The organism is Streptomyces sp. NPDC088794, assembly GCF_044750545.1.
Lineage (GTDB): Bacteria > Actinomycetota > Actinomycetes > Streptomycetales > Streptomycetaceae > Streptomyces.
Genome location: NZ_JBIVKB010000020.1, coordinates 112,205 through 168,273, shown reverse-complemented (window position 1 = coordinate 168,273; position 56,069 = coordinate 112,205). Strand labels below are relative to the sequence as shown.

General features: G+C 70.2%; 52 protein-coding genes (1 of these 52 cut by a window edge). 35 read left to right on the top strand and 17 right to left on the bottom strand.

The genetic code is table 11. From position 1 onward, the window contains the following. Positions 1 to 52: 52 nt before the first annotated feature. Positions 53 to 556: a hypothetical protein gene (locus ACIP6U_RS41830; protein ID WP_401728044.1), complete on the bottom strand. Its 504-nt coding sequence runs from the start codon at positions 554 to 556 to the stop codon at positions 53 to 55. A 138-nt stretch (positions 557 to 694) separates the two neighbouring features. On the opposite strand from ACIP6U_RS41830, the gene ACIP6U_RS41825 reads away from it, so the two are divergent. Next, the gene (locus ACIP6U_RS41825; RefSeq protein WP_401728042.1) at positions 695 to 1,258 is read left to right on the top strand and encodes a SigE family RNA polymerase sigma factor; all 564 of its coding nucleotides are present in this window, start codon (positions 695 to 697) and stop codon (positions 1,256 to 1,258) included. Next, positions 1,255 to 2,472, top strand: a complete 1,218-nt coding sequence (locus tag ACIP6U_RS41820) for a WD40 repeat domain-containing protein (protein ID WP_401728040.1) — start codon at positions 1,255 to 1,257, stop codon at positions 2,470 to 2,472. The genes ACIP6U_RS41825 and ACIP6U_RS41820 overlap by 4 nt, the downstream gene beginning before the upstream one ends. A 101-nt stretch (positions 2,473 to 2,573) precedes the next feature. On the opposite strand, the gene dapA is transcribed toward ACIP6U_RS41820, so the two are convergent. Further along, positions 2,574 to 3,479, bottom strand: coding sequence for a 4-hydroxy-tetrahydrodipicolinate synthase (dapA, locus tag ACIP6U_RS41815; protein WP_401728038.1), 906 nt, complete (start codon positions 3,477 to 3,479; stop codon positions 2,574 to 2,576). Between the two features lie 174 nt (positions 3,480 to 3,653). Between dapA and ACIP6U_RS41810 the strand changes: the two genes are divergently transcribed. Genes ACIP6U_RS41810 through ACIP6U_RS41790 form a run of 5 tightly spaced genes read left to right on the top strand, consistent with a single transcriptional unit; the run spans position 3,654 to position 6,614 of the window. Beyond that, positions 3,654 to 3,791 (top strand): hypothetical protein, encoded by a 138-nt coding sequence (locus tag ACIP6U_RS41810; protein ID WP_401728036.1) that lies wholly within the window; start codon positions 3,654 to 3,656, stop codon positions 3,789 to 3,791. Next, positions 3,788 to 4,483, top strand: a complete 696-nt coding sequence (locus ACIP6U_RS41805; protein WP_401728034.1) for a hypothetical protein — start codon at positions 3,788 to 3,790, stop codon at positions 4,481 to 4,483. Before ACIP6U_RS41810 ends, ACIP6U_RS41805 begins: the two co-directional genes overlap by 4 nt. Positions 4,484 to 4,532: 49 nt before the next feature. After that, entirely contained in the window at positions 4,533 to 5,237 is a 705-nt protein-coding gene (locus tag ACIP6U_RS41800; protein WP_401728032.1) for an antibiotic biosynthesis monooxygenase family protein, read from the top strand. A 42-nt stretch (positions 5,238 to 5,279) separates the two neighbouring features. Continuing rightward, positions 5,280 to 5,876 (top strand): ArsR/SmtB family transcription factor, encoded by a 597-nt coding sequence (locus ACIP6U_RS41795; RefSeq protein WP_401728030.1) that lies wholly within the window; start codon positions 5,280 to 5,282, stop codon positions 5,874 to 5,876. A gap of 3 nt (positions 5,877 to 5,879) precedes the next feature. Then, positions 5,880 to 6,614, top strand: coding sequence for an SRPBCC domain-containing protein (locus ACIP6U_RS41790; protein ID WP_401728028.1), 735 nt, complete (start codon positions 5,880 to 5,882; stop codon positions 6,612 to 6,614). Positions 6,615 to 6,666: 52 nt separating this feature from the next. Here ACIP6U_RS41790 and ACIP6U_RS41785 read toward each other — a convergent pair whose 3' ends face one another. After that, positions 6,667 to 8,493 (bottom strand): endonuclease/exonuclease/phosphatase family protein, encoded by a 1,827-nt coding sequence (locus ACIP6U_RS41785; RefSeq protein WP_401728026.1) that lies wholly within the window; start codon positions 8,491 to 8,493, stop codon positions 6,667 to 6,669. Between the two features lie 278 nt (positions 8,494 to 8,771). On the opposite strand from ACIP6U_RS41785, the gene ACIP6U_RS41780 reads away from it, so the two are divergent. The 8 genes from ACIP6U_RS41780 (at position 8,772) to ACIP6U_RS41745 (ending at position 17,769) form a co-directional block, all read left to right on the top strand. Beyond that, positions 8,772 to 10,199 carry a hypothetical protein gene (locus ACIP6U_RS41780; protein WP_401728024.1) on the top strand — a complete coding sequence of 476 codons (1,428 nt, stop codon included), beginning with the start codon at positions 8,772 to 8,774 and terminating at the stop codon, positions 10,197 to 10,199. 82 nt (positions 10,200 to 10,281) lie between these two features. Further along, positions 10,282 to 10,857: an RICIN domain-containing protein gene (locus ACIP6U_RS41775; RefSeq protein ID WP_401728022.1), complete on the top strand. Its 576-nt coding sequence runs from the start codon at positions 10,282 to 10,284 to the stop codon at positions 10,855 to 10,857. 190 nt (positions 10,858 to 11,047) lie between these two features. Next, the gene (locus ACIP6U_RS41770) at positions 11,048 to 11,536 is read left to right on the top strand and encodes a hypothetical protein (RefSeq protein WP_401728020.1); all 489 of its coding nucleotides are present in this window, start codon (positions 11,048 to 11,050) and stop codon (positions 11,534 to 11,536) included. Between the two features lie 232 nt (positions 11,537 to 11,768). Then, on the top strand, positions 11,769 to 13,241 hold the full coding sequence (locus tag ACIP6U_RS41765) for an alkaline phosphatase PhoX (protein ID WP_401728018.1): 1,473 nt from the start codon (positions 11,769 to 11,771) through the stop codon (positions 13,239 to 13,241). 342 nt (positions 13,242 to 13,583) lie between these two features. After that, the gene (locus ACIP6U_RS41760; protein WP_401728016.1) at positions 13,584 to 15,164 is read left to right on the top strand and encodes a TROVE domain-containing protein; all 1,581 of its coding nucleotides are present in this window, start codon (positions 13,584 to 13,586) and stop codon (positions 15,162 to 15,164) included. Positions 15,165 to 15,296: 132 nt separating this feature from the next. After that, complete coding sequence (locus ACIP6U_RS41755) at positions 15,297 to 15,953, top strand: GntR family transcriptional regulator (protein WP_401728014.1); 657 nt, start codon at positions 15,297 to 15,299, stop codon at positions 15,951 to 15,953. Between the two features lie 32 nt (positions 15,954 to 15,985). Further along, positions 15,986 to 17,002, top strand: coding sequence for a 1-aminocyclopropane-1-carboxylate deaminase (locus ACIP6U_RS41750; protein WP_401728013.1), 1,017 nt, complete (start codon positions 15,986 to 15,988; stop codon positions 17,000 to 17,002). Between the two features lie 188 nt (positions 17,003 to 17,190). Beyond that, a complete protein-coding gene (locus ACIP6U_RS41745; protein WP_401728012.1) occupies positions 17,191 to 17,769 on the top strand; it encodes a TetR/AcrR family transcriptional regulator in 579 nt (192 codons plus the stop codon). Positions 17,770 to 17,820: 51 nt separating this feature from the next. Here ACIP6U_RS41745 and ACIP6U_RS41740 read toward each other — a convergent pair whose 3' ends face one another. From ACIP6U_RS41740 to ACIP6U_RS41710, 7 genes are all read right to left on the bottom strand, one after another. Next, positions 17,821 to 19,035, bottom strand: a complete 1,215-nt coding sequence (locus ACIP6U_RS41740) for a TerD family protein (protein WP_401728102.1) — start codon at positions 19,033 to 19,035, stop codon at positions 17,821 to 17,823. A gap of 93 nt (positions 19,036 to 19,128) precedes the next feature. Then, complete coding sequence (locus ACIP6U_RS41735; RefSeq protein WP_401728010.1) at positions 19,129 to 20,118, bottom strand: zinc-dependent alcohol dehydrogenase family protein; 990 nt, start codon at positions 20,116 to 20,118, stop codon at positions 19,129 to 19,131. Then, positions 20,115 to 20,963: a carbohydrate ABC transporter permease gene (locus tag ACIP6U_RS41730; RefSeq protein ID WP_401728009.1), complete on the bottom strand. Its 849-nt coding sequence runs from the start codon at positions 20,961 to 20,963 to the stop codon at positions 20,115 to 20,117. Before ACIP6U_RS41730 ends, ACIP6U_RS41735 begins: the two co-directional genes overlap by 4 nt. After that, a complete protein-coding gene (locus ACIP6U_RS41725) occupies positions 20,960 to 21,898 on the bottom strand; it encodes a carbohydrate ABC transporter permease (RefSeq protein ID WP_401728007.1) in 939 nt (312 codons plus the stop codon). Before ACIP6U_RS41725 ends, ACIP6U_RS41730 begins: the two co-directional genes overlap by 4 nt. After that, a complete protein-coding gene (locus tag ACIP6U_RS41720) occupies positions 21,895 to 23,268 on the bottom strand; it encodes an ABC transporter substrate-binding protein (protein WP_401728006.1) in 1,374 nt (457 codons plus the stop codon). The genes ACIP6U_RS41725 and ACIP6U_RS41720 overlap by 4 nt, the downstream gene beginning before the upstream one ends. 77 nt (positions 23,269 to 23,345) lie before the next feature. Beyond that, a complete protein-coding gene (locus tag ACIP6U_RS41715) occupies positions 23,346 to 24,116 on the bottom strand; it encodes a DeoR/GlpR family DNA-binding transcription regulator (protein ID WP_401728005.1) in 771 nt (256 codons plus the stop codon). Between the two features lie 273 nt (positions 24,117 to 24,389). Further along, entirely contained in the window at positions 24,390 to 25,082 is a 693-nt protein-coding gene (locus tag ACIP6U_RS41710) for an O-methyltransferase (RefSeq protein ID WP_401728003.1), read from the bottom strand. 103 nt (positions 25,083 to 25,185) lie between these two features. On the opposite strand from ACIP6U_RS41710, the gene ACIP6U_RS41705 reads away from it, so the two are divergent. Continuing rightward, on the top strand, positions 25,186 to 25,821 hold the full coding sequence (locus ACIP6U_RS41705; protein ID WP_401728001.1) for a TetR/AcrR family transcriptional regulator: 636 nt from the start codon (positions 25,186 to 25,188) through the stop codon (positions 25,819 to 25,821). A gap of 28 nt (positions 25,822 to 25,849) precedes the next feature. Here ACIP6U_RS41705 and ACIP6U_RS41700 read toward each other — a convergent pair whose 3' ends face one another. Continuing rightward, positions 25,850 to 26,674 carry an NAD-dependent epimerase/dehydratase family protein gene (locus tag ACIP6U_RS41700; RefSeq protein ID WP_401727999.1) on the bottom strand — a complete coding sequence of 275 codons (825 nt, stop codon included), beginning with the start codon at positions 26,672 to 26,674 and terminating at the stop codon, positions 25,850 to 25,852. A gap of 243 nt (positions 26,675 to 26,917) precedes the next feature. On the opposite strand from ACIP6U_RS41700, the gene ACIP6U_RS41695 reads away from it, so the two are divergent. Further along, positions 26,918 to 27,859: a 5-dehydro-4-deoxyglucarate dehydratase gene (locus tag ACIP6U_RS41695; RefSeq protein ID WP_401727998.1), complete on the top strand. Its 942-nt coding sequence runs from the start codon at positions 26,918 to 26,920 to the stop codon at positions 27,857 to 27,859. Next, positions 27,856 to 29,022 carry a hypothetical protein gene (locus ACIP6U_RS41690; protein ID WP_401727997.1) on the top strand — a complete coding sequence of 389 codons (1,167 nt, stop codon included), beginning with the start codon at positions 27,856 to 27,858 and terminating at the stop codon, positions 29,020 to 29,022. The genes ACIP6U_RS41695 and ACIP6U_RS41690 overlap by 4 nt, the downstream gene beginning before the upstream one ends. Position 29,023: 1 nt before the next feature. Here ACIP6U_RS41690 and ACIP6U_RS41685 read toward each other — a convergent pair whose 3' ends face one another. After that, entirely contained in the window at positions 29,024 to 30,259 is a 1,236-nt protein-coding gene (locus ACIP6U_RS41685; RefSeq protein ID WP_401727995.1) for an MFS transporter, read from the bottom strand. A gap of 143 nt (positions 30,260 to 30,402) precedes the next feature. Here ACIP6U_RS41685 and ACIP6U_RS41680 point away from each other — a divergent pair, with 143 nt between their 5' ends. The 16 genes from ACIP6U_RS41680 to ACIP6U_RS41605 all read left to right on the top strand — a co-directional run bounded on the left by ACIP6U_RS41680 (position 30,403) and on the right by ACIP6U_RS41605 (position 47,945). Beyond that, entirely contained in the window at positions 30,403 to 30,990 is a 588-nt protein-coding gene (locus ACIP6U_RS41680; protein ID WP_401727994.1) for a TIGR03086 family metal-binding protein, read from the top strand. Between the two features lie 124 nt (positions 30,991 to 31,114). Continuing rightward, the gene (locus tag ACIP6U_RS41675) at positions 31,115 to 31,783 is read left to right on the top strand and encodes a GntR family transcriptional regulator (protein ID WP_401727993.1); all 669 of its coding nucleotides are present in this window, start codon (positions 31,115 to 31,117) and stop codon (positions 31,781 to 31,783) included. Then, positions 31,780 to 32,688 carry a dihydrodipicolinate synthase family protein gene (locus tag ACIP6U_RS41670; RefSeq protein WP_401727992.1) on the top strand — a complete coding sequence of 303 codons (909 nt, stop codon included), beginning with the start codon at positions 31,780 to 31,782 and terminating at the stop codon, positions 32,686 to 32,688. The genes ACIP6U_RS41675 and ACIP6U_RS41670 overlap by 4 nt, the downstream gene beginning before the upstream one ends. Beyond that, a complete protein-coding gene (gene araD / locus ACIP6U_RS41665) occupies positions 32,685 to 34,406 on the top strand; it encodes an L-arabinonate dehydratase (protein WP_401727991.1) in 1,722 nt (573 codons plus the stop codon). The genes ACIP6U_RS41670 and araD overlap by 4 nt, the downstream gene beginning before the upstream one ends. 128 nt (positions 34,407 to 34,534) lie before the next feature. Beyond that, positions 34,535 to 35,470 (top strand): carbohydrate ABC transporter permease, encoded by a 936-nt coding sequence (locus ACIP6U_RS41660; RefSeq protein ID WP_401727990.1) that lies wholly within the window; start codon positions 34,535 to 34,537, stop codon positions 35,468 to 35,470. Next, positions 35,467 to 36,351: a carbohydrate ABC transporter permease gene (locus ACIP6U_RS41655; protein WP_401727989.1), complete on the top strand. Its 885-nt coding sequence runs from the start codon at positions 35,467 to 35,469 to the stop codon at positions 36,349 to 36,351. Before ACIP6U_RS41660 ends, ACIP6U_RS41655 begins: the two co-directional genes overlap by 4 nt. A gap of 49 nt (positions 36,352 to 36,400) precedes the next feature. Then, complete coding sequence (locus tag ACIP6U_RS41650; RefSeq protein ID WP_401727988.1) at positions 36,401 to 37,555, top strand: Gfo/Idh/MocA family protein; 1,155 nt, start codon at positions 36,401 to 36,403, stop codon at positions 37,553 to 37,555. Next, positions 37,552 to 38,397, top strand: a complete 846-nt coding sequence (locus tag ACIP6U_RS41645) for a PmoA family protein (protein ID WP_401727987.1) — start codon at positions 37,552 to 37,554, stop codon at positions 38,395 to 38,397. The genes ACIP6U_RS41650 and ACIP6U_RS41645 overlap by 4 nt, the downstream gene beginning before the upstream one ends. 41 nt (positions 38,398 to 38,438) lie before the next feature. Then, positions 38,439 to 39,947, top strand: coding sequence for a family 43 glycosylhydrolase (locus ACIP6U_RS41640; RefSeq protein ID WP_401727986.1), 1,509 nt, complete (start codon positions 38,439 to 38,441; stop codon positions 39,945 to 39,947). Positions 39,948 to 40,056: 109 nt separating this feature from the next. Beyond that, positions 40,057 to 41,394 carry an ABC transporter substrate-binding protein gene (locus tag ACIP6U_RS41635; RefSeq protein WP_401727985.1) on the top strand — a complete coding sequence of 446 codons (1,338 nt, stop codon included), beginning with the start codon at positions 40,057 to 40,059 and terminating at the stop codon, positions 41,392 to 41,394. Positions 41,395 to 41,488: 94 nt separating this feature from the next. Continuing rightward, complete coding sequence (locus ACIP6U_RS41630; protein ID WP_401727984.1) at positions 41,489 to 42,259, top strand: rhamnogalacturonan acetylesterase; 771 nt, start codon at positions 41,489 to 41,491, stop codon at positions 42,257 to 42,259. Positions 42,260 to 42,306: 47 nt separating this feature from the next. After that, the gene (locus ACIP6U_RS41625) at positions 42,307 to 43,593 is read left to right on the top strand and encodes a polysaccharide lyase family 1 protein (protein ID WP_401727983.1); all 1,287 of its coding nucleotides are present in this window, start codon (positions 42,307 to 42,309) and stop codon (positions 43,591 to 43,593) included. A 139-nt stretch (positions 43,594 to 43,732) separates the two neighbouring features. Then, positions 43,733 to 44,857, top strand: a complete 1,125-nt coding sequence (locus ACIP6U_RS41620; protein WP_401727982.1) for a pectinesterase family protein — start codon at positions 43,733 to 43,735, stop codon at positions 44,855 to 44,857. A gap of 1 nt (position 44,858) precedes the next feature. Continuing rightward, the gene (locus ACIP6U_RS41615) at positions 44,859 to 45,911 is read left to right on the top strand and encodes a pectinesterase family protein (protein WP_401727980.1); all 1,053 of its coding nucleotides are present in this window, start codon (positions 44,859 to 44,861) and stop codon (positions 45,909 to 45,911) included. A 44-nt stretch (positions 45,912 to 45,955) separates the two neighbouring features. Beyond that, positions 45,956 to 47,068 (top strand): chondroitinase-B domain-containing protein, encoded by a 1,113-nt coding sequence (locus ACIP6U_RS41610; RefSeq protein WP_401727979.1) that lies wholly within the window; start codon positions 45,956 to 45,958, stop codon positions 47,066 to 47,068. Positions 47,069 to 47,147: 79 nt separating this feature from the next. Continuing rightward, positions 47,148 to 47,945: an HAD family acid phosphatase gene (locus ACIP6U_RS41605; protein WP_401727977.1), complete on the top strand. Its 798-nt coding sequence runs from the start codon at positions 47,148 to 47,150 to the stop codon at positions 47,943 to 47,945. Between the two features lie 3 nt (positions 47,946 to 47,948). Here ACIP6U_RS41605 and ACIP6U_RS41600 read toward each other — a convergent pair whose 3' ends face one another. From ACIP6U_RS41600 to ACIP6U_RS41590, 3 genes are all read right to left on the bottom strand, one after another. Next, a complete protein-coding gene (locus ACIP6U_RS41600) occupies positions 47,949 to 50,153 on the bottom strand; it encodes a family 43 glycosylhydrolase (RefSeq protein ID WP_401727976.1) in 2,205 nt (734 codons plus the stop codon). Between the two features lie 376 nt (positions 50,154 to 50,529). Next, positions 50,530 to 51,378, bottom strand: coding sequence for a hypothetical protein (locus ACIP6U_RS41595; protein ID WP_401727975.1), 849 nt, complete (start codon positions 51,376 to 51,378; stop codon positions 50,530 to 50,532). After that, positions 51,375 to 51,941, bottom strand: a complete 567-nt coding sequence (locus tag ACIP6U_RS41590) for a SigE family RNA polymerase sigma factor (protein WP_401727974.1) — start codon at positions 51,939 to 51,941, stop codon at positions 51,375 to 51,377. The genes ACIP6U_RS41595 and ACIP6U_RS41590 overlap by 4 nt, the downstream gene beginning before the upstream one ends. A 173-nt stretch (positions 51,942 to 52,114) precedes the next feature. On the opposite strand from ACIP6U_RS41590, the gene ACIP6U_RS41585 reads away from it, so the two are divergent. Then, a complete protein-coding gene (locus ACIP6U_RS41585) occupies positions 52,115 to 53,566 on the top strand; it encodes an NCS2 family permease (protein WP_401727972.1) in 1,452 nt (483 codons plus the stop codon). Positions 53,567 to 53,594: 28 nt separating this feature from the next. Here ACIP6U_RS41585 and ACIP6U_RS41580 read toward each other — a convergent pair whose 3' ends face one another. Together ACIP6U_RS41580 and ACIP6U_RS41575 are read right to left on the bottom strand one after the other, a co-directional pair. Then, positions 53,595 to 55,052, bottom strand: a complete 1,458-nt coding sequence (locus ACIP6U_RS41580) for a peptidoglycan D,D-transpeptidase FtsI family protein (protein WP_401727971.1) — start codon at positions 55,050 to 55,052, stop codon at positions 53,595 to 53,597. 72 nt (positions 55,053 to 55,124) lie between these two features. Further along, positions 55,125 to 56,069, bottom strand: partial view of an amidohydrolase family protein gene (locus ACIP6U_RS41575; protein ID WP_401727969.1) — the 3' portion only. Its footprint extends 363 nt past the window's final position; the window shows 945 of its 1,308 coding nt (coding positions 364-1,308); its start codon lies beyond the right edge, outside the window; it ends in the stop codon at positions 55,125 to 55,127.

Here is a 56,069-nt window from a genome sequence, read left to right as displayed (position 1 = left end):
AGCAGGACAGCCGGGCGCTCAGCCGTGTCCGCCGTTCACCCGTGTTCGCCGCTCACGCGTGGTGCGCCGCCGCGAACGCCGCCAGTGCCGTGAAGTCCGGCTCGCGCAGGCCGATGCGCGGGTTCACGTGGTGCAGCAGCGCCGGCGCCGGATGCCTCGCGGCCACGAACTCGTCGTCCGCCGGGCCCTGTTCGTCGTCCACCCAGGCGAAGGGACGGCCGTCGGCGTACGCCAGGATCGCCTCCGTCTTCCAGTGCACCCCGTCGGGGCGCCGGGCGAACAGGCCCTCGCCGAAGTCGACGTAGGGGAGTTCGGGCAGACCGACGACGGGCCCTATCCAGCGGTTCGCGGTCTCCATCCAGGTGGTCGCCCAGCACAGGTCGTAGTCCAGGGCGAGCAGCGCGGCGCCGTGGGCGGGGTTCAGCCAGACCCGCAGGCGGCGGCCCGACTCGAGGGACACCCTCAGCGTCGTGTAGCCCTCGGGGCGTCGTTCGGGCTGTGCCGCGTAGGGGTTGAGGGGGCCGTCGACGTCGAGGAAGAGCAGGGGGCGGCTCATGGGGGACAACGTACGGCAGCCGGGGTGGGAACTCGCCCGAGAATTCTTTGCGCGACAGGCATAGCGGCAGGGTGGCGTGCGCGTCACAAGGAGCACAGGAGCGGGGCACGGGCGCCGCCGGGGGAAGAGAAGGTGACGATGGATGCCGAAGGGCTCGATGGTTTTCGCGAGTTCGTGGAGAACCGGTCGTCGGCTCTGCTGAGGACCGCCGTGCTGCTGTGCGGGGGTGACCGGCACGCGGGTGAGGATCTGCTGCAGAACGCGCTCGTGAAGGCGGCTGGCAAATGGCAGCGGATCGACGAACCCGAAGCCTATGTACGGCGGATCCTGTACCGGCAGCAGGTCAGTCGCTGGCGGCTGAAGTGGGGCCGGAGCGAGGTCAGTGTCGCCGAGCCGCCCGAGGGCGGTGAACGGGCGGCGGGTGACTCCGCGGCCAACGCCGAGTTGAGGGTCGTGATGCGTGCGGCTCTCGGCCGGCTCACCGCGCGGCAGCGCACCGTGCTGGTGCTGCGCTACTTCGAGGACCTGCCCGAGGCCGACGTGGCCCGGCTGCTCGGCTGCTCGGTGGGCACCGTACGGTCCACCACCCACCGCTCGCTGGCCCGACTGCGCACGCTGGCACCGGAGTTGGCGGCCCTGGGACCGGCCGAGGCCGAACAGCCGCCGTCCCGTGACTACTCACCCGTGGAGGTGCGTCCGTGAACGTCGATGAACTCCTGCGTGACGCCCTGCGCGAGCAGGCCGATGAACAGGCCTCGGTGGGACCGGGGTTGGCCGACCGGGTGCTCACCCTGCGCCGCCGCCGGCGCAACCGCCGGTACGTGACCCTCGCCGCCGTCACCGTCGCGGTGGTGGCCGTCGCCGTGGCGGTGCCGATGCTCGACTCGGGCAAGGACGAGGTACGCCCCTCGGGCGGTATCCAGCAGGTCGAGGTCAACGCCCACCCGGACCAGTCGCCGCCGCGCGACCTGATCTCCACCGGGGGCACGGCACTTGCCGCGTACTCGGTCCCGAAGACCGTCGTGCAGTCGGCCAACGAGGGCGTGACCGTGCGTACCTACTGGCTGCTCGATCCCAAGACCGGGAAGTACGTGAAGACCACGAAGTGGTCCTGGGTCGCGGTCGCCCCCGGCATGAAGACCGCCGCCGTCCTGGAGCAGAACCTGCCCGCCTCCCGGATCGGCCTGCTCGACCTGGCCTCGGGGCAGGTCAAGCGGTGGATCCCGGTGGACCACGGGGTCGGTGGGCTGGCGTTCTCGCGCGACGGGCAGAAGCTGGTCGCCAGCACCTACGGCGGGAACCCGGACCAGCTGGAGAAGACCGAGGGCTCGGACGGCTGGGACCAGAAGCAGCCGTCGACCCGCAACGGCTTCTACGTCTTCGACGTGGCCTCCGGCAAGGGCCCTTGGAGCGAGGTCGAGCTGAAGAGCGACCCGAACGACCCGGACGTCGGCTTCCTCAACGGGCGCCAGGACTTCGCCCTCACCCCGGACGGCAAGTACGTCTGGGCCGGCAATCCCATGGGCGCCATCGGCAAGGATTTCTACGACCTCTCCGGCAGGAAGGTCGCCGTGCCGGCCGACCAGAAGTACCTGAACTGGTGGGTGGACGCGGGGACCTCACCGAACGGGAAGCTGGTCGGCGGGGACTTCGCCGGCGAGAAGTGGAAGACCTCGTCCTGGATCGTCGACGCCCGGACCGGGGACAAGACCGAGGTGCACGGGCAGCAGTTGCTCGCCTGGGTCGGCAACACCCGGCTCATCGCCTGGGACATCGCGAAGGACGGGAAGAACGAGTTCCACAACCGGCTCGTGCTCGTGACCGTCGGCAGCGACGACGTCGTCCCGCTCAGCGGCTTCCGGCAGGGCAACGACGGAGCCGCCGGACGCTGGGAGCCGGTGTTCGCGCAGCGGTGAGCACCAGTGATCAGCAGCAGTGCTCAGCACCTGAAGTGAGCACCTGAAGTGAGCACCTGAAGTGAGCACCTGGGGTGAGCACCAGCACTGATCAACCGACCTCAGCCGCCCACGAGTTCCTCGTACACCGCCAGTAGCCCGTCGACCGCCTCGCGGTCGGCGGGCCGCAGCGGGGCACGCACGGGGCCCGCGGGCAGGCCGAGTTCGCGCAGGAGTGCCTTGGCCGTGACCGAGCCGGGCAGTCCCGCCGCCATCATCGCCTCGATGAGCGGCGTCGCGCGTTGCTGGAGGCGGGCGGCCACGGGGGTGTCGCCCGCCTCGAACGCGTCCACGACGGCGCGGAGCCGATCCGGGACCACGTTCGCGACCGTGCTGACGTACCCCGCGCCGCCGACCGCGTACAGCGCGAGATTGTGCTCGTCGCAGCCCGCGTAGTACGCCAACTCCGTTCGGGCCAGCACCTTTTGGGCGGCGAGGAAGTCGTAGGAGCAGTCCTTGACCGCGACGATCCGGGGGTGCTCGGCGAGCCGGAGCATCGTGTCCGGCTCGATCCGGGTGCCGGTGCGGGCCGGGATGTCGTACACGAGCATCGGCAGCCCCGTCGCGTCCGCCACCGTCCGGAAGTGTTCCTCCACGGCGTCCTGCGGAGGCCTGCTGTAGTACGGGCTCACCACCAACAGCCCGTCCGCGCCCGCCTGTTCGGCCGCGCGGGCCAGCTCCACGGTGTGCCGGGTGTCGAAGGTGCCCACCCCCGCCACGACCGGCACCCCCTCGCCCACCGCCTCCCGCACCGCCGTCACCAGCGCCGACTTCTCGGTGTCCGTGGTCGTCGGCGACTCGCCCGTCGTCCCGGAGAGCACCAGCCCGTCGCAGCCGTGGGACACCAGTCGCTCGGCGAGCCGCTGCGCGCCGTCGAGGTCCAGCGCGCCCTCCGCGGTGAAGGGCGTGATCATCGCGCAGAGGGCCCGGCCGAAGGGCCGGCCGGGGCGGGCGGCGGTCGTCGTCATGGGAGTAGTGTCGGCGGGGAAATCGTGAAGCTCTACTTAATTCTGCTACGGAGTATTGGTAAGAAATGCTGTGGAGTGGGGTGGGCCGGGGCGCAGGCCAGGCCCTGTGTCCCTTTCGCCCTCCATGGGTCACCATGGTCTGGACGGTCATCGGCATCGGCCCATGGAGGCGTCATGAAACTCGGCAGGGCACTCGCCACCGGAATCGCGGAAGAGCGGCCGCAGGAGCACGACCGAGAACCCGAGGAGCTCCGACTCCCCGAGGAGATCAAGGAATTGAAGGCCCCCGAAGAGGTCCCGGCGGCCCGATGAGGCTGCGGCTTCCGGCGGAACGCCCGACGGAGCCGCCGACCGGATACAAGATCGCCCACCCGGTGCTGTCCCAGGACGGCACCCGGGCCGGGTTCACCGGTGTGTCGCTGGGCGGCGCGCTGCCGTACGGAGTGCTGGCCGACGCGTCCTGCGTCTACGGGCTGCGGCACCGGGCACCGCACCGCCGTTGCGACTGCGGCTTCCACTGTGTGCACGACCGCGCGGTGGCCGAGGGCCTGCTGTGCACCGCCGAGCACCGCGGCGCGGTCCTGCTCGACGTCACCGTGCTGGGCGCCTACATCCGCTTCGAACGCGGTTTCCGCTACGCCCGTCAGCGCGTGCGCACGGCCACGGTCGGACCGTGCGCCTGCGGCACGGTCGCCGCCGCCCTCGCCGACGCGGGCCGCGGCCGCCCCGGCTGGCTCGCCCTGGCACCGTCCTGCGCGGGCTGCGTCCGAGGTCGTACGTCCGTCTCGCTCGCCGCCTTCGCCCGGCTGGCCGGCGAGGGGCTGCGGGTCGCCGCGGGCAGCGCGAGCGCCCGCCGGGTGGCCGAACTCACCGACGTCGAAGGGCTCGGCGTACCCGAACTCACTGCGGAGGCGGCCCTGTTGCAGGCACGGCTCGACTGGTTCCAGACGCAGTTGGCGCGGCTGGGCGAGAACGGGTCGGACGACGGAGGTCAAGGTCGGTAGTCCTGTGCGTGCTTGACCTCAACTTAGGTCGAGATTGAAGAGTTGCGGCATGACACAGCGCACGGACACACACCCCGACCTCGCCGACCCCCGCATCGGCGCCCCCTTCTTCAGCACCTGGCGGGTAGGCACGCCTCTGCGTCAGCGGCAGACCGTCGAGGCGATCGCCGACGCCTGGGAGCGCCGCCCCTGGCCGGCCGCCGACCTGCTCGGCTACCACGTCTACACCGGCCACGACGCCTCCACCCTCCTGCACTACTCGCAGTGGACGGGCGATGCGGCCTACGAGGCCTTCGTCAAGACGCACCGGCAGGAGCGCGTCGACGAGATCGACACCGCCGTACCCGGCATCGACCGGGTGGGGCTCGGTCGCCACCGGCACTACCGCAGCCTCGGCCCGGCCGACCGGGGCGGGCGCGTCCCCGGGTGCGTGGTGATCGTGGACATCGAGTTCGAGGGGCCCGACCCCGAGCGGCAGCGCGCCTGGGTGGACGCCGTCGCGGAGGCGCTGGCGAGCGATCCCGCCCCGCACCCCGGCGGCATCTCCGCCCACTTCCACCTCTCCACCGACGGCACCCGCGTTCTCAACTACGCCGAGTGGGAGAGCGCCCAGGCCCACCTCGACGCCCTCGCCGCGCCGGGCGACGGGATCGGCTCGGGGAGCGAGCTGTGGACGCGTGTGCAGACCTGGCCGGGGCTGAAGAGCAGCACGGTCAGCCGGTACGACCATGCCCTGGGGCTCACCGACAGCTAGAACCGTCTGGACAAAAAAAGTGTTCGGTGAGACGGTGGACCCATGCTGGACGTCACCGTGATCGAGGACCCCGAGGCCGCAGCCGTCTCCCTGGACCCCATAAGGGCCCGGCTGCTGGCCGAGCTGGCGGCCGGACCCGCGTCGGCCGCCATGCTGGCCGGCCGGGTCGGCCTGCCCCGGCAGAAGGTGAACTACCACCTCAGGGCACTGGAGCGGCACGGCCTGGTCGAGCTGTCCGGCGAGCGCCGCAAGGGCAACGTCACCGAGCGGCTGATGCGGGCGACCGCCGCGTCGTACGTCATCTCGCCGCTCGCGCTCGCCGCCGTGCAGCCCGACCCGGACCGCTTCCGGGACCAGCTGTCCGCGCGCTGGCTGCTCGCCGTCGGCGCCCGTCTGGTGCGGGACGTCGGCGCGCTGATCACCGGCGCGGCGAAGGCCCGCAAGGGGCTCGCCACCTACGCGCTGGACGGTGAGGTGCGCTTCGCCTCGGCCGCCGAACGGGCTGCGTTCATCGAGGAGTTGACGGCCGGAGTCACCGGCCTGATCCGCAAGTACGACGCTCCGGGCGTCGAGGGCGGCCGGGACCACCGGATCGTGGTGGCCGTCCATCCCACCCTCAAGCAGACCGAGTTGGAGTAGATCATGCCCAAAGAGTTCGAGATCGCCCGCGAGTTCGAGGTCGACGCCACCCCGCAGCAGGTGTGGGACGCCGTCACCACCGGCACCGACGGCTATCTGTGGCCGATGGAGCCGCCGGAGCCCAAGGTCGGCGGCACGGGACCCTTCGGGTCCACCGTCACCGCCTGGGACCCGCCCCACCGCTACACCAACCGGGTCGAGAACGTCGACGGCATCGCCGAGCAGACGATGAACCAGCTCGACTACACCATCGAGGCGCGCGACGAGGGGCGCCGGGCCTGGGTGCGGTACGTGCACAGCGGGATCTTCGTCGACGACTGGGACAACCAGTACGACGGCGCCGCCAAGCACACCGACTTCTATCTGCACACCCTGCGCGAGTACCTGACCCACTTCGCGCCCAAGCCGGCCGCCTTCGCGACCTTCGACGGACCCGAGGCGTCGAAGGCTCCGGACGCGCTGGCCACCGTAGGGCGGGCGCTCGGGCTCACGGACGACGTGGCCGCCGGGGCGCGGGTGACGGTCACCGGGCCCGACGTGTTCGAGGCCGTCGTCGACTTCCGCAACGAGTGGTTCATCGGGCTGCGCACCGACCGGGGGCTCACCCGGATCTTCGGGCGCAACCACTGGGGTTACCCGGTCGGCGTCTCCCTGCACGACTTCACACCGGGCTCGCCCATCAAGGAGTGCGAGGCCGAGTGGCGGGGCTGGCTGAACGGGGTGTTCAACCAGCCCTGACCAAACGGGGTGTTCAACCAGCCCTGACCAAACGGGAGTCACACCTCAGGTGCTACGGGCGGAACCGCAGCACCTGCGGGTCGTGGTCGCTGATCTGGTCGTTGAACTCCGAGTTGATGTGCACGCTGTCGTACTCGAAGTCGCAGCCGCGGCGGATCGACGGGCTGATCAGGATCTGGTCCAGGACCTGCTGGTTGCCCTGGTAGTCGTAGGTGTAACGCTCGCTCTTCGGCAGCGACTTGATCGCCGACCAGAGCTCGCCGTCACCCTCCAGGATCTTCGTGGTGTCGGAGAACTCGAAGTCGTTGATGTCGCCGAGCGTGATGACGTCGGCGTTCTTCTGGACGTCGAGGATCGACTTCGCGAACGCGTTGACCAGGGTCGCCTGCTTGTGGCGCTGGACCTCCGAGCTGCGCGGCACCGGCTGGTACTGCGAGGTCAACCCGTAGTCGCCACCCTTGGAGTTGAGGTGGTTGGCGATCACGAAGACCGTCTTGCCGCGGAAGGCGAACTCGCCGGCCAGCGGCTTGCGGCTGCTGGTCCAGGCCTCGTTCGTCGGGTCGACGCGGCCCGGGGAGGCCGTAAGGGCCGCCTTGCCGTGCACCTTCGTGACCCCGACCGCCGTGGTGGCGTCGCCGCCCGCGCGGTCGGTGAAGGAGACCCGCTCCGGGTTGAAGAGGAACACCTGGCGGATGTTGCCGCCGGGCTCGCCGCCGTCGGTGTCGTTGGTCGGGTCGATGGAGCGCCACTGGTACTTGGGGCCGCCCGCCGCGACGATCGCGTCGATCAGCTTGTTCACCGTCACGTCGGCGGCGACCGTGCCGTCGTCCTTCGCGCCGTTGTTGTCCTGGATCTCCTCCAGGGACACGATGTCGGGCGACTTCAGGTTGTTCACGATCGCGGCGGCGTGTGCGTCGAAGGTGGCGTCGGTCGGGTCGAGGTTCTCGACGTTGTACGTCGCGACCGCCAGCTCGTCCCGCGACTGCTTCTGCGTCGTCTCGCGCTTGAGGCCACCGCTCTTCAGCGTCCCCAGCTCGCTCGCGACCAGGGTGTAGCCGCCGAACTGGTTGAAGTCCAGCGGGCCGGTCGTGGTGCCGGTCAGCGTGTCGCCGACGTTCGCCACCGGGAAGTCGGCGACCGCGCCCAGCGACTGGATCTGGAGCCGGCCGGTGTTCTGCGAGTCGTAGGAGCCGTACAGCGTGCCGCCGCGGCGGGTCGGGTTCTCGTGCGGCTTCACCGTGACCCACAGCTCGGCGTACGGGTCGGTGGCCGTGACCACGCGCGTGTTCTTGACCTGGACGTTCATGCCCTCGAGGGACTCGTAGTAGTCCAGGGCGTACTTCTTCGGCTGCAGGGTCAGGCCGGCCAGCGAGCCGTTCGCCGCGGTGTCGCCCGCCGGGGTGTACCGGTTCGGCACCGACTTCGAGCCGATCACCGTGGGGGCCGGGACCGCGTTGCCCGTGGAGACGGTGGTGATGGTGGGCTTGGTGATCTCGGTCAACGACTGGTTTCCGGTCGAAGTGCCGCCCGGCACGTACTCGGAGACCGTGCCGGTGACCGTGACGGAGTCACCGACGGCGACCTTCGGCGAGGAGCTGGTGAAGACGAACACGCCCTCACTGGTGGCCGGGTTGTCGTCCGGGGTCGGGTCCTGGAGCCAGAAGCCTCTGGAGGAGCCGTACGTGCGCGTGCCGGTGACTATGCCGGGCACGTCCGTGACCTTCTGGCCGGCGTACGGGGAGGTCCGGGTGGTGCCCTGGACGTCATGGATGCGCAGGCCGTCGGCGTGCGCGGGCGAGGTCAGGGCGACGGTGGACGCCGCGGAACATACGGCGGCGACGGTGAGCGCGGCGAGGCGCGCGGAAGACTTGCTCGGCAACGTGATCCCTCCGGGGACATGCGTGGGCGCCGGGACGAGGGTGTAACTGGAACGCCTGGGGCCGCGACCGGTGGGGCGGTGGCGACGCGCGTAGAAAATACAGTGAACAGGTGTCCAGCAGATTTCTACGCGCGTCAATCTCCTGCCTGCTCATATGGGTTGTCAAGGATTCAGCCATGTACAGCGGTCGTCGGGGAGATGAACCGGGTGGCATGGGTCGAAATCCGTCTAGGCTGAGCGATCGAGTGGTACGACACGCCCCCTAGGAGAAGCAGCCGATGTCAGACAGCTCCCCCCTGCCGCCGGTGCGGTTGTCTCCCGAAGCGGAGCTGGCGCGGGCCGCGTTGTCCACGCCGCTGCTCGGCCGGGCCGCCCGGCTCGCCCGCTGGGCCGGTGCCGACACCAGGGTCGACGCCGGGGGCGGACTCGTCGACGAGCAACTGCCCGCCGCCGCCGAGGCCCTCGGGCTGACCGGGGACGACGCGGCGGCCGACGCGAGCGAGGCCTGGCGGGTCGCCGTCGACACCGGGCTCGTCGAGATCGTCGACGAGGAGGAGGGCACCGTCGCCGCGGGCGAGGACCTGGCGCTGCTCACCGGCGGTTCGCCGCAGGACGTGCTCGGGGTGTGGCTCGGCGCGCTGGACACCGTGCTGGCCGACGCGAGCGTGCCCGATCTGGAGGGTCTGGAGGACGCGCTCGACGAGAGCGGCGAGGTCGACTTCTCCCGCCTCGAATGGGACCCGGAGGCGGAGGCCGACTTCCTCGACGGCGTGCTCGGCAACCTCTATCTCCTGACGGTCAGCGAGGACGGTCCCGGCGACTCGCCGGTGCCGCTGCCGGCGCTCGCCGCGTCGATGATCGTGCCCAGTGACATGGGGGAACCCACCAACGACGTGCTGGAGCAGGTGTCCGACGCGATGATGCGGCTGGACGACCAGTTCCGGGTCCTCGAACCGGTCGGCCTGGTCGAGTACCAGCCGGTCGACGAGGCGTTGATGGCCGACGCCGACGAGGAACCCGCGGCGCCCGTCGACGACATCGACGTCTCCCGGTACGGGATGGTGCGGCTCACGCCGCTCGGGCTGTACGGGTTGCGGGCGCGGCTCCTCGAGGCCGGGCTGGAGGCGCCCGCGGTCGGGGACCTCGCGGACAAGGGGGCCGACGCGTTGCTCGACGGGACGGCGACGTTTCCGCAGGGTGCTGCGCAGGCGGAGACCGAGTTGTGGCTGGCTCGGCGTGAACCGCTGGGGGCGGCGCGGGAGTTGTTGGCGGCGGCGCGGGGGCTGGACGCGGGGGCGCCGCTGCGGAGGCTGCGGTGTCAGCAGGCGTTGTCTCTCGTGGGGGGCGAGGCGGAGCCGGCGTTGCGGGAGGTGCTCGACGATCCTGAGCTCGGGGGGCTTGCCCGGGTCTGGCTGGCGGAGCACGGGGCGGGGGATGTGCCTGCGCCGTCGGAGTCGATGATCTTCTGGTTGACGATCGACACGGTTGCTGCGCAGCTGGCGGCGGAGGGTAACTCCGACGAACTGCAGGCTTTGGTGCAGGGGTTGGCCGCGCAGCATGGTGGGTTCTTCGCGGCGGCCTGGCGGGTGGAGCATCCCGCTACGGCGGATGTGCTGGAGGCGATGGGGCGGTTGCATCCGGACAAGCGGATTGCGAAGGAAGCGAAGCGGGCGGCGTTCAAGGCGCGGTCCCAGCGGGGGGATTGAGCGGGCGTTTTTCGCCCCCGCCGCCCCTACCCGTCCCATCCCCAGGGGCGCTGCCCCTTCGACCCCGCTGGCCTTCGCCGCGGTGCTGCTCGTGCCCGTGGCGTTCTCCTCGACGCAGGGCAACGTGACGACCGAAGCCGCGACCCCCGCGGGATCCCGTCCGCCCGAGCGGCCCGGACCCGCGACCTCCCGCTCGCAGAGCGAACGGCCGCCGCTGACGCCCCAGTCCGCCCCCTCCTCGACGGCCGCCGACGACGAGCGCGGCCCGCTCGGCAACGCGGGCCACGGAGGCGTCCTCGCCGCCGACGGGACGGGCGCCTGGCTGGCGGAGGACCAGGACCGTCGGGACGGTGCCGAACGGGCCTGGCGGTTGACCCCGGCGGGCGACGGCGGCCTGCGGCTGACGACCGGTCCGGACGCCGGCCGCGCCCTGGCCCTCACCCTCGATACGGCATCGGACCGGGTGCTGCTGCGCCCGTACGCCGACGCCCCCGGACAGCAGTGGTCGGTCGTCCCCGTGCACGGCCACGACGGCACCTTCCGGCTGCACAACGCGGCCCGGACGGACGGCTGTCTGAGCGCGCACGGCAAGGGCGGCGCGCTGACCGTGGAGCCGTGCGGGGCCGGGGACCGTACGCAGGAGTGGACGGCTCGCTGACGCCCTCGCCCCGGCGGTGAGGCCGGGGCCGGAGTTCTCCGCGGGGCTGTCCGCCCGTATCCGCGCCCCGTGTTCGCGCACGGGTCGTCCCGCTCGCTCCGGAGCCACCCCGTCACGTGACGGTCGATGCGCGCCGCGGACGCGGACCGTTCCATCCTGTCGACACGGGAGACGTGGCGGGAGGGCGGCCATGATGACGGACCACGGGGGCACCAGGACGGTCGAGATCGCCGTGGCGGCGGGGCTGGGGGCGCTGTCCGCCTTCCAGGGCTATGTCCAGGAGGCCGACGCCAAGGTCAACAGCATGCTGGTGGTGCACACCGGGGGAGTGGTCGCGGTGGTGACCGCCCTCGGTACGGGCGACGGGCGCCGGCACGGGGCGGTCGCCGACGTCGTCCTGGCCCTGTTCGCCCTTACGTTCCTGATCTCCGGCTTCCATCTCGCCCTGGCGATGCGGCCCCGGTTGGACGTACCCCTCCCGCTGAGCCCCTTCGGCTTCATGGGCCTGGACATCCCGCCCGCCGCCGACCCGAGCCTGCTGTGCGCGCAACTGTGGGACATGGCACGGGTGTTGGGCGCCATCGCGCACGCCAAGAACCGCCATCTGCGGCACGCCATGCCCTGGACCGGCCTCATGCTCTGCTTCGGCGTGACCGTGTCGGTGCTCGGCGCGTCGTAGCCGCACCGGCCGGTCCTCTTTGTGAGGATTCGCCCGATCGCTCGTCATCCGCCAGTGCCGTTACCCGGGCGAGAGGTTCTTTTGACTCCCGTGGTCCGGTCCGTACGGATTCATGGAAGCGTGTCCCGCGCAGACGCCCGGTGTTCAACTCCCGTTCAGCCGTGGGCGCGACTGTGGCGCCGACCCGAGGTCCGCCACCCTCCACGGCATACCCACCGTCACAGGAGACACCATGTCGCTCAGTCGCAGGGACTTCGCCACCAAATCCGCGGTCACCGGTGCCGGTGTCGCGCTCGCCGGCACCGTCGGCGCGCTGGCCACGGCCCCCAACGCCCTCGCGTCCACGGACGCCGAGGGCACCGAGGGAGTGTCGGCGGACGGCCACGGCCACGGCCACGGGCACGGGCACGGCGGAGTCGGCTACGGGCCGCTGATCACCGACCCCAAGGGCCTGCTCGCACTGCCCGCCGGCTTCAAGTACCGCGTCATCACCTACAGCGGCCGGACCAAGCTGGAGTCCGGCGAGTTCACCCCCTCCAACCACGACGGCACGTCCACCTTCGACGGCCCCCGCGGCACGACCCTCCTGGTCAACAACCACGAACTGGCCGGCCCCCGCGCCCAGTGGCCGCACCCGGTGCCGCTCATCGACGGACTCGTCTACGACCCGGCCGCGGCCGGCGGCTGCACGGTCGTCGAGGTCCGCCCCGGCGGCCATGTCGCCGAGTGGGTCGGCATCGCCGGCACCGCCACCAACTGCGCGGGCGGCAACACCCCTTGGGACACCTGGCTCACCTGCGAGGAGACCGAGGACAAGACCGGCACCAACGGCTTCACCAAGGACCACGGTTACGTCTTCGAGGTCGACCCCGCCGACCGCCGCGCCAACAGAAACCCCAAGCCCATCAAGGCACTTGGCCGCTACGCCCACGAGGCCGTCGTCGTCGACCCCAAGCGCGGCCACCTCTACCTGACCGAGGACGCGTCCGGCCCCAACGGCCTGCTCTACCGCTGGACCCCGCCGGAGCACTTCCACCACGGCCGCGGCAGGCTGCGCACCCTCGCCGACGACGCGGGCGTGCTCCAGGCCTTCAAGTGCTTCGACTCCGGCGGCAAGTTCGTCGACGACCTCTCCCGCGCCACGAAGATCGGCACGGTCTACGGCGTCGACTGGGTCGACGTACCCGACCGCGACGCCAGGACCACCTCCGTGCGCAAGCAGTTCGCCGCCGGCGAGGTCACCCGCGCCCGCAAGCTGGAAGGCATGTGGTGGGGTGACGGCGGCACGTACATCGTCTCCTCGTACGCCCGCACCGAGAGCCCCGTCCAGCACGACGGAGCCGTCTGGTTCTACGACCCCAAGCGCCGCACCCTGACCCTCAAGGTCCTGATCGGCGTCAACCCGGACCCCTCCGTCGACGGCAACTTCGACGGCCCGGACAACATCACCGTCTCCCCGTACGGCGGTCTCGTCATCGCCGAGGACGGCGAGGGCATCCAGCACCTCTTCGGCGCGACCGACAGCGGCCGGACCTACCCGATCGCCCGCAACGAACTCAACATCGGCACCGCGGAGAAGCCCGAGTACAGCGAGTTCACCGGCGTCACCTTCTCGCCCGACGGAAAGACCCTCTTCGCCAACATCCAGACGCCCGGCATCATGTTGGCGATCACCGGCCCCTGGAAGCGGCAGCAGCGCGGCTAGTTAATTCGGTCGCCCACCATCGACTGTGCCTCCTACTCTGAGATCACGACAGCACGCACCTCCCGGTGCGAAGGCAGCGGTTACTTCTTCTCGAAAAAGAATCCAACACCGCCGTCGACTTGATCTCGGGAGGCGCAGCTCATGGTGGGTGCCCGGTGCGCAGGCAACGGTTACTTCATTGGATCAGAGGGTTGCGGGTTCAAGTCCCGTCATCGACTTCGGGTCGGTGTAGCTCAATTGGGTAGAGCATCTGGATAAGTCCGTCGCCGCTCTCTGAACTCGGGCGCCCACCTACCGCCGCGCACTCCCTCCGAAAACGCAGTGAATTCGGGGGAATTCAGCATGTCTCGATTCAACAGGAAGTCCGCCCGCGCGCAGCCCGTCTCCCGCGTCACCTCCACGGGCCGGGTGCTCCGTACCTACGAGGGCGGCCGTGGCCGTGAGCGGGACGCGCGCTCCGAGCTCTTCCTGCTCGCGATCGCCAACTTCGTGTCCCAGCAGACCTTTTACGAGACCGGCACCGACCGCGACGACCGCTACGCGCGGCTGGTGCGCCGGCTCGCCGTCGAGGACCCGGCCTGGACCGCGGGGCTGCTCGACTGGCTGCGCGGCGAGGGCAACCTGCGTACCGCCTCGATCGTGGGCGCCGCCGAGTACGTCAAGGCACGCCTCGACGCCGGCGTCACCGACGGCCCGTCGAACCGCACGGTCGTGGCCTCCGTACTGCGCCGCCCCGACGAGCCCGGCGAACTGCTCGCGTACTGGACCGCCCAGTACGGCCGTGCCGTCCCCAAGCCCGTCAAGCGCGGGATCGCCGACGCAGTACAGCGGCTCTACAGCGGCAAGTCGCTGCTGAAGTACGACACCGTGTCCAAGGGCTACCGCTTCGGCGACATCCTCAACCTCGTGCACGCGGCCCCGGACCCGGACAAGCCGTGGCAGGGCGAGCTGTTCCGGTACGCCCTCGACCGTCGGCACAACCCGGACACCGCGCTGCCGCCCACGTCGAGCCGGACGCTGGTCGCGCACCGCGAGCTGATGGCCCTGCCGGTCGAGGACCGGCGTGCCCTCGTCACGTCCGAGGGCGGTGCCGAGCGGCTCGCCGAGGCCGGGGTGACGTGGGAGGCGCTGGCCGGCTGGCTCCAGGGGCCGATGGACAAGGCCGCCTGGGAGGCGGTCATCCCGTCCATGGGCGCCATGGCGCTCGTCCGCAACCTGCGCAACTTCGACCAGGCCGGTGTGTCCGACGAGGTCGCGGAGCGGGTCGCCGCGCGGATCAGCGACCCGGCGGAGGTCGCACGCTCGCGGCAGTTCCCGTTCCGGTACCTGGCGGCGTACCGCCACGCGCCCTCGCTGCGCTGGGCGTACCCGCTGGAGCGGGCGCTCGGGCACTCGCTGGCCAACGTGCCCGCGCTGCCCGGCCGGACGCTGGTCCTCGTGGACCGTTCGGGCTCGATGTGGGCGCGGCTGTCCGACCGCTCGGAGCTCAACCGGGCCGACGCGGCGGCGATCTTCGGCACGGCGCTCGCGCTGCGGGCGGCGGACGCGGATCTCGTCGAGTTCGGCACCACCAACCGGCGGCTGGACTTCCGCCGGGACGAGTCGGTGCTGAAGATCCTGGACCGCTTCGGCAGCCTGGGCGGCACCGACACCACCTCGGCGGTCCGCGCGCACTACCGGGGACAGGACCGGGTGCTGATCGTCACCGACGAGCAGTACGCCTACCACCGGCACGGTGACCCGACCGAGCAGGTGCCGGCGCACATCCCGGTCTACACCTGGAACCTCGCCGGGTACCGGGCGGGCCACGGCCCGTCGGGCAAGGCGAACCGGCACACCTTCGGAGGCCTCGGCGACGCGGCCTTCCGGATGGTGCCGCTGCTCGAGGCGGCCCAGGACGCCGACTGGCCCTGGGCGGCCTGAGCACCGAAGCGTGGCCCGCACTTCATACGGGGGGTGCGGGCCACTTCCATTCCCTGCTCACCGCCCATGCCCTCCCATGCCCTCCCTTGCTCCTCTTGTCCTCCGAGAGATTGACATCTAACATTTCAGTTCATGGAGGCTCTACGACCCGTCCCGCGCACCCTCCTCAGGGACCGCGCCTACGAAGTGATCCGCGACGCCATCGTGGCCGGGGAGATCGAGCCCGGCACCGTGGTGCGCGACGCCGATCTCGCCGAGCGGCTCGGGCTGTCGCGGGCGCCGGTGCGGGAGGCGTTCTCGCGGCTGGTGGACGAGGGGCTGCTGGAGAGCAAGCCGCAGAGCTATACGCGGGTGACGCCGGTCGTGGCCGCCGAGGTGCGGGATGCGGCCGCCGTGGTCGGCGCGATGCACGAGTTGGTGACCCGGGTCGCCGTACCCCGCTTGCGGGCGGCGGACCTTGACGTGATGCGCGCGGCCAACGGCCGGTTCGCCCTCGCCGTGGCCGGCGGTGACGTGGACGCGGCCCTGCGCGCCGACGACGAACTCCACGACGTACTGGTGCGGGTGAGCGGCAATCGCGCCGCCGCCGCCACCGTCGCCCGCTACACCCCGCTCATCCGCCGCCTCGAGCGACGGCGCTTCGGCGAGGGCGGCTCGTGCCGTTCGGCCGGACTGCACGAGCGGCTGATCGAGGCCTGCGCGGACGGTGACACCGAGGGCGCGGTCCTGGTCACGGTCGCCATCTGGCACACCCTGGCCGATCTGGCCGACCCGGCGGATCCCGCCTGACCCCGCAGACCCCGCCCGACCCCGGAGGCAGCATGTCCCTTTCCTCGTACGACCGTTACCCGCTCCTCTTCGGCCCCTCCCCGGTGCACCCGCTGGAGCGCCTCACCGCCCACCTCGGCGGCGCCGCCCTGTGGGCCAAGCGCGAGGACTGCAACTCCGGTGTGGCGTACGGCGGGAACAAGACCCGCAAGCTGGAGTACCTGGTCGCCGACGCGATCGCCAAGGGCTGCGACACCCTTGTCTCGATCGGCGGGGTGCAGTCCAACCACACCCGTCAGGTCGCGGCCTGCGCCGCCCGTGCCGGGCTCAAGTGCGTGCTGATACAGGAGAGTTGGGTGGAGTGGCCCGACTCCGTCTACGACAAGGTCGGCAACATCCTGATCAGCCGGCTCGCCGGGGCGGACGTACGGCTGGTGAAGGCCGGGTTCGGTATCGGCTTCAAGGAGAGCTGGGAGCAGGCGCTGCGCGAGGTCGAGGAATCGGGCGGCACGCCGTACGCCATCCCGGCCGGCGCCTCCGACCACCCGCTCGGCGGCCTCGGCTTCGCCAACTGGGCCCACGAAGTCGCCGAGCAGGAGCGGGAGCTGGGGGTCTTCTTCGACACCGTGGTGGTGTGCTCGGTGACGGGTTCCACGCAGGCCGGCATGGTCGCGGGGTTCCGGGCGATCGAGGAGGCGGGCGGGCGTGAGCGTCGCGTGCTCGGCATCGACGCCTCGGCGAAGCCCGCCGAGACCCGCGAGCAGGTGGCCCGCATCGCGCAGGGCACCGGCCGACTGATCGGGGTCGAGCGGGAGTTGACCATCGACGACGTCGAACTCGACGACCGCTACCACGCGGGGATCTACGGCATCCCGGACGAGACCACCCTGGAGGCGATGCGCCTCGCCGCCCGCACCGAGGGCATGGTCACCGACCCCGTGTACGAGGGCAAGTCGATGGCCGGGATGATCGACCTGGTCGCCCGCGGTGAGATCGCCGCCGACTCCACCGTGCTCTACGCCCATCTCGGCGGACAGCCCGCGCTGAACGCGTACAGCGCCCTGTTCTAGGGAGCCTTGGCGGCCGCCTCGGCCTTCCTGCGGGGTGGACATGGAGTTCTCCCGGTCTGGCGTCCCCGGCTGAGCGGTGTGCGGGCAGCACGGACTGTCCGTCACAGACACAGTGATAACCGGGGACTTTCTCCGTTTAGTGCTCGGTAAGATACGGAGAGAGTCCCCGGTTCGCAAGGAGTATCTGGATGGCGCAGGTCAGGCCCATGCGCGCGGACGCACGGCGTAATTACGACCGGCTGCTGAAGGTGGCGGCCGAGGCGTTCGCCGAGCACGGGGAGAACGCGTCGCTCGACGACATCGCGAAGCGCGCGGGGGTCGGCTCGGGGACCTTGTACCGCCACTTCCCGACCCGGCAGGCGCTGCTTGAGGCTGCCTACGTCGAGCGGATCCAGGCGCTCGCGTCCCGCGCGGACGAGATCGCGAAGGAGCTCCCGCCGGGCGAGGCGCTGGTCGAGTGGCTGTACTGGGTCGGCCTCGGCATGATCCAGGTGCGCGGTATGAAGGCCCTGTTGGGCTCCGCGGTCACGGACGGCGGCGAGGCCGCGTTGACGGCCTGCGCGGGCTCGATGAAGGGCGCGGCGCAGCGGCTGGTCGAGGCGGCACAGCGGGAGGGAACCCTGCGTCAGGACGTCGAGCCGATCGAGATCCTGCGGCTGGCCCACGGGGTGTCCACGGCTTCCGAACTGGCGGACGGCCAGGGGAAGTTCATCCGCCGATATCTGTCGCTGCTGACGGACGGGCTGCGGCCCGCGGCCGGGGAGTGAAAAACGCCGGGCGCCCCTCGGAAGGGGCGCCCGCAGCGGTCGTAGGGCTGCTTACAGCGACTGGGCCGCCGGCTTCACCATCCCCCGTACCGTGCGCGACTTCACGAAGTTGCCCATGGCGGTCATGTCCCACTCGCCGGAGAACTGCCGGACGAGCTTCGCCATCATGACGCCCGTCTGGGCCTCGGCGTTGGTGAGGTCGAAGCGGACGAGTTCCTCGCCGGTGGCGGCGTCGATCAGGCGGCAGTAGGCCTTGGCGACCTCGGTGAACTTCTGGCCGGTGAAGGAGTTGACCGTGAAGACCAGGCCGCTGACCTCCTGGGGGATGCGGCCGAGGTCGACCACGATCACCTCGTCGTCGCCACCGCCCTCGCCCGTGAGGTTGTCGCCGGAGTGCTTGATCGCGCCGTTCAGGATCGACAGCTTGCCGAAGTAGCAGCTGTCGATGTGGTTGCGCTGCGGGCCGTAGGCGATGACCGACGCGTCGAGGTCGATGTCCTTGCCGCGGTAGGCGGGCTCCCAGCCGAGGCCCATCTTGACCTGGGAGAGCAGCGGACGGCCGCCCTTGACCAGGGAGACCGTCTGGTTCTTCTGGAGGCTGACGCGGCCCTTGTCGAGGTTGATCTTGCCGGTGCCCGGGGCGGGGGCAGCGGGGGCGGGCGGCGCGGCCGGGGGCGGCGGGGTGCGGGACAGCGACGGGGCCGGCGGGGCCACCGGCGTCTGGAGCGTGGGCGTGGGCGTGGGCTGCGGCGGGGCGGCCGGCGCCGGGGCCGGCTCCTCCACCGAGACGCCGAAGTCGGTGGCGATGCCCGCGAGGCCGTTGGAGTAGCCCTGGCCGACCGCGCGGGCCTTCCACGCGCCGTTGCGCAGGTAGATCTCCACGATCACCAGTGCCGTCTCGGTGCCGAGCTGCGGGGGCGTGAACGTGGCCAGCACGCTGTTGTCGTCCGCGCCGCGGATCGTGGCCGTCGGCTCGATGCCCTGGAAGGTCTGGCCCTGGGCGTCCGGGCTGGCGGTGACCACGATCTTCTCGATGCCGGGCGGGACCGCCGCCGTGTCGACGACGATCGCGTCCGGTGCCGTACCGCCGCCCGACCGGTACGTCACACCCGGTCCGTTCGGCTGGTTGTAGAAGATGAAGTCGTCGTCCGAGCGCACCTTGCCGTCGGCGGTGAGCAGCAGGCCCGAAACGTCGAGCCGCACCGGGGCGGCGACGTCCACCGCGACGCGGGCGGTGGAGAGAGGGATGTTCGAGCCGGGGGTCATAGCTGTCATGCCGGGAGAACGAGCGAGGCCGCTTTACTGTTCCCTTACCAAGCGGCCAATCCGCCCGTTCCCCGAAAGAGCAGGTCAGTACCCCTACGGCACGACGATGATCTTCCGCCCCACCCCCGCCGCGAACTGCTCCAGCGCCTCCGGATACCGCTCCAGCGGGATCCGGTCGCTGATGAAGATCTCCGGGTCCAGGACCCCGTTCGCGAAGAGTTCCGCCGCGCGTTCGAAGCTGTGGAGCACGGCCATCGAACCCGTGATGGTGATCTCCTGGTTGTAGATGCGGTACGGGTCGATGGTCACGCGCGTCGCGTAGTCGGCCACGCCGAACTGGAGGAACGTGCCCGCCTTGGACACCCGGTCCAGGCCGTCCTGGATGGCCGCCGCGTTGCCCGTCGCGTCGATCACGACGTCCCAGCCCTGCGGTCGGTCCAGCTCGTCCGGGTTCGCCGCCGACCCCGACACCCCGAGGCGTACGGCCGTCTCCAGACGGGCCGCGTTCAGGTCCACGACGTCGACGCTGGCCGCGCCGGTCCGCTTGGCGAGTTCCAGCATCATCAGGCCCATCGTTCCCGAGCCGTAGATCAGGACGTGCGCGCCGAGGCGTGACTTGAGGACGTCGTAGCCGCGCACCGCGCACGACAGGGGCTCCACCAGGGCCGCGTCCTGGGTGCGGACGTGCTCGGGGAGTTTCACGCAGTTCGCCACGGGTGCCACCGCGAACTGGGCGGCGCCGCCCGCCGTGGTGACGCCGATCGCGGCCCATCGCTCGCACAGGTTGTTGTGTCCGTCGCGGCAGTAGCGGCACTCGTGGCAGTAGAGCGACGGGTCGACCGCGACCCGGTCGCCGATCGCCAACTCCGTGACCTGGGTGCCGACCCCGACCACCTGGCCCGCGAACTCGTGCCCCGGAACGATCGGCAGTTTGGGCGCGAACTCGCCCTGGAGGATGTGCAGATCGGTCCCGCAGAGGCCGCACGCGGCGACCTCCACGACGACCTCGCGCGGGCCGGGTGTCGGGTCGGGGACCTCGGTGACGACGGCGCGGCCCACGGACTCGATGACGGCGGCCTTCATTTGACGGCTCCCAGCGACAGGCCCTGGACCAGCTTGTCCTGGGCGGCGAACCCCGCGGCGAGCACCGGCAGGGAGATCACGAGCGACGCGGCGCACACCTTCGCCAGGAACAGGCCCTGGCTGGTGATGAAGCCGGTCAGGAAGACGGGCGCGGTCTCCGCCACCACCCCGGTCAGGACCCGGGCGAAGAGGAGTTCGTTCCAGCTGAAGATGAAGCAGATCAGGGAGGTCGCCGCGATGCCCGGGAGGGCGATCGGGGCCACCACGCGCGTGAGGATCGTCGGCAGGCGTGCTCCGTCCACCCGCGCCGCCTCGATGATCGCCACCGGGACCTCGGCCAAAAACGACTGCATCATCCACACCGCGATCGGCAGGTTCATGGAGGTGTAGAGGATGACCAGCAGCCAGATGTTGTCCAGCATGTCGGTGTTCTTGGCGAACAGGTAGATCGGCAGCAGGCCCGCCACCACCGGCAGCATCTTCGTGGACAGGAAGAAGAACAGGACGTCCGTCCACTTCTTCACCGGCCGCAGCGACAGCGCGTACGCCGCCGGGAGCGCGAGCACCAGGACGAAGAGCGTCGAAGCCACCGACGCCACGACCGAGTTGGCCAGCGCCGGCCAGGGGCTCGCGCCGCCGCCGGTGCCGAAGAAGTCGCGATAGCCGTCCAGGGTGAGCGAGGCACCGAAGGCGGGCGGGTTCTTCGCCGCGTCCGTCTCCGAGTGGAAGGACGTCAGCGCCATCCAGGCGATGGGCAGGAAGAAGACGATGCCGAGGATCCAGGCGACCAGACCGAGCCCGACTCCCTTGCGGCGTGCGGAGGTTCGTACGGCGACGGAACTCATGCGCGGGACACCTCCTCGCGGAACAGGGACGACACCACGCGCAGGGCGAAGGTCGCGATGATGATCGAGCCGATGACCACCAGGACGCCGGCGGCCGAGGCGAGGCCGTTCTCGTGGGCCTGGTAGAAGGTCTGGTAGACGGTGTAGGGCAGGTTGGCGGTGCCCAGGCCGCCGGACGTGATGGTGAAGACCGCGTCGAAGTTCTGCACGATGTAGATCGAGCCCAGCAGCGCGCCGAGTTCGAGGTAGCGGCGCAGGTGCGGCAGCGTCAGATAGCGGAAGACCTGCCAGTCGCTCGCGCCGTCGACCCGGGCCGCCTCCATCTGCTCGTTGTCCCGGCTCTGTAGGCCGGCCAGCAGGATCAGCATCATGAACGGTGTCCACTGCCAGACCAGCGAGGCCTCCACGGCGAGCAGCGGGGTGTTGGAGATCCAGTCCGGCTGCGGCCCGCCGACGTAGTGCAACAACCCGTTCAGCAAGCCGTATTCGGGGTTGTAGAGCACGTGCTTCCACAGCAGCGCGGCGGCCACCGGGACGACCAGGAAGGGCGCGATCAGCAGGGTGCGGACGAAGCCCCGGCCGCGGAACCTGCGGTCCAGGAGCAGCGCGAGGACCAGCCCGAGGATCAGGCTGACCAGCACGACCGCGACCGTCAGCAGGACCGTCGTCCACACCGAGTGGCGCAGGTCCGGGTCGCTCAGGACCTCCTGGTAGTTGTCGACGCCGGTGAAGTGCCGGGCGTCCGGGTACAGCGCGTTCCAGTCGAAGAACGAGATGACCAGGGTCGCCACGAACGGCAGCTGGGTCACCACGATCATGAAGACCAGGGCGGGCAGCAGCGGGGCCCGGGTGGCCCAGGCGCGCAGCCGGGCGGGGGGCTGGTGGGTGGTGCGTACGGGAGTTGCGGCCAGGGGGGCCGTTGTCGTTGCGCTCATCGCCCCTCGTACTCCTTCGAGATCTTCTCGGCGAGTTTCTGGGCCTTCTTCAGGGCCGAGTCGACGGACTGGCGTCCGGCGATGGCCGCGCTGATCTCCTGGGAGACCTTGGTGCCGAGGTCGGTGAACTCCGGGATGCCGACGAACTGGATGCCGGGTGCGGGGCGCGGCTGCACCCCCGGGTCATCGGGCTTGGCGCCCTCGATGGCCTCCTTCGTCATCTCCTGGAAGGAGGCGGCGGACTTGCGGTAGTCGGCGTTCGCGTACGTCGAAGCGCGCTTGCCGGCAGGCACGTTGGGCCAGCCACTGGTCTCGCCGACCAGTTCCTCGTACTGCTTGCTGGACGCCCAGGAGACGAACTGCCAGGCCTTGTCGGGGTTGCGGGACGCCTTCTGGATGCCCCAGGCCCAGGTGTAGAGCCAGCCCGAGGAGTCGGTCTTCTCGACCGGCGCCGGAGCGTAGCCGAGCTTGCCCTTGACGGGGGAGTCCGAGGCCTCCAGGGAGCCGGCCGCGCTGGTGGCGTCGTACCACATGGCGACCTTGCCCTGGGTCATGTTGTTGAGGCACTCGGCGAACCCGGACTGGGCGGCGCCGGACTCGCCGTGCTTGCGGACCAGGTCGACGTAGAACTTCGTCGCCTTCTCGAACTCGGGGGAGTTCAGCTGCGCCTTCCAGTCCTTGGTGAACCAGGTGCCGCCGAAGGTGTTCACCACCGTCGTGAGCGGGGCCATCACCTCGCCCCAACCGGGCAGTCCGCGCAGGCAGATGCCCTTCATGTCGGGCTCGGCGCCGTCCACCTTCGCGGCCAGGTCGGCGATCTGGGTCCAGGTGGGGTGGGCCGGCATGGTCAGGCCCTCCTTGGCGAACACGTCCTTGCGGTACATCAGGAAGGACGACTCGCCGTAGAAGGGCTGGCCGTAGAGCTTGCCGTCGTCGGCCGTGAGCGACAGCCGCATCGGCTTGAGGACGTCCTGCTCGTCGTAGCCGGGGTCCTTGGCCACGTACGAGTTCATCTCGTGCAGCCAGCCGTTCTTGGCGTAGATCGGGATCTCGTAGTTGCTGAGCGTCGCCACGTCGTACTGGCCGGCCTGGTTGGCGAAGTCCTGGCTGATCTTGTCGCGGACGTCGTTCTCCGGCAGCACGGTGAAGTTCACCTTGATGCCGGTCTCCTTGGTGAAGTGCGAGGCGGTGAGTTTCTGCAGCTCCACCATCTGCGGGTTGTTGACCATCAGGACGTTGACGGAGTTGCCGCCGGAACCGGACCCGCCTGCCCCGACCCAACAGCCGGAGAGCAGCGGGGCGAGCAGCGTCCCTGCGGCGGCCATGGCGAGCGTGGCTCGCGCGGGCCGTCGTCGGCTCTGGGTTCGCATGGATCGCTCCTGGACGTATGAGGAGAAAGAGGGTTCATCAGGGCATGGATGTGCCCTCAGGTGTGTCAGTTGGACTTTCAGACGCGGATGACCTGTGGCCCGAGCAGTGAGTAGCGGTGGGCCTCGGCCGACGGGAGCAGCGTGCTCGTGACGATCGTCTCCAGCGCGCCGATCTCCGCGAACCGGCAGAAGCTGACCGCCCCGAACTTGGTGTGCACGCCCGCGAAGACCGTGCGGCGGGACGCACGGATGGCCTGCGCCTTGACCTCGCTGACCGCGGGGTCGGGCGTGGTCAGGCCGTGTTCGCGGGAGATGCCGTTGGCGCCGATGTAGGCCAGGTCGATGACGAACCCGGCCAGCATCTTCGTGGTCCAGTGGTCGACGGTGGCGAGGGTGCCGTGCCGGACCCGGCCGCCGAGCAGCAGGACCGAGGTGTTCTCGGACTCGGCGAGCACGCCCGCGACCGGCAGGGACGCGGTGACCACGGTCAGCGGCCGCTCCCTGGGCAGTGCCTCGGCGATGAGCTGGGGGGTGAAGCCCTCGTCGACGAAGACGGTCTCGGCGTCCCCGAGCAGCTCGGCCGCGGCGGCCGCGATCCGGCGCTTCTCGGGTACGTGACTGGTGGCGCGGAAGGCGAGCGTCGTCTCGAACCCGGCGCTCTCCACGGGGTACGCCCCGCCGTGCGTACGGCGGACCAGGCCGTGGTCCTCCAGGGCGCGCAGATCCCGTCGTACGGTCTCCTTGGCCACGCCCAGTTCGGCGGCGAGCGCGGTGACGTCGACGGATCCGCCGGCACGCGCGGCCCGCACGATCTCCCGCTGGCGTTCTTCCGCCGTTCTCGCTTCCATGGCCGACACCTGCTTCCCACGCGCGCCTTTGCCCGTTCGGGCCCGGTGCGGCCCTTGGAGGAAGTTGTACAGCGGCATTCCACCACTGACCAGGTCTGTTGCGGGTCCGATGCTGCCCGTGTGTGCCCGTTTGCCGGGCGGAGTGCCCGCCTCGGACCTGCGCGGCAGCCGCCGAGGGCGTGGGAACGGGCACGCCGACTGCCCGAACACCCGGGCGGGCGGGCCCGTTCGGTGCCCGCCCGCCGTCCAGGAGCGTCTCTTTCACGCCGTCGCTCAGAGCCGGCAGCTGATCTCCATGCCGTCCTCGACCGGAAACGTGACGCTCTCGTAGCCGTTCGCCGGATCACGTACGTGGTCGAGATACGGGCGCAGGTTCGGCAGGTCGACATCGTCGGCCACGACGAGCGTGCCGGGGCGCAGGCGCGGCTCCAGCAGGCGCAGGACGGGCAGGCAGAGGTCCTTCCAGCCGTCCAGGAGCAGGAGGTCCGGGGCAGGCTCCAGGGCGCCGAGGGTGTCGCGGGCGTCGCCCGGCAGCACGGTGATCAGGTCGTCCAGGCCTGCCTCGGCGAAGGTCGCGCGGGCCGCGGCGATCTTGTCCGCGCTGAGCTCCGTGGTCACGACCCGTCCGGTGCCGTTGTCCCGTACGGCCGCGGCCAGGTACAGCGTGGAGATCCCGAAGGACATGCCGAACTCGACCACCGTGGCCGGGCGCACGGCCCGCACCAGGTTGTAGAGCAGCGTTCCGCCCGCGGCGGAGATCGGCATGTAGATCCCGGCCGCCGCGTCGGCCTGCTCCTGGGGTGAGAGGGACCCGAAATCGTCGGGAAGGGCCTCGCCCATGCGGGCGGCGGTGGTGCCGTCCTGCTCGGCGCCCTCGAAGAGGCGGCTGAGGACGGCCTTGATGCGGGGGTCGGCGAGGGAGTGGGTGGTGGTGGGTGTGGGCGTTGTCGAGTTGCTTGGTGTCATGGCGGTCTAGAGTAGACGCAACGTTGCGTCAATTCTAGAAGGAATATCCTCAGCGGGGCGATCGGCCGGTGAGGTGAGGAATCGCCAGGGTGAGGGAGGCGGGATGACATCTGTTGCGCGCGCCGAGGAGTCGGGCGGCACCGGCGGCACCGGGCGGCGGCACCACGGCAACCGGCACGGGCGCAGCGAGGAGGCCCGGCAGGCGGTGCTGGAGGCGGCCGACGACCTGCTGGTCGAGAAGGGCTTCGCGGCCGTCACGATGGAGGGCATCGCGGCGCGGGCGGGCGTGGCCAAGCAGACCCTCTACCGGTGGTGGAGCGCCAAGACGGACATCCTCATGGACGCGCTTCTCCAGGATGCCGTCGAGGATCTGACCCCGCCCCACACCGGCGACCTCGCCCGCGACCTGCGCGACTACCTGCGCCAACTGGCCTGGTTCCTGGGCGAGTCGGACCCCGGAGCCGTCTTCCGGGCGCTGATCGCGCAGGCCCAGCTGGATCCGGCGTTCGCCCGCGACTTCCGTTCCAGGTGCCTGGGCCCGCAGCGCCTCCGCGACCGGGAGGTGCTGCAACGCGCCCTGGACGCGGGCCTGTTGCCCGCCGGCCTCGACATCGAGGCGGAGGCGAGCCGGCTCGTGGGTCCGCTCTACTACCGCGTACTGGTGAGTGACGAGCCGATCGGCGAGGCGTTCACCGACGGCCTGGCCGACGCGTTCCTGCGCCGGCACGGGCTCGGCTGACGCAGGTGTTCAAGACGGCTGCGGGTGCTCAGTACGGCCAGATCGGCGGGTCGTTGACGAAGTGGCCGCCCAGATAGGCGTGCGCCACGTTCGCCGGGTCCAGCTCGCCCTGGTCGGCGATCAGCTTCTCCGCGTACGGCTCCGAGTCGTCCTGCGGGTCGTAGCCGAGCGCCCTTGCGGTCGAAAGGTCCCACCACAGGCGGGTGTTGGCGGAGGAGCCGTAGACGACGGTGTGGCCGACGTTCTCTGCGGTGAGGGCCGCGTGGAAGAGGCGGGCGCCGTCGGCCGGGCTCATCCACACCGACAGCATGCGCACGCTGGACGGCTCCGGGAAGCAGGAGCCGATGCGCACCGACACCGTCTCCAGACCGTGCCGGTCGAAGTAGAGCTGCGCGAGATCCTCGCCGAAGGACTTGGACAGACCGTAGAAGGTGTCCGGTCGGCGCGGGGTGTCGATCGGGATCAGCGCGCCCGGCTCGTGCGGCGCCTCGCCCTCGGGGCGCGGGGTGAAGCCCACCGCGTGGTTGGAGGAGGCGAAGACGATCCGCTCCACGCCCTCCTTCCGCGCGGCCTCGTACAGGTTGTAGGTCCCCTCGATGTTCGCCTTGAGGATCTTCTCGAAGGGGGCTTCCAGGGAGATCCCCGCGAGGTGGATGATCGCGTCGACACCCCGCACCGCCTCGCGCAGGGCCGCCGTGTCGGCGAGGTCCGCGATGATCGCGTCCGGCGCGCCCTCGACGGGGCGGATGTCGAGCAGGCGCAGTTCGTAGCCGTAGGCCGGGAGCAGCTCCCGCATCAGGGTGCCTAGTCCGCCGGCGGCGCCGGTCAGCAGAACGGTGCGGGGAGCGGGCATCCTCGGATCTCCTCGGGCGCATGTATGGACGGCATTCACATTCATAGACACGCTAAGGATCGTTCACGTGCTTCGTCAAGTGTTGCGCGGAGTCGGCGAATCCACTCTCTTTCTGCCTCTTTCCCGTTCTCGTGTTGCCCGGTTGCGCGCTTGACCGGTCCGGAGCAGGCTCCATAGTGTGACGATGTTCAGGGATGTAGACATCGATCAGAAGAACGTACGCGCCTGTCCCAGGGAGAGCCCGTGACGCCAGCCCCTCTCGCCGCTCGACTCAGCATCCCCAGCGGGCCGCTGTTCTTCCCCGTCACCGCCTACGGACCGGACGGCTCGGTCGATCTCGACGTGTACCGCGCGCACGTGCGGCGCGGGGTGGAGGCGGGGGCCGCGGCCGTGTTCGCCTGCTGCGGCACCGGAGAGTTCCACGCGCTGACACCCGAGGAGTTCGAGGCCTGTGTACGGGCCGCCGTCGAGGCCACGGACGGGCGCGTGCCGGTCGTCGCGGGCGCCGGCTACGGCACCGCGCTCGCCGTCCGCTACGCGCGTCTCGCGGCCGCGGCCGGCGCCGACGGGCTGCTCGCCATGCCGCCCTACCTCGTGGTCGCCGGACAGGCGGGGCTGCTGCGGCACTACCGCGAGGTGGCCGCCGCGACCGAGCTGCCGGTGATCGTCTACCAGCGCGACAACGCCGTGTTCACCCCGGAATCGGTGGTCGAACTGGCCCGCACGGGCGGGATCATCGGCTTCAAGGACGGGCTCGGCGACCTCGACCTCATGCAGCGGATCGTGAGCACCGTACGCACCGAAGTCCCCGGCGACTTCCTCTACTTCAACGGACTGCCGACCGCCGAGCAGACCCAGCTCGCCTACCGCGGCATCGGCATCACGCTCTACTCCTCCGCCGTCTTCTGCTTCGTCCCCGAGATCGCCCTCGCCTTCCACCAGGCCCTCGCCACCGGCGACGACGCCACCGCGAACCGCCTCCTCGACGGCTTCTACCGGCCCTTCGTCGAACTGCGCGCCCAGGGCCGCGGTTACGCCGTCTCGCTGGTCAAGGCCGGGGTGCGGATGCGCGGGCTGGATGTGGGGGAGGTCCGGCCGCCGCTGCACGAACCGGCGGAGGAACATGTGAAGCAGCTCGCCCAGCTGATCGAGCGCGGGTACGCACTCGTCGAGGAGGACATGTGAAGGCGTCGGCGTTCGTCTACCCCTGGGACGTCAACGGGGACCCGGGGGCGGCCGAGTTCATCGCCGGGCTCGGGGTACGGCAGGCGACGCTGGCCTCCGCGTACCACTCCACGCGCGCGTTGACCCCACGCCATCCGCGCCACCGCATCGTCACCGCCGAACACGCGGCCGTGCTCTACCCGGCCGACGACCGCTGGAACGGCCGCACCCTGCGCCCGTACGCGGCAGGGGACTGGGCGCCAGGGGACGCGTACGGCGAGGCCGCCGCCGCCCTCGCGGACGCGGGCCTGGAGGTGCACACCTGGGTCGTCCTCGCGCACAACTCCCGTCTGGGCGCGGACCGTCCGGACACCTCGGTCGTCAACGCCTACGGCGACCGCTACCCGTGGGCCCCCTGCATCGCCCAGCCCGCCACGCGCGCGTACCTCGTCGACCTGGCCGCCGAGGCAGCCGTCCGCCCCGGCGCGCACGGCACCGAACTCGAATCCCTCGGCTGGTACGGGCTCCAGCACCTGCACGCCCACGACAAGACCGCCGGGGTCGGCCTCGGCGACGCCGGCCAGTACCTGATGTCGCTCTGCTTCTGCCCCACCTGCCGTGAGGGCTACGAGGCCCAAGGCGGCCTGGACGCCGACGAACTGGCCGCCGCCGTACGGGAGTCACTGGAGCCGCTGTGGCGGGGCGCCCCGGACGACGGAGGCTGGACGGGCGTCGAGAAGCTGCTCGGCGAGGAGAAGGCGGCGGCCACGCGCGCGTGGCGCGACGAACGGGCCCGCACGCTCCAGGAGGAGGCGATCGCGGCGGTACGCGCCGCCGCGCCCGACGGCTTCCAAGTGCTGCTGCACGCCGACCCGGTGACGTACCACGTCGGCGCCAACGTCGGCGTCGACCCCGCGCACATCCTCTCGGTCGCCGACGGCGTGGTCGTCCCCTGCACCGGCGGTACGGGCCTGCTGACCCCGTTCGCCGAGCAGGGCCGCGAGGGCGCGGTGATCGCCGCCAACTTCACCGTCGTGTCGGGCATGGGCGGCAGCCCGGGGACGCTCGCCGCGGACGCGGCACGGGCGGAGGAGCTGGGAGCCACGGAACTGCGGCTCTATCACGCGGGGTTGGGGTCGGACGCGGACCTGGAGGCCGTGCGGTCGGTGCTCGGCGGGTCCTGAGTCAGGTGGTCGCCGACGTCCGGAGGTGACCTGAGACGGGCTCCTTCGGCGTGCGTCGGGTGCGGGCCAGACAGCCGGCCGTCGTCAGCAGCGTCACGCCCAGGACCGCCAACACCAGCCGGTGGTCGGTCACTTCGACCACGGCCGCGCCCAGCGCCAGCCCGAGCACGTTCGGCGTGAACATCAGGGTGTTGGCGGTCGCGGTCGTGCGGTCCAGCAGGGCGTCCGGTGTCTCGCGCTGTACGAGGGTCAGCGCGGCGATCAGGACGCAGGGCAGACCCACCCCGCTCATCGCGCCGGACGCGAGGGCCACCGGATCGGCAGGGACGGCCCGCACCGCCACCGCGAGCCCCGTGAGGGCGATGCCGGCCGCCGCGAACCGGCGCTCGCCGAGCCGGCGCATGAGCGGCCCGCCGGCCAGCCCCACGGCGACCGATCCTGCGCCCTGGACGGCATACAGGACACCGGCGTAGGAGGGCGGCCGGCCGAGGCTGTCGATGACGGCGTAGAGGAGTGACCCGCTCAGGCCCGCGCAGAACATCGTGGCGCCGGCCGCCAGGACCAGGGGGCGCAGACGTGGGTGCGCCCAGAGGTGGCGGGTCCCCTCGACGGTGCGGGCGCGCCAGTCGGTGGTGGGGCGGCGGGGTTTCTCCTCGCGGACCGGCACGAGCGCGTACACGCCCGTGGCCAGGACGAACGTGAGCGCGTCGAGGAGGGCGACGGCCGGGCCGCCGTACACCGTGAACAGGCCCGCGCCGGCCAGCGGGGCGACCAGCTTCATGCCCTCGTTCGCCGTCATGCGCAGGCCGTTGAAGTCGCCGAGCAGGGACGGGGCGACCGCGGCGGTCGCGAGTGCCGACTCCGCCGCGTCATGGACGACGCCCGTGGCGCCGTACACGAACAGGACCGTGTAGAGCAGCCACAGACGGGCGGGGGAGTCGACGGCGAAGAGGGTGGGCAGGAGGGCCGCCGGCAGGAGGTTCGCGCCGATCAGCAGGGGTTTGCGGCGGGTGCGGTCGGCGAGCGTGCCGAGCAGGGGGCCGGCGAGCGTGGGCAGCCACATGGCGACCAGGCAGAGCGCGGCCAGCCCGTCCGAGCCGGTCAGTTCCTTGACCCACACGCCGGACACCAGCCACAGCGCGGAGGTGCCGAACCCGGAGACCACGACCCCGGCCAGGTACAGCCCCGCGGCGCGGTCGCGCAGGACCCGTGTCACCGTCCATCTCGATGTCGTCATGCCTGGTCATCGTGGGCCTAAGGGGCCGGGGGCGGGATCGGGCAGGTGCCCTATCCGCGGGGGTGGTGGCGTGGGGCGCGATGAGTTTCGGGGCCGGGGCCGGTCCACCCTGACGAAGAACCGTGAACCGTGAGGAGCAGCCCATGACCGACCACCCCCTCGACCTCGGACCGCAGGCCCGCGTGATCGCCCGGCTCGCCGAGGGTGTCACCGACGGACAGCTGGCGGACCGGACGCCCTGTCCGGAGAGCGCCGTGCGCAACATCCTGGGGCACCTCGCCGGGCTGTCCGTCGCCTTCCGCGACGCCGGCCGCAAGGACCTGGGTGCCACCACCGACACCAACCCGAACGACGCCGTGCCGGACATCGGGCCCGGCTGGCGCGAGGAGTTGCCCAAGGTGCTCGACGAACTCGCCGACGCCTGGCGCGACCCGGCCGCGTGGACCGGTATGACCCGCGCGGGCGGCCTGGACCTGCCGGGCGAGATCGCCGGTGCCGTCGCCGTCGACGAACTGGTCATCCACGGCTGGGACCTGGCCCGCGCCACCGGTCAGCCGTACGAACCCGACCCGGCCGCGCTCCGGGTCGCGCACGACTTCCTGCTCGCCGCGGCCGAGGACCCGAGCCGGGGCGGCGGCATCTTCGGCCCGGTGGTCCCGGTACCGGCGGACGCGCCCCTGCTGGACCGCGCGGTGGGTCTCAGCGGACGGAACCCGGGCTGGGAGCGCTGAACCCGGGCAATCCCAACTTCCTTTGTCCGAAGCATTGACGAACCATGCGCCCGCTCCTACTTTCAACGCGTCGTACTTCGTACGTCATATATGAGACGCGATATGTGAGATCCGAGAGGCGCGCATGACCTCTGTGCCCATGCCGATTCCGTCCCGCACGCAGTTCGTGCTGGACGCGATCAAACACCGCATCCTCACCGGGCAGTTGACGCCCGGTCAGGCCCTGGTCGAGACCGAGCTGGCCGCGTCCTTCGGGGTGTCCAAGACCCCGGTGCGCGAGGCGCTCAAGACCCTGGCCGGGACCGGGCTCGTCGTGATGAACCAGTACAAGGGCGTCACGGTGCGCATGGTGGACGCGGACATGGCGCGCGAGGTCTACGACGTACGACTGCTGCTCGAACCCGAGGCGCTGAAGCGGTCGGTGCTCCGCGGAGCCTCACTGGCCGCCGCACGCGACGCCCTCACCAAGGCCGACGACGCCTCCGACACCGCCGAACGCTCGCTCGCCAACCGGGAGTTCCACCGCGCCCTCTACCTGCCGTGCGGCAACCCGCTGCTCGGCCGGATGCTCGACGAGGTCCGCGACCAGGCCGCCCTCGTCTCCGCCGTCGCCTGGGCCGCCTCGCCCTCCTGGGAGCGGGAGGCCGGCGAGCACCGCGAGATCCTGCGGCTCGCCCTCGACGGCGACGCGGACGGCGCGGCGACCGCGCTGCACGCCCACATCGAGTCGTTCGTGCAACGGGCCTTCCCCGACGCGGAGTCGGGGTCCCAGAGAGAGGACGGGCGGGCATGACGGCGGCCTTCGAGACCCGACGGGCGGCCCTGGCCGACGTGGTGGCGATCCCGGTGACCCCCTTCGCCGAGGACGGCACGGTCGACCAGGATGCCCACCGGGCGCTGCTGCGCCGCCTGCTCGACGGCGGGGTTCGCATCCTCACGCCCAACGGGAACACCGGCGAGTTCTACGCCCTGACCCCCCAAGAGCGGCAGCTCGTCACCGAGTTGACCATCGACGAGGCGGGCGAGCGGGCCGCGGTCCTCGTCGGCGTCGGCCACGACGTGCCCACCGCCGTCGCCGCCGCGCGGCACGCCCAGGAGCGCGGCGCCCAGATGGTGATGGTCCATCAGCCCGTCCACCCGTACGTCTCCCAGGGCGGCTGGGTCGACTACCACCGCGCCATCGCCGAGGCCGTGCCCGACCTGGGCGTCGTCCCGTACATCCGCAACGCCCAACTGCCCGGCGCCCGCCTCGCCGAACTCGCCGACGACTGCCCGAACGTCATCGGCGTCAAGTACGCCGTCCCCGACGCCGCCCGCTTCGCCGCCTTCGCCCGGGACGCGGGGCTCGAACGCTTCGTGTGGGTGGCCGGGCTGGCCGAACCGTACGCGCCCTCCTACTTCTCGGCGGGCGCCACCGGCTTCACCTCGGGGCTCGTGAACGTCGCCCCGGCCGTTTCGCTGAACATGATCGAAGCGCTTCGATCAGGGGACTACCCCGGGGCGATGAAGGTGTGGGAGCAGATCCGCCGGTTCGAGGAACTGCGTGCGGAGAACGGCTCCGCCAACAACGTCACGATCGTCAAGGAAGCGCTTGCGTCCCTCGGCCTGTGCCGCCGTGACGTACGGCCGCCCAGCAGGCCCCTGCCGGAGAGCGAGCGCGCCGAGGTCGCCGAGATAGCCGCCGGGTGGTCCGTATGAAGGCACCGGAAGAGCTCAGAAGCCACCAGTGGTACGGCACCGACGGGCTGCGCTCCTTCAGCCACCGGGCCCGCACCCGCCAGCTCGGCTACCTCCCCGAGGAGCACCTCGGCAAGCCCGTCATCGCGATCCTCAACACCTGGTCGGACATCAATCCCTGCCATGTGCACCTCCGTGATCGCGCACAGGCCGTGAAGCGCGGGGTGTGGCAGGCCGGCGGATTCCCCCTGGAGTTCCCGGTCTCGACCCTCAGCGAGACCTTCCAGAAGCCGACCCCGATGCTCTACCGCAACCTCCTCGCCATGGAGACCGAGGAGCTGCTGCGGTCGTATCCCGTCGACGGTGCCGTGCTCATGGGCGGCTGTGACAAGTCGACCCCCGCGCTGCTCATGGGCGCCGCGAGCGTAAACCTGCCGGCCGTCTTCGTGCCGGCCGGGCCGATGCTGCCGGGGCACTGGCGGGGCGAGGTGCTCGGCTCCGGCACCGACATGTGGAAGTACTGGGACGACAAGCGCGCAGGACTCATCGGCGACTGCGAGATGACCGAACTGGAGAGCGGCCTGGCCCGCTCGCCCGGCCACTGCATGACGATGGGTACGGCGTCCACGCTCACGGCCGCCGCCGAGGCGCTCGGCGTCACGGTCCCGGGCGCGTCCAGCATCCCGGCCGTCGATTCCGGGCACGACCGGATGGCCGCCGCCGCGGGCCTTCGTATCGTCGAACTGGTCCACCGGGACCGGAAGTTGAGCGACATCCTCACCGCGGACGCCTACGCGGACGCCGTCACCACCGTGCTCGGCCTCGGCGGCTCCACCAACGCCGTGATCCATCTGATCGCCATGGCGGGCCGGTCCGGCGTCCGGCTCACCCTCGACGACTTCGACCGGGTCGCCCGCACGGTGCCGGTGCTGGCGAACGTGCGGCCCGGCGGACGGACGTACCTCATGGAGGACTTCCACTTCGCCGGCGGGCTGCCCGGGTTCCTCTCCCGGATCACGGACCTGCTCCACCTGGACCGGCCGACGGTCTCGTACGACACCCTGCGGGAGCAGCTCGACGGCGCGCAGGTGCACGACGACGACGTCATCCGGCCGCGCGACAACCCGGTCGCGAGCGAGGGCGGGGTGGCCGTGCTGCGCGGCAACCTCTGCCCGGACGGCGCCGTCATCAAGCACATCGCCGCCGAGCCGCACCTGCTCAAGCACACCGGTCCCGCGGTCGTCTTCGACGACTACCGCACCCTGCAACGCACCATCAACGAACCGGAGTTGGGCATCACCGCCGACAGTGTCCTGGTCCTGCGCGGCTCCGGTCCCAAGGGCGGCCCCGGCATGCCCGAGTACGGCATGCTGCCGATCCCCGACCACCTGCTCAAGCAGGGGGTGCGGGACATGGTCCGGATCTCCGACGCCCGGATGAGCGGCACGAGTTACGGTACCTGCGTGCTGCACGTGGCGCCCGAGTCGTACGTCGGCGGACCGCTCGCCCTGGTCCGCACCGGGGACAGCATCACGCTGGACGTCGAGGGCCGCAGCCTCCAACTCAACGTGGACGACGAGGAGTTGGCGCGCCGCCGGGCGGAGTGGACACCGCCGCCCGCACGGTACGAGCGCGGCTACGGCGCGCTCTACAACGAACAGATCACCCAGGCCGACACCGGCTGCGACTTCGAGTTCCTGGCCCGGCCGGGCGAAGTGCCGGACCCGTACGCCGGTTGAGCACCGCACCTCCCGCACGCCCGTTTCGCGCGCCCGCTCCGCACGCCCGTCGAGCAAGCGCTTCCTGCACCCGAACCACACCCGCACCCGCACCCGCTGCACCCGCCCCACTGGAACGGAGAACAGTCATGGCCCAAGCCGCAGCCGTGGCGAAACCGCCCGCGCCACCCCGGCGACGCCGTGCCTCCGCCACGCCCCGCAGGCTGCCCTACCTGCTGATCGCCCCGGCGGCGCTGCTGATGCTGGGCTTCATCGCCTACCCGGTGATCAGCGTCTTCTACTACAGCCTGCAGAACTACAACCCCACCAAGCCGTGGCGCAACGGCTACGCGGGCTTCGACAACTTCGTGCACGCCTTCACCGACGACCCGCAGTTCTGGGACACCCTGACCTTCAGCGCCAAATGGGTGATCGTCGAGGTGGGACTGCAACTGCTCTTCGGTCTGGCGCTGGCCCTGATCGTCAACCAGACCTTCGTCGGACGGGCCGTCGGCCGCGCGCTGGTGTTCTCCCCGTGGGCCGTCTCCGGCGTACTGACCTCCGCGATCTGGGTGCTGCTCTACAACTCCCAGACGGGCGTGACCCGTTACCTCGCGGACCTGGGCATCGGCTCGTACGGCACCAGTTGGCTGTCGGACACCTCGACGGTCTTCCCGGCAGCCATAGTCGCCGATCTCTGGCGCGGGGTCCCCTTCTTCGCGATCCTCATCCTCGCCGACCTCCAGTCCGTCTCGAAGGACCTGTACGAGGCCGCCGAGGTCGACGGGGCGCGCCGCCTCCAGCAGTTCTGGCACATCACGCTGCCCCACCTCAAGGACGCCATCGTGCTGTCGACGCTGCTGCGCGCCGTGTGGGAGTTCAACAACGTCGACCTGCTCTACACCCTCACCGGCGGCGGACCGGCCGGCGAGACCACGACCCTGCCCCTCTACATCGCCAACACCAGCGTGGACGCCCACAACTTCGGCTACGCCTCGGCCCTGACCACGGTCGCGTTCGTGATCCTGCTTTTCTGCTCGATCGTCTATCTGCGGCTGAGCAAGTTCGGAGGTGGTGAGAAGTGATCACCGAGATCGCCCCCGCTCCCGAGCGGGTCGAGCCCCCGCCCACCGACACACGGGGCAGGCGCCGCGCCTGGGACGAGGCACCCCGCTGGCAGATCTATGTCCCCCTGTCGATCTACCTCGTCTTCACCCTGATCCCCTTCTACTGGATCCTCCTCTTCGCCCTGCGCCCGGCCGGCTCGACCTCCCTGGTGCCCTGGCCGATGACCTTCGAGCACTTCGAAAAGGTCTGGAACGAGCGGGCGTTCGGCACCTACTTCCAGAACAGCGTGCTGGTCGGCGTCTCCACGCTGGTGATGACGACCCTGGTCGCCCTCGCCGGCGGATACGCCCTCGCCCGGTTCGACTTCCGGATCAAGCGGACCTTCATGCTCGCGCTGCTGTGCACCCAGTTCGTGCCGGGCGCGCTGCTGCTGGTCCCGCTCTTCGAGATCTTCGCCAACCTGCGGATGATCAACTCGCTGTCCAGCGTGGTCATCGCCGAGACCGTCTTCCAGCTGCCGCTGTCGATGATTCTCATCAGCGGGTTCATCCGGAACGTGCCCTACTCCCTGGAGGAGGCCGCCTGGGTCGACGGCTGCAACCGCCTCACCGCCTTCCGGATCGTCGTACTCCCGCTGCTGCGGCCCGGGTTGATCGCCGTCGGCTCCTTCGCCTTCGTGCACGCCTGGAACCACTTCCTGTTCGCCCTGATGTTCCTCTCCGACCAGGGCAAGCAGACAATCCCGGTCGGCCTCAACACGCTGATGAGCGCGGACAGCGTCGACCTCGGTGCGCTCGCCGCGGGCGGCATCATCGCGGCCGTACCCGTCGTGCTCGTGTTCGCCTTCATCCAGAAGTGGCTGATCACCGGCTTCAGCGCGGGGGCGGTGAAGGGATGAGCCGACGACCTACCCTGCACACAAAGATCGACAGCGCAGGGAGAATCCCATGAGCAGCATCCCCGTTCCCGTCGTTCTCGCGGGTGCGCGCGGCCACGGCCGCTGGCACGTCGAGAACATCCGCAGGCTCCAGGACAAGGGGCTCGTACGACTCGTGGGGATCTGCGAGCTGACACCGCTGACCGAGGAGGAGCTCGGGGGTGGGTTCGGGGGTCAACTGCCCGAGCAGTCCGCCGACTTCGCCGCCCTGCTCGACTCCACCGGTGCCCGCGTCGCCGTGATCTGCACGCCGATCCCGACCCACACCGACCTGGCCCTGATCGCGGCCGAGCGGGGCGTGCACCTGCTCCTGGAGAAGCCGCCCGCGCCGTCGTACGCCGAGTTCCGGCGGATGGCGGACGGGGTCGCCGCGGCCGGCACGGTCTGCCAGATCGGCTTCCAGTCGCTGGGCTCGCACGCCGTGCCCGCGATCCGGAAGCTGCTCGCCGAGGGCGCGATCGGAGAGGTCGTGGGCGTGGGCGGAGCCGGGGCCTGGGCGCGTGCGGAGTCGTACTACCGGCGGGCGCCCTGGGCCGGGAAGCGGCGCCTGAACGGCGTCGACGTGGTGGACGGGGTGCTCACCAACCCCCTCGCGCACGCCGTCGCCACCGGGCTCGCCCTGCTCGGCACCACCCGCGCCGAGGACGTCACCGGCATCGAGACCGAGCTGCTGCGCGCCAACGACATCGAGTCCGACGACACCTCGTGCGTCCGTGTGAACACCGCGCGCGGCCCGGTCACCGTCGCCGCCACGCTGTGCGCCGAGGAGCCGGGGGAGCCGTATGTCGTGGTGCACGGCGACAGCGGCCGGATCACCTACTGGTACAAGCTCGACCGGGTGCTGGTGCAGCGGGCGGACCACGGTCCGCAGGAGAGCGAGTACGGCAGCACCGACCTGCTGGAGAACCTGGTCGAGCACCTCACCACCGGCGCCGCCCTGCTGGTCGAGCCGAATGAGACGGGCGCCTTCATGAAGGTCGTCGAGGCGATTCGAGTGGCCGAGGACCCGGCTCAACTCCCCTCCGAAGTCTGGTACTTCCTGCCCGACGAGGAGCGCCGGGCGGTGCGCGGCATCGACGGCCTGGTCGCCGCCTCGGCCGAGTCCCTCGCCCTCTACTCCGAGCTGGGCGCCGCCTGGGCGCCACCGAAAGAGGTGAGCACATGACGACCGACGACACCCTGGTCCTGCGCGTCGCGGGCCGCCCGGTCGGCCGCTACGTCACCCGCCCCGAACTGCCGATCACCGTTGCCCCGCGCCCCTATCTGCACCCCGTCACCACCCTGGCCGGCACGGCGGTCACCGAACTGAGTCCGGCCGACCATCTCCACCACCTCGGCGTCGGTGTCGCCGTTCCCGACGTCGAGGGGCACAACTTCTGGGGCGGACGCACCTACGTCCGCGACCGGGGCCCGACCGAACTCGCCGACCACGGCACCCAGCGCCACGCCTCCTTCCAGCTCCGCGACCCCGACGGTTTCATCGAGGAACTGCGCTGGATCGCCGGGGGCGTCGAGTTACTGCGCGAGCGCCGCACCGTCGCTGCCGTCGAACTCACCGACTCCGCCTGGGCGTTGGACTTCACCTTCTCCCTCACCAATGTCACCCCGGGCCCGCTGTCGATCGGCAGCCCTGCCACCAACGGCCGCCCCGGCGCGGCCTACGGCGGCTTCTTCTGGCGGGCCCGCAAGGAGTCCACCGCCCCGGACGTCTTCACCGCCGACCAGGAGGGCGAGCCGCGGGTCCACGGCACCCGCGCCGACTGGCTCGCCCTGGCGGGGGCGGACTGGACACTGATCTTCGCCGGCGCCACCGAGCGGACCCGCCGCGACCCGTGGTTCGTCCGCACCGCCGAATACCCGGGCGTCGGCTCGTCGTTGGCGCACACCGAACGGCTCCCGGTCCCGCCGGGCGAGACCGTCGTACGCAGGGTCGTCACCGTCGTCGCCGACGGCCGCCCGGACCGTGCCGACGCCGCCGCGCTGGTCCGCAAGGCGGTGAGCCAATGACCCCGGAGCCGATTACCCCGGAGCCAGTGACCTCGGAGCCGATGGCTTCCGAGACGTACACCAACCCCGTCCTGAACGCCGACTGGTCCGACCCCGATGTGATCCGCGTCGGCGACGACTTCTACCTCACCGCCTCCAGCTTCGGCCGCGTCCCCGGACTGCCCCTCCTGCACTCCAGCGACCTCGTCAACTGGACACTGATCGGCCACGCCCTCGAACGCCTCGAACCCACCCGGGAGTTCAGGACCCCACGACCGGACGGCGGAGTCTGGGCACCTTCCCTCCGGCACCACGAGGACCGCTTCTGGATCTTCTGGGGCGACCCCGACCACGGCATCTTCCAGATCAACGCCCATGAGATCAGGGGCCCGTGGACCCGCCCCCACCTCCTGAAGGCGGGCCGCGGACTCATCGACCCCTGCCCGCTGTGGGACGAGGAGACCGGCGAGGCGTACCTGGTGCACGCCTGGGCCAAGTCCCGCTCGGGCATCAAGAACCGGCTCACCGGCCACCGTATGCGTCCCGACGGCACCGAACTCCTCGACGAGGGAAAGGTGATCGTTGACGGCGACCGGATCCCCGGCTGGTTCACCCTCGAAGGCCCCAAGCTCCACCGGCACGACGGCTGGTTCTGGATCCTGGCCCCCGCCGGGGGAGTGGAGACCGGCTGGCAGGGCGCCCTGCGCGCACGCGACTTCTTCGGACCGTACGAGGCGAAGGTCGTCCTGGAGCAGGGGGACACCGACGTCAACGGCCCGCACCAGGGCGGCTGGGTGCGGACGCCGTCCGGCGAGGACTGGTTCCTGCACTTCCAACAGCGGGGCGCCTACGGGCGGGTCGTCCACCTCCAGCCGATGCGGTGGGGCGAGGACGGCTGGCCGGTGCTGGGGAACGACGGCGCGCCCGTCGCCGTACACCGGCGCCCCGACCTCCCACCTCAACCGCCCACCGCACCCGCCACCGACGACGACTTCCCCGGCGGTCGCTTCGGCCGGCAGTGGCAGTGGACCGCCAACCCGCAACCCGGGTGGGCCACCCAGCACTCCGGTGACGGCCTGCGGCTGGCCTGTGTGCGCACAGCCGACGCGCACGACCTGCGCAGGCTGCCCAACCTGCTCACCCAGCGGCTGCCCGGCACCCCGTCCGCCGTCGAGGTCGAACTGCGGCTGCACAGCGAGGAGTCGGGCGCGCGAGCCGGACTCGCGGTGCTCGGCGACGCGTTCGGCTGGATCGGGCTCCAGCGGGGCGAGGACGGGGCGGTCCACGTCGTGCACCGGTTCGCCGAGGAGGTCGCCGAGCGGGAGCGCGATGCCGCTCACGCACGGCTCGCTCCGGAGGGACGCGTCCGGCTGCGGATCGAGATCGGCGCGCAGGCGCGCTGCCGGTTCCTCTACGACATCGGCGACGGCCCGCGACCTTCAGGGCCCGTCTTCGCCGCCACCCCCTGGCGCTGGATCGGCGCCCTGTTGGGGCTCTTCGCCCTCGCGCCCACCGGTGGCGGCCACGCCGGTGCGGCAACCTTCGCGCACTTCAGGATCGACTCCTTGTAATCCCTGACAACCCACCGCCCTCGTAGTCCTGTTGGGAGCCGCAATGACGCAGCACCTGCATGGCAAGCGCTTGCCCAGTCCGCCACCTCCTCAAGAAGAGAGCCGACCGATGAAGTTCAGCATCCGCAGAAGCAGGCGCCTCGCCCTCGCCGTCGCCCTGGGTTCCGTGCTCGCGCTGACCGCCACCGCCTGCGGTGACGACGGCAGCGGGAGCGCGGGGGACAAGGGCGACGAGGGCTCCGGCAAGGGCGAGATCACCTTCTGGGACAACAACGGCGGTGTCCGCACCGACATCTGGAAGGAGATCATCGCCGACTTCGAGAAGAAGAACCCGGACATCAAGGTCAAGTACGTCGGCATCCCCGCCGCCAGTGCCCAGTCCAAGTACGACACCGCCATCCAGGGCGGCGGCCTGCCCGACGTCGGCGGGGTGGGCACCGCGATGCTCGCCGAGGTCGCGGTGCAGGGCGCGTTGGAGCCGTTGGACAGCCGGCTGGCGAAGAGCCCGCTCAAGGGGAAGCTGAGCCAGAACCTCGTGGACGGCAGCCGGGCCGCGGGCGGCGGCGACAAGCTGTACCAGATCCCGACCTCGTCCAACAACGGCACGCTGTGGTACCGGACGGACCTGTTCGAAAGCGCCGGGCTGGAGGCGCCGACGACCTGGTCGAACTTCTACGCCGCCGCCGACAAGCTCACGGACAAGGGCAAGAACGAGTTCGGGTTCACCATTCGCGGCGGCGAGGGTTCCATCGCGCCGGCCCTGGACGCGGCGTACGGCCAGAGTGGCATCACGTCCTTCTGGAACGGTGACAAGACGACGGTCAACGACCCCAAGAACGTTGCCGCGTTGGAGAAGTACGTCGCCCTGTACAAGAAGGACACCCCGTCCGCCGACGTCAACAACGACTTCACCAAGATGGTCGCGCAGTGGGACAGCGGCACGATCGGGATGCTGAGCCACAACCTCGGTTCGTATCAGGACCACTTGAAGGCGCTGGGCGCGGGGAAGTTCCGCGGGCTGCCCAACCCGACGCAGGACGACGGCAGTCGGGTGCAGATCTCCAACCCCGTGGATGGGTTGAGTGTGTTCAAGTCCAGCAAGAACAAGGCGGCTTCCTGGAAGTTCATCGAGTTCGCCCTCTCGCACGAGGAGAACTCCAAGTTCAACGAGTCGGCGGGGCAGATACCGGCCAACACGGAGGCTGCGCAGGACGCGTGGATCCAGTCGGCGGAGCCTACGAAGCTGGCGGCGGAGGCGTTGAACGGCAACGGTACGAAGATTGTGCAGCTGCCGTATTACCTGCCGGACTGGAACACGATCTCCAAGGCCGACAACGAGCCGAACTATCAGAAAGTGTTGCTCGGGAAGATGACGGCGAAGGAGTTTCTGGACACGTTGGCCGATCAGTTGAACGCGGCGCAGGTTGATTGGAAGAAGAACCACTGAGGGTGTGGGTGGTTTCGGTTTGTGGGGGACTGTGGGTCCGTTGTGGCTGGTCGCGCAGTTCCCCGCGCCCCTGGGGTCGGGAAGGTGAACGGGATTGGTAGTTAGCCGTAGACAGGTTGCCGCGGGCGCATTGGCCGCCGTTCCTCTCATCGGGCGCGGTCCGGAGAGGAAGCGCACGCTCTATATCGCCGGTGATTCCACCGCCGCTCAGAAATTCGCTGACGCCGCGCCTGAGGCCGGGTGGGGGATGGCCCTCCCCTTCTTTCTCCGGAAGAACGTGGCCGTTGCCAATCACGCCGTGAACGGGCGTAGTTCGAAGAGTTTTGTCGATGAGGGTCGGCTTGATGCGATTCTTTCGGTGATGCGGTCGGAGGATCTCCTGATCGTCCAGTTCGCGCACAACGACGAGAAGAGTGACGATCCCAGCCGCTACACCGAGCCGTGGTCCACGTATCAGGACTATCTGCGGCTCTATGTCGAGGGGGCTCGGGCGAAAGGCGCTCGGCCCGTCCTCGCCACTCCCGTCGAGCGTCGGCGGTTCGATGTCGGCGGGAATGCCCTGCCGACCCACGGCGAGTATCCGGCGGCCATGCGTGCGCTCGCCGTCGCGGAACGGGTTCCGTTGCTCGACATCGAGGCGCTGTCGCTCGCGCTCTGGCAGGCGCTCGGGGTCGAGGCGACGAAGAGCTACTTCAACTGGACCGACACCGAGCAGGACAACACGCACTTCAATCCGCCGGGGGCCATCGCCGTGGCGCGGCTCGTGGCGCGGGAGTCGGTGCGCAAGCGAGTGCTGGCCCGGCGCGATGTCGTCCGGCTGGACGAGGACATCCCCACTTCCTGGATCACTTGGCCACCCGCATAGCTGAGGAGACCCGCACCATGCACGTACTGAGATGTCATGCGCGCGTCATGAGCGCAACCGTGGGCTGCACGGCCCTCGTGCTCGCCGTCACCGGGGCCGGGACGGCCCAGGCCGCTCACCGGCCCGCCCTCGACCGGCAGGTGCTGCCCGCGAACGACGGCTGGGCCGCCGCGGGCACCGGCACCACGGGCGGCGCCGCCGCCGATGCCGCGCACGTCTACACCGTCAGCGACTGGGACGGCTTCAAGGCCGCGCTCGCCGCCGGCGGCAGCGCGCCGAAGATCATCAAGGTGAAGGGCGTCATCGACGCCGACGGGCCGAGCTGTGCCTCGTTCGAGGCGGCCGGGTACGACTTCGCCGGCTACCTGGCGACGTACGATCCCGCCGTCTGGGGGCGCGACAAGAACCTGGACGGTGAGGCCGACGGCAGTCCCGAGGGTCTGCGCCGGGCCTCCGCCGCGAACCAGGACGCCTACATCAAGGCGTCCGTGCCGGCCAACACCACCATCGTCGGCATCGGCAGGAACGCCGGTTTCAGCGGCGCCAGCCTCCAGATCAAGGGCGTCGACAACGTCATCGTCCGCAACCTGAGCTTCGAGAGCCCCCTCGACTGCTTCCCGCAGTGGGACCCGACCGACACCGCCGTCGGCAACTGGAACTCCGAGTACGACAGCGCGGTGATCTACGGCTCGACGCACGTGTGGATGGACCACAACACGTTCACCGACGGCGACCACCCGGACAGCACCCTGCCGTCCTACTACGGCCGCATCTACGAACAGCACGACGGTGAACTCGACGTCGTCAGGGGTGCCGACTACGTCACCGCCTCCTGGAACGTCTTCGAGGACCACGACAAGACGATCCTCGTCGGCAACAGCGACAGCGAGTCGACCGCCGTCGGTGACCGGGGGCATTTGAAGGTGACGTTCCATCACAACCTGTTCTCGAACCTTGTGGAGCGCGCGCCCCGCGTCCGGTTCGGCCAAGTGGACTCCTACAACAACCACTTCGTCGCGAACGACGGCTACTCCTACAGCTTCGGCATCGGCAAGGAGTCGCAACTCGTCGCCGAGCACAACGCGTTCACGCTCGCCGAGGGAGTCAGCGCGGGCAAGGTGCTCAAGCGGTGGAACGTCTCGCCGCTGACCGCCGACGACAACTACGTCAACGGCGTGGAGACGGACCTGATCGCCGTCCACAACGCCGAGATCCCCGCCGAGGTCCTGGAGTCCGGGGCGGGCTGGACACCGACGCTGCGGACCAAGGTCGATCCGGCCAGGGCCGTCCCGCGCATCGTCGACTGCGGCGCCGGTTCGGGGCGCCTGGGCTGATCGGTCCTTCGTACGGGCCTTTCGTACGGGTCCTTCGTACGGCCGCCGACCGGGGTGGCGCGCCCTGCTCCGCCCCGGTCGCTCCCAGGCACGGCTCGGCACCCCTCAACGTCTCTCAGTACCGCGAAGGAGCACCCGCATGCCCTCGCATCACCAACGCCCTCTGTCCAGAAGGCGGTTCGCCGCCGGTGTCGTCGGCATCGGAGCCGGCCTCGTCGCTGCACCCGCACACGCGGTCACCGGCCGACCCCGCCCCTTCGGCCGGTACGGTTCCCCCGATCGCCGCCTCACCCCGGGGACCCTGTACGTCGACCCGCTCGGCCGCGGCGACCACCTCACCGTCCAGTCCGCCGTGACCGCCGCGACCGGCAGCGGCCGGACCCTCGTCATCGCCCCCGGCACCTACCGGGAGACGGTCGTCGTCGACGTCACCCGTACCGAGGCCACCTGGCTCGGCGCCTCCGAGGACCCCCGGGACGTCGTGATCGTCCACGACAACGCGGCCGGCACCGCCAAGCCGGGCGGCGGCACCTACGGGACCACCGGCTCGGCCACCACGACCGTCCAGGCCGCCGGGTTCACCGCCCGCTGGATCACCTTCGCCAACGACTGGCTGCGCGCCGACCACCCCGACATCACCGCGACCCAGGCGGTCGCCATCAAGGTGCAGGGCGACCGGAGTTCGTTCACCCACTGCCGTTTCCTCGGTCACCAGGACACCCTGTACGCCGACACGCTCGCGCTCGGCACCTTCGCCCGCCAGTACTACGCGCACTGCTATGCCGAGGGTGACGTCGACTTCGTCTTCGGCCGGGCCACCGCGGTCTACGAGGACTGCCACTTCCGGACGCTGAACCGCACCGACCTGGCCTCGGCCCCGTACGGCTTCGTCCTCGCGCCCTCCACCGCGGTCGCCAACCCGCGCGGCTATCTGGTGACCCGTGGGCGGGTCAGCAGCGAAGCCCCCTCCGCCGCCTACAAGTTGGCCCGCCCCTGGGTGCCCAGCTCCGACACCACGGCCCGTCCGATGCTCACCGTCCGGGAGACCCACCTCGGCCCCGGCATCGACGCGGTCGCGCCCTACGCCAACATGTCGGACGCCTACCCGTGGCAGAGCCAGCGCTTCGCCGAGTACCGCAACACCGGTCCGGGCGCCCGGATCACCGTCCCCGCGAACCGGCCCCAACTCGCCCCCGCCGAGGCCGTGTCGGCGACCCGGGAGGACTGGCTGGGCGACTGGACGCCGTGGTCGGAGGGTTGCTGAGATGCGCCGACGCACTCTGCTGACAGGCATCGCCGGTGGGGTGGTGGGGGTCGGTGCGGGGGTGGGTGTCGGTGCCGGCCACGCGCTTGCCGCACCCGTCTTTTCGAATTCCGCCCGCCGGGTCCTGCACGTCCGCCCCGGCGACTCCGTCCAGGCGGCCGTCGACGCGGTGGACGGGCCCGGCCGGACGATCGTCGTGCATCCGGGGACGTATCGCGAGGTCGTGAACGTCCCGGCGGACAAAGGGGAGTTGACCCTGCGCGGTGCCACCCGCGATCCCCGTGACGCCGTCATCGTCTTCGACCACGCGAACGGCACGCAGAAACCCGACGGCACCACCTACGGCACGGCCGGCTCCGCCACCTTCACCTCGGCCGCCCCCGGGCTGACCGTCCGCGATCTGACGATCGCCAACGACTGGCTGCGGGCCGACCATCCCGAGATCACCGGGACCCAGGCGGTGGCCGCCTACACCTACGGCGACCGCACGCGCTTCGAGAACGTGCGGCTGCTGGCCCACCAGGACACGCTCTTCGTCGACACGAGCGCGCTGGACGTGTTCGACCGGCAGTACTTCCACGGCTGTTACATCGAGGGCGACGTCGACTTCGTCTTCGGGCGGGCCACCGCCGTGTTCGAGGGGTGTCACTTCCACACCCTCCAGCGGGACGTGACCTTCACCCCCAAAGGCATGGTCTTCGCCCCCTCCACCGCCCGGGCCAATCCGCACGGCATCCTCGCCGTCCGCTCCCGGATCACCTCCGGTGCCGAGGACGCCGCGTACAAGCTGGCGCGGCCCTGGGTGCCGTCGTACGAGACGACCGCCTGGCCGTCCCTGGTCGTCCGGGACACCTGGATCGGGCCCGGTATCGACGCCGTGGCCCCGTACACCAACATGCGCGACGCCTACCCCTGGCAGTCCATGCGCTTCCACGAGTACCGCAACACCGGGCCGGGCTCGACGATCACCGTTCCCGGGAACCGGCCCCAACTCACCCGCACCGAGGCCAGGTCGCACACCGCCGCGGCCTACCTCGGTGACTGGCGTCCCTGAAGTCCCCCTCATCCGCGACAGAACGACGAAAGGACCGCACTCCTATGTCTCGTCGTACCGCTCTCACCCTCGGCACGGCCCTCGCCATCGGCGCGGGGCTCGCCGTCCTCCCCACCCAGGCCCACGCGGCCACGGTCGTCGTCGACACGAACGCCGAGCTGACCAGCGCCATCTCAAGTGCCACCGCCGGCACGGTGATTCAGGTGCGCGGCGGCACGTACTACCCGACGGCCACCCTCCAGTCCACGACGAACGGCACCTCGGCCGCGCCGGTCACGCTCACCGCGTACGGCTCGGAGACCGTGAAGATCGACGGCTCGTCGCTGCCGTCCGGGTCCTGGATCTTCAAGCTGACCGCCGACTACTGGAACGTCTCCAACCTCACCTTCCAGAACTCCCCGGACAGCGCGGTCGTCTGCCAGTCCTGCACCGGCACCAACTGGAACAACGTCAAGACCATCAACGGCGGCGACTCCGGCTTCACCCTCACCGGCGACGGGACCGTGAACAACACGGTCAAGAACCTCGACTCGTACGGCAATTACGACGCCGCCACCCACGGCGAGAACGCGGACGGGGTCGCCATCAAGTTCGGGTCGGGGAGCGGGAACCTGGTCACCGGGGCGCGCCTCTACAACAACTCGGACGACGGGATCGACTTCTGGTCCTTCTCCACCCCGGTCACCGTCGAACACACCTGGTCCTTCGGCAACGGCTACAACCGCTGGTCCGACTCGGCCTTCGCGGGGGACGGCAACGGCTACAAGCTGGGCGGCGACGGCGAGGTCGTCGCGCACGTCGTCAACAACTCGGCGGCCTGGGGCAACGCCGGCAACGGGTTCACGGAGAACTCCAACACCGGCGCGCTCGTCATCAACCGGACGACCGCGTACGCCAACAGCAAGTGGGGCTACTACTTCGCCACCAGCGCCGCCAAGCTCGGCAAGAACCTCGCCGTGAGCAACGGCGGGGGCGCGGTGAGCAAGGGCTCCTCGGTCACCTCGGCCGGCAACAACTGGGACAGCGGGATCGGCACCCCGTCGTTCGTCTCCACGGACGCGTCGAGCACGTACAACGCCCGCAGTTCGAGCGGCACCCTGCCCGCGACGACCTTCCTCACCACGGGCAGCACGACCATCGGCGCGACCATGAATTGAGCCGCCTGGGGGTGCTTGACCCGTTTTTTACCCGACGGGTCTCGCGCCCGCCCGGGTGACGCGCGTAGAACTACCTGTCATGCATAAGCCACTGCGTTTCGCGGCCCTCGCCGCCGCCTGTGCCCTCGCCGGCGCCGGCCTCTACGGAGCCGGTGCCGCCACGGCCGGACAGTCCACGGCCAACTCCACCCACGAGCCCTACAACATCGGGCTCCTGGTGAAGGACATCGACGCCTACTACGGCACCACGGCCGACGCCAACGGTGTCTACCAGGCGTCCGCGACCAGCCCGTACGCCAAGGACCTGGCGCGGATCGACTCGGCCGCGAAGAAGTACATCGACCAGGCCGCCCGCAAGGCGCACCACAAGGGCGACAAGCCCGCGGTCGTCTTCGACATCGACGACACGCTGCTGCTCAGCCTCGACTACGAGAAGCGGTACAACTACACGTACAACTCCGCCACTTGGGCGGCCTACGTCAACAAGGCCGACCGCCCGGGCGTCTTCGGCAGCGCGGAGCTGGTGACGTACGCGAAGTCCAAGGGTGTAGAGGTCTTCTACAACTCGGGTCTGAGCGAGGCGCAGCGCACCGCGGCCGTCGACAACCTGAAGAAGATCGGCGCCGACGTGAACCTCGACGCCGGTCACATGTTCCTCAAGGACGCGGCCAACCCGCCGTCGTACCTGAGCGGTTGCGCCACGCCGGGCGCCTGGACCTGCACGACCGTGCAGTACAAGTCCGGCACCCGCAAGCACATCGAGAAGGACCTCGGGTACGAGATCGTCGCCAACTTCGGCGACCAGTACTCGGACCTCGACGGCGGCTACGCCGACAAGACGTACAAGATCCCGAACCCGACGTACTTCGTCAGCTGACGGTCACTTGACGGACCGCACCGGCCGGACCGACTCCAGGGTCGGTACCACCGGCTTGATCGTCCCGTCCGGGGCGAACTCCAGACGGTCGATCGTGGTCTCCCGGTGCATACCGTCACCGCCCGCCTTCCCCGGTCCGTTCAGGCCGAACCGGTGGTAGACGATGTACCAGTCGTCGGTGCCGGGGGTGTTCACCACCGAGTGGTGACCGGTGCCGAGGATGCCGTACTCGGGACGCTTCGACAGGATCGTCCCCCGCTTGGTCCACGGGCCGAGCGGGGACGGTCCCGTCGCGTAGGCCACGTGGTAGTTCTCGCTGCGGGTGTCGTCCTCGGACCACATGAAGTAGTACGTGCCCTTGCGCTTGACCACGAAGGAACCCTCACGGAAGTTGTCCGTGGTGATGTCCTTCACCTTCGCCGGGTCGTACGACGTCATGTCGGCGTTGAGCGGGACCACGTACCCGTGACCGTTGCCCCAGTAGAGATACGACGTCCCGTCGTCGTCCGTGAAGACGGCCGGGTCGATCATCTGGCCGCTCAGCGAACCGCCCTTGGGGACAAGGGGTTTGCCCAGTGCGTCCTTGAAGGGGCCGGCCGGTGAGTCGGCGACCGCGACCCCGATCTGCTGCTCGGCGCAGAAGTAGAAGTAGTACTTGCCGTCGCGCTCGGCGATCGCCGGCGCCCACGCGTACGTGTCGGCCCACGTCACGTCCGGACCCAGGTCGAGGATGACCCCGTGGTCCTTCCAGTGGACCAGGTCCCGTGACGAGTACGCCTTGAAACTCGTGCTGCTCCAGCCCTGGTTGCCGTCCGTCGTCGGGTAGATCCAGTACCGGCCGTCCAGATAGTGCACGTCCGGGTCGGCGTTGAAGCCCGGGAGCGACGGACTTCGGGTCGGCACCGCCTCCACCGTCCAGACGCGGCTCGTGCCGTCGGCGGCCGTCACCGTGTAGCGCTGCGGCTTGCGGAAGTCGTGCCGGGTGCCGGACCGGGGGCTGATCCGCGCGCCCTCGCCCACGGCGAACTCCGGCGCGAGGCGGGCGAGTTCGGTGCCCGGCTCCATCGGCAGCACCACCTTCGAGGCGGCCTCGGTGACGACGGCGTACCCCTTCTGGCCCTTGGCGGTCGCGTCCACGATCGACGTCGGCGTGCTCGGGTAGGCGGCGAGCAGCCGGTCGTACTCCTTCTGCGTCACGGGAAGTACCGTGCCGTGCCGGGGACTTGCGGGCAGCTGGTAGTTCGTGGAGGGAGTCCAGTTGCCGGAGTCGAGGTCGGTGGTCTCGAAGGGGACGTACCCGCGGCCGCCGTACTCGTCGATGAACAGGTACCACTTCTTCTCGGTGTTGGACTTGAACACCGTCGGGCCCTCGCCGCGGTCGATCGCACCGCTGCCGATGCAGTCGGCGACGAAGTCGTACGAGGTCGAGGTCAGACTCGTCGACTTCTCGCCGGTGATGAACTTCGAGCACGGCGAGCTGGAGGACGGGTCGCGCTCGTCCTTGGTGTAGCGGTAGTAGGTGTCCTTGTACTTCACGACCGTCGAGTCGATCACCGAGTACCCGGGGTCGTCCCAGACCTTCGGCTCGCTGAAGGTGCGGAAGTCCTTCGTGGTCGCGTAGAGCATCTTGTTGTACGTCGATCCCGTGTGCCCGGGGTCGTCGTCGGCGTACAGCTTCGACGCCCAGAAGACGACGTACTCTCCGAGCGAGTCGTCCCAATAGGCCTCCGGCGCCCAGGTGTTGCCCGCGCTGTCCGGGGCCACCTTCACCAGGCGCTGGTCGGTCCAGTGGACCAGGTCGGTGGACTCCCAGATCATGATCGACTTGCTGCCGTGCCGCTGGACGTCGTCCCAACTGCCGCTGCTGCTCTGGTACATGCGCAGGTCGGTGGCGATCAGGAAGAACTTGTCGCCCTTGGGGGAGCGGATCACGAACGGGTCGCGCAGACCCTTCTCGCCGATCGTCGACGTCAGGACCGGGTTGCCCTGGTTCAACTCACGCCAGTGCAAGGGGTCGTTGCCGCGGCTGAGGGCGTAGCGGATCTGTTCGCCGTCGGCCGTGCCCTCGCCGGTGAAGTAGGCGAAGAGATAGCCGGCGTACTTGGGGTGGTTCACGGGCGGGGCTCCTGAGTGGGCGCTGCCGGGCGGCGCGGTGAACAGGGCGAGCAGGAGGGTGAGGCAGGCGACGACCACGGCTCTGGGGCGCATCGGCAATCCTGTCTGAGTGTGGGGGTTTCTGTTGGGTGTTGCGCGCCTTGGGAGTGTCACCAGTGGGAAACAGCACGTCAATCGGTAGACGGGCGATGCGGGGTGGCGAAAGTTTCGGTTGCTTTCGGTGAGGCGCGGCAACCGCGCTCCGCTCGGCCGCGGGGGCCGTCCCGGCCGCGGCCCGCCGCCCGAAAGGTCGAGCGCCCCGCCGGTCGTCACCGGCGGGGCGCTCTGCTGCTGACCGAGGGGGGCTCAGGTCAGCAGGTCCACTGTCCCTCTTTTGGGTGAGGGATGTAGCAGATTCGCTCAGCTGTGCGTGTCTACGTGCTATCAGATGCCCAGAACCTGTCAAAGGTTGCGCTGTTCCCGGAAGTTGTCACGAGTCGCCTTCGTCACTCGAGTGACTCGCGAAGTCTCCGCCCACGGACCGCAGTTGGCCCGCCGCCGTGCCTTCGACCGTGTAGCCGTCGTCCTCGGCGTCCCGACCGCCGCGCTCGTGGTTGTACTGCCCGGCGAACACCCACTCGCCCTTGGGGACCGTACGACCCTCCTTGAGCACCCAGGTGTAGACGAGGAACCCGCCCCGCTCGGCGACCGTCAGCGTGAAGTCCTGCTCCGGCAGCGACCGCCAGGAACCCGCCGTCGACACCCCGCCGGTCTGCGCGACCTTCAACCGGACGGTGAGCGAGGTCAGTTGCGCGGACGTCCTGAGCGTGATGTTGCTCTGCCCCCAGAAGTCGTTGCTGTGCGGGTCCACCGAGCCGTCCGACCACACCGGGCCGTCGCTCTCACCGGCCGTGTCCGGCAGCACGGGGGAGGAGGAAGTGGGCGTAGGAGAAGGGGTGCCGCTCGCCCGGTGCGACTGCGCCGACCCGCTCGGCGTCTGCCGTACCGGCGGCACCGGCGCCCGGCTCGTGGCGTCCGGCGACGGCGCGGGCGTCGGGGAGACCGCGACCGTCTGCCGCTGCTGCGGGGCGGCGTCGTCCTTCACCGCGGACGCCACCGCGTACCCGCCGACCGCCAGCATGCCCGCCACCGCGGCCGTCGCACCCACCACCCGCGCCCAACTCCACACCGGCGGACGCGTCGACCGGTGGTCCGGACGGTCCCGCTCGCTCATGCCCCGCTCGATCCGGGCCAGCATGCCCGCCCGGTCCGGCTCGTGCGCCTCGGCCGCCTCGTGCAGCCGGGCGCGCAGCTCGTCGTGCACGTCCTGCCGCCTCATCGCTCCCGGCCTCCGTTCGCGCCGCCGCGCACCATCGCCGCATGCACCTTCTGCGGCACGCCCTGGGTGCCCAGCAGTCGTTGCAGCTCGGCCATCCCCTTGGACGTCTGACTCTTCACCGTACCCACGGACACCCCGAGCGCGAGCGCGGTGTCCTTCTCCGAGAGGTCGAACGCGTGCCGCAGCACCACGCACGCCCGCTTGCGGAACGGCAGCCTGCGCAGCGCCTCCTGGACATCGACGACACCGGCCACGTCCGGGTTCTCGATCTGTTCCTCGCGCTGCGACCAGAACAGGGAGATCCGCCGACGCTCCCGCACCGCGCTGCGGATCCGGGACCGGGCCAGGTTGGCGACCACCCCGCGGGCGTACGCCACCGGGTGGTCGGCGGCGCGGACCCGGTCCCAGCGGTGCCACAGGGCGAGCAGCGCGTCCGCCGCCAGATCGTCGGCGGCGTCCTTCTCGCCGGTCAACAGATGGGCCAGACGGGCGAGTTCGGCGTAGTGCCGTTCGAAGAAGGCGTGGAACTCCGCGGAGGCGGCGTCGTCGACGACTGTCCCCACGGTGGCCCCTTCTGTGTGCATGTCATGGCGATGGCATGCGATGGTAACCGCTTCCATGACGTCACTTGCGCAACTTTGATTCCGTAACACGGAGAAAACCTGTAACACCTGGGACGCGGGAACAATCCAGCCAGCATCCGCGCACAGATCATCAGGCAACGAGGAGTTCCGTCATGTCCGAAGCGCAGCAGGTGGCCGACCGGCCGAGCGCCGCACCACCACCCGGGAACAGCGTCGACAGGTACTTCCGGATCTCCGAACGGGGATCCAGTTTCGGACGCGAGATTCGCGGCGGCTTCGCCACCTTCTTCACGATGGCCTACATCCTCGTCCTCAACCCGATCATCCTCGGCAGCGCGAAGGACAAGTTCGGCCACCAGCTCGACACCGGTCAACTGGTCACCGCCACCGCCCTGGTGGCCTGTGTGATGACGATCATCATGGGCGTCGGCGGCAACCTCCCGCTCGCCATCGCCGCCGGCCTCGGCCTCAACGCCGTCGTCGCCTTCCAGCTGGCCCCGCTGATGAGCTGGGACGACGCGATGGGCCTCGTCGTCCTGGAAGGCATCCTGATCTGCGTCCTGGTCCTCACCGGGCTGCGCGAGGCGATCATGAACGCCATCCCGCACCAGCTCAAACAGGCCATCGGCGTCGGCATCGGTCTGTTCATCGCCTTCATCGGCTTCGTCGACGCAGGGTTCGTCAGCCGGATCCCGGACGCCGCGAACACCACCGTGCCCGTGCAGTTGGGCGCGGTCGGCCGGCTCACCGGCTGGCCGGTGCTGGTGTTCTGCGTGGGCGTGCTGCTCACCATCGCGCTGATCGCCCGCAAGGTGAAGGGCGCGATCCTGATCAGCATCGTCACCATGACGATCGTCGCGATCATCATCAACGAGATCGCCGACATCAAGAGTTGGGGCCTGACCACACCCAAGGTCCCCGACAAGATCGTCGACACCCCGGACTTCGGACTCGTCGGTCACTTCAGCCTGTTCGGCGGCTTCGCGCAGGCCGGCGTCATCACCGCCGTACTGCTCGTCTTCACCCTGGTCCTGTCGGACTTCTTCGACGCCATGGGCACGATCGTCGGCATCAGCGCCGAGGCCGGACTGCTCGACGACGACGGCAAGGTGCCCGGCATCGGGCGGGTGCTGTTCATCGACGGCGCGGCGGCGGTGGCCGGCGGTCTCGGCTCCGCGTCCTCCAACACCGCGTACATCGAGTCCGCGGCCGGCGTCGGCGAGGGCGCCCGCACCGGCTTCGCCAACCTGATCACGGGCGGCCTCTTCGGTCTCGCGCTCTTCCTCACGCCGCTGCTGACCATCGTCCCGCTCCAGGCCGCGGCGCCCGCGCTGATCGCCGTGGGCTTCCTGATGATGACCCACGTCAAGCACATCGACTGGGACAAGTACGAGATCGCCATCCCGGCGTTCCTGACCATCGCCGCGATGCCGTTCACGTACTCCATCACCGACGGCATCGGCGCGGGCTTCCTCGCCTACGTCCTCATCAAGGCGGTCCTCGGGAAGGCCAAGGAGGTGCACTGGCTGCTGTGGGGCGTCTCGGCCCTGTTCCTCGTGTACTTCGCGATCGACCCGGTGGAGCAGATCCTGGGCGTGAAGTAGCACAGGGTCAACTAGCCCCACGGGTACGTCAGTTCTTGAGCGCCGCCTCCATCACGGCCTTGGCCACGGGGGCGGCCAGCCCGTTTCCGCTGACCTCCGAGCGGGCCGCGTCGGACTGCTCGACCACGACCGCCACGGCGACCTCCTTGCCGTCGGAGTCGGACTTGCCGTACGAGGTGAACCAGGCGTACGGCGTCTGGTCGTTGTTCTCGCCGTGCTGGGCCGTGCCCGTCTTGCCGCCCACGGTGACGCCGTCGATCTGCGCGTTCGTCCCGGTGCCGTCCTCGACGACCGTCTGCATCGCGGACTGCAACTGCTCGGCGGTGGAGGAGCTGACGATCTGCTTCGTGTCGGTCTGGTCGTCGTAGTTCTCCAGCACGTCACCGCCGCTGTTCGTGATCTGCGAGACCATGTGCGGCGAGACGAGCTTGCCGCCGTTGGCGATCGCGGCCGACACCATGGCCATCTGGAGCGGCGTCGCCGTCACGTCGAACTGGCCGATGCCCGTCAGGGCCGTGGACGACTTGTCCATGTCGGAGGGGTAGACGCTGGTGTACGCCCTTACGGGGACGTCCAGTTGACTGTCGTTGAAGCCGAACTTCTCGGCCATCGCCTTCAGTTTGTCCTGGCCGAGATTGAAGGCCATCTTCGCGAAGACGTTGTTGCAGGAGTAGCGCAGCGCGGTGCGGATCGTGGCGTTCTCGCAGGGCGCGGACGTGTTCTCGTTCGCCAGGACCGTGGTCGTGCCCGGCAGCGTGTACGGATCCGGGCTGTCGGTCTTCGTGTCCACGTTCGCGTACAGCCCGTCCTCCAGCGCGGCCGCCGCCACGACCAGCTTGAACGTCGAGCCGGGCGGCAGCGGTTGGCGCAGCGCGCGGTTGGTCAGCGGCTTGTCCGGGTCCGCGTTCAGCTTCTTCCACGCCGTACCGGCCGTGTTGGCGTCGGTCAGCGAGGTCGGGTCGTACGACGGTGTCGAGACGACCGCCAGGATCTTGCCGGTCTTCGGATCGATCGCGACGGCGGCGCCCTTCTTGTCGCCGAGCGCGTCGTACGCGGCCTTCTGCACGTCCGGGTCGATCGTCGTGACCACGTTGCCCGGAGCGGCCCGCTGGTCGGTGACCGTGTCCATCACGGTCTTCAGCCGGCTGTCCGTGCCGTTGAGGAGATCCTGGTAGATGCCCTCCAGCTGTGTCGGCGCGTAGCTCTGCGAGGCATAGCCCGTCACCGCCGCGTACAGCGAACCGTCCTTGTACGTCCGTTTGTACGCGAGGTCTCCGCCCTTGGTCCGCGTGGAGCCGGTGATCGAGTCCCCGCCCACGATGATGTTCCCGAGCGGGTCCGCGTACGTCTCGATCGCGTTGCGCCGGTTGTCCTTGTCGTCCGCGAGCGCCTGGCCGTCGTAGAACTGCACCCAGGTCGCCCTGATCAGCAGGGCGAACACCAGGAGCAGCACGAAGACGGACGTTCGCCTGATCGTCCTGTTCATGCTGCTGAGGAGGACGAGCGGGAACGAGCGAATCGTTCCCGTCCGACCGTATTTCTCATCTTTCTCAGGTTGTTACGGGCGCCACGTACCGTCCAGCGGGATGCCGGCGGCGGCCGCGATCCGGTTGCGGGAGTCGAGCAGGCGGGTGCGGAGCGCCGGCAGGTCCACGCCCACCAGCGCGCCGTCGCGCTTGACCACCCGGCCGGCGACCAGGACGGTGTCGACCAGCCCGGGGTGGCCGGCGCTGACGATCGTGCCGGCCGGGTCGGTGACCGGGAAGACGGTCAGGTCGTCGGTGCGCAGCAGGACGACGTCGGCGTCCTTGCCGGGCGTGAGGCTGCCCGTGCGGGTGCCGAGGCCGCAGGACCGGGCCGCGTCGACGGTGGTGAACTCCAGCAGGTCCCGGCAGCGCAGGCCGCCGTCCAGACCGCGCTGCACGGCGAGGGCCGTACGCAGGGTGGAGAACATGTCGCCGCCGACCGAGGGGACGTCGTCGACGGACAGTGTCGGGCGTAGGCCCGCGGCCAGCACCCGGCCGGTCATCGGCCAGCCGAAGCCCATCTTCAGTTCGACGTCCGGGCTGATCGACACCGAGCTGCCCGCGTCGGCGAGCATCCGCAGCTCTTCGTCACCGAGCCCGTTGGCGTGCACGAACGTGGTGGTGTCCCGCAGCAGGCCGTGCTCGTGCAGATCGGCGACCGGGCGCCGCGTGCCGTCGCCGCCGCTCGCCCCGTCACCGTCGACGTGCAGGCTGGTGCGCAGGCCGAGTTCGGCCGCCAGCTTCAGCTCCCGGGCGATGGTGTCCATGCCGGTGTCGTCCGCGCCGCGCAGCCCCAGCGCCATGGTGACCAGGCCGTCCCCGGCCAGCTCGGCGCGGACGCGGCGGATGTCGGAGTCGACGGCGTCCGCGGTGCCCCAGCCGGCCCCGAGGCAGAAGATCGACCGCCCCGGCGCGTCCCGCAGCGCGGCGACGGCGGCGTCCTCGTGCGCGTGGCTCTGCGCGACGTGGTACCAGTC

Bases quoted from the DNA above. Each gene is read 5' to 3' on its own strand.
- ACIP6U_RS41700 (WP_401727999.1), bottom strand. From the start codon at position 26,674: ATGCCCGCTCCCCGCACCGTTCTGCTGACCGGCGCCGCCGGCGGACTA.
- ACIP6U_RS41645 (WP_401727987.1), top strand. From the start codon at position 37,552: ATGACGACCGACGACACCCTGGTCCTGCGCGTCGCGGGCCGCCCGGTC.
- ACIP6U_RS41620 (WP_401727982.1), top strand. From the start codon at position 43,733: ATGCCCTCGCATCACCAACGCCCTCTGTCCAGAAGGCGGTTCGCCGCC.
- ACIP6U_RS41675 (WP_401727993.1), top strand. From the start codon at position 31,115: ATGACCTCTGTGCCCATGCCGATTCCGTCCCGCACGCAGTTCGTGCTG.
- ACIP6U_RS41725 (WP_401728007.1), bottom strand. From the start codon at position 21,898: ATGAGCGCAACGACAACGGCCCCCCTGGCCGCAACTCCCGTACGCACC.
- ACIP6U_RS41635 (WP_401727985.1), top strand. From the start codon at position 40,057: ATGAAGTTCAGCATCCGCAGAAGCAGGCGCCTCGCCCTCGCCGTCGCC.
- ACIP6U_RS41605 (WP_401727977.1), top strand. From the start codon at position 47,148: ATGCATAAGCCACTGCGTTTCGCGGCCCTCGCCGCCGCCTGTGCCCTC.
- ACIP6U_RS41830 (WP_401728044.1), bottom strand. From the start codon at position 556: ATGAGCCGCCCCCTGCTCTTCCTCGACGTCGACGGCCCCCTCAACCCC.
- ACIP6U_RS41720 (WP_401728006.1), bottom strand. From the start codon at position 23,268: ATGCGAACCCAGAGCCGACGACGGCCCGCGCGAGCCACGCTCGCCATG.
- ACIP6U_RS41600 (WP_401727976.1), bottom strand. From the start codon at position 50,153: ATGCGCCCCAGAGCCGTGGTCGTCGCCTGCCTCACCCTCCTGCTCGCC.
- ACIP6U_RS41610 (WP_401727979.1), top strand. From the start codon at position 45,956: ATGTCTCGTCGTACCGCTCTCACCCTCGGCACGGCCCTCGCCATCGGC.
- ACIP6U_RS41680 (WP_401727994.1), top strand. From the start codon at position 30,403: ATGACCGACCACCCCCTCGACCTCGGACCGCAGGCCCGCGTGATCGCC.
- ACIP6U_RS41770 (WP_401728020.1), top strand. From the start codon at position 11,048: ATGATGACGGACCACGGGGGCACCAGGACGGTCGAGATCGCCGTGGCG.
- ACIP6U_RS41670 (WP_401727992.1), top strand. From the start codon at position 31,780: ATGACGGCGGCCTTCGAGACCCGACGGGCGGCCCTGGCCGACGTGGTG.
- ACIP6U_RS41585 (WP_401727972.1), top strand. From the start codon at position 52,115: ATGTCCGAAGCGCAGCAGGTGGCCGACCGGCCGAGCGCCGCACCACCA.
- ACIP6U_RS41755 (WP_401728014.1), top strand. From the start codon at position 15,297: ATGGAGGCTCTACGACCCGTCCCGCGCACCCTCCTCAGGGACCGCGCC.
- ACIP6U_RS41650 (WP_401727988.1), top strand. From the start codon at position 36,401: ATGAGCAGCATCCCCGTTCCCGTCGTTCTCGCGGGTGCGCGCGGCCAC.
- ACIP6U_RS41640 (WP_401727986.1), top strand. From the start codon at position 38,439: ATGGCTTCCGAGACGTACACCAACCCCGTCCTGAACGCCGACTGGTCC.
- ACIP6U_RS41810 (WP_401728036.1), top strand. From the start codon at position 3,654: ATGAAACTCGGCAGGGCACTCGCCACCGGAATCGCGGAAGAGCGGCCG.
- ACIP6U_RS41760 (WP_401728016.1), top strand. From the start codon at position 13,584: ATGTCTCGATTCAACAGGAAGTCCGCCCGCGCGCAGCCCGTCTCCCGC.
- ACIP6U_RS41715 (WP_401728005.1), bottom strand. From the start codon at position 24,116: ATGGAAGCGAGAACGGCGGAAGAACGCCAGCGGGAGATCGTGCGGGCC.
- ACIP6U_RS41705 (WP_401728001.1), top strand. From the start codon at position 25,186: ATGACATCTGTTGCGCGCGCCGAGGAGTCGGGCGGCACCGGCGGCACC.
- ACIP6U_RS41800 (WP_401728032.1), top strand. From the start codon at position 4,533: ATGACACAGCGCACGGACACACACCCCGACCTCGCCGACCCCCGCATC.
- ACIP6U_RS41730 (WP_401728009.1), bottom strand. From the start codon at position 20,963: ATGAGTTCCGTCGCCGTACGAACCTCCGCACGCCGCAAGGGAGTCGGG.
- ACIP6U_RS41685 (WP_401727995.1), bottom strand. From the start codon at position 30,259: ATGACGACATCGAGATGGACGGTGACACGGGTCCTGCGCGACCGCGCC.
- ACIP6U_RS41660 (WP_401727990.1), top strand. From the start codon at position 34,535: ATGGCCCAAGCCGCAGCCGTGGCGAAACCGCCCGCGCCACCCCGGCGA.
- ACIP6U_RS41765 (WP_401728018.1), top strand. From the start codon at position 11,769: ATGTCGCTCAGTCGCAGGGACTTCGCCACCAAATCCGCGGTCACCGGT.
- dapA (WP_401728038.1), bottom strand. From the start codon at position 3,479: ATGACGACGACCGCCGCCCGCCCCGGCCGGCCCTTCGGCCGGGCCCTC.
- ACIP6U_RS41595 (WP_401727975.1), bottom strand. From the start codon at position 51,378: ATGAGGCGGCAGGACGTGCACGACGAGCTGCGCGCCCGGCTGCACGAG.
- ACIP6U_RS41745 (WP_401728012.1), top strand. From the start codon at position 17,191: ATGGCGCAGGTCAGGCCCATGCGCGCGGACGCACGGCGTAATTACGAC.
- araD (WP_401727991.1), top strand. From the start codon at position 32,685: ATGAAGGCACCGGAAGAGCTCAGAAGCCACCAGTGGTACGGCACCGAC.
- ACIP6U_RS41805 (WP_401728034.1), top strand. From the start codon at position 3,788: ATGAGGCTGCGGCTTCCGGCGGAACGCCCGACGGAGCCGCCGACCGGA.
- ACIP6U_RS41825 (WP_401728042.1), top strand. From the start codon at position 695: ATGGATGCCGAAGGGCTCGATGGTTTTCGCGAGTTCGTGGAGAACCGG.
- ACIP6U_RS41625 (WP_401727983.1), top strand. From the start codon at position 42,307: ATGAGCGCAACCGTGGGCTGCACGGCCCTCGTGCTCGCCGTCACCGGG.
- ACIP6U_RS41615 (WP_401727980.1), top strand. From the start codon at position 44,859: ATGCGCCGACGCACTCTGCTGACAGGCATCGCCGGTGGGGTGGTGGGG.
- ACIP6U_RS41790 (WP_401728028.1), top strand. From the start codon at position 5,880: ATGCCCAAAGAGTTCGAGATCGCCCGCGAGTTCGAGGTCGACGCCACC.
- ACIP6U_RS41740 (WP_401728102.1), bottom strand. From the start codon at position 19,035: ATGACCCCCGGCTCGAACATCCCTCTCTCCACCGCCCGCGTCGCGGTG.
- ACIP6U_RS41795 (WP_401728030.1), top strand. From the start codon at position 5,280: ATGCTGGACGTCACCGTGATCGAGGACCCCGAGGCCGCAGCCGTCTCC.
- ACIP6U_RS41750 (WP_401728013.1), top strand. From the start codon at position 15,986: ATGTCCCTTTCCTCGTACGACCGTTACCCGCTCCTCTTCGGCCCCTCC.
- ACIP6U_RS41735 (WP_401728010.1), bottom strand. From the start codon at position 20,118: ATGAAGGCCGCCGTCATCGAGTCCGTGGGCCGCGCCGTCGTCACCGAG.
- ACIP6U_RS41710 (WP_401728003.1), bottom strand. From the start codon at position 25,082: ATGACACCAAGCAACTCGACAACGCCCACACCCACCACCACCCACTCC.
- ACIP6U_RS41780 (WP_401728024.1), top strand. From the start codon at position 8,772: ATGTCAGACAGCTCCCCCCTGCCGCCGGTGCGGTTGTCTCCCGAAGCG.
- ACIP6U_RS41580 (WP_401727971.1), bottom strand. From the start codon at position 55,052: ATGAACAGGACGATCAGGCGAACGTCCGTCTTCGTGCTGCTCCTGGTG.